The sequence below is a fragment of the Lachnoclostridium phytofermentans ISDg genome, from assembly GCF_000018685.1.
GTDB lineage: Bacteria > Bacillota > Clostridia > Lachnospirales > Lachnospiraceae > Lachnoclostridium > Lachnoclostridium phytofermentans.
Window position 1 is genome coordinate 3958607 of record NC_010001.1, and the last position, 57671, is coordinate 4016277.

47 protein-coding genes and 1 tRNA gene (1 of these 48 cut by a window edge) are annotated in these 57671 nt (G+C 35.3%); 11 read left to right on the forward strand and 37 right to left on the reverse strand.

The genetic code is table 11. The features are described from left to right. Positions 1–39 precede the first annotated feature (39 nt). The 8 genes from CPHY_RS16855 to CPHY_RS16890 form a co-directional block, all read right to left on the reverse strand. On the reverse strand, positions 40–324 hold the full coding sequence (locus tag CPHY_RS16855) for a hypothetical protein (protein WP_012201257.1): 285 nt from the start codon (positions 322–324) through the stop codon (positions 40–42). 237 nt (positions 325–561) lie between these two features. Beyond that, positions 562–813 carry a hypothetical protein gene (locus CPHY_RS16860; RefSeq protein WP_041703755.1) on the reverse strand — a complete coding sequence of 84 codons (252 nt, stop codon included), beginning with the start codon at positions 811–813 and terminating at the stop codon, positions 562–564. 76 nt (positions 814–889) lie between these two features. Further along, positions 890–961, reverse strand: a tRNA-Gly gene (locus CPHY_RS16865). 139 nt (positions 962–1100) lie between these two features. Then, the gene (locus CPHY_RS16870; RefSeq protein WP_012201259.1) at positions 1101–1880 is read right to left on the reverse strand and encodes a nitroreductase family protein; all 780 of its coding nucleotides are present in this window, start codon (positions 1878–1880) and stop codon (positions 1101–1103) included. A gap of 26 nt (positions 1881–1906) precedes the next feature. After that, positions 1907–2785 (reverse strand): AraC family transcriptional regulator, encoded by an 879-nt coding sequence (locus tag CPHY_RS16875; protein ID WP_012201260.1) that lies wholly within the window; start codon positions 2783–2785, stop codon positions 1907–1909. An 18-nt stretch (positions 2786–2803) separates the two neighbouring features. After that, entirely contained in the window at positions 2804–4426 is a 1623-nt protein-coding gene (locus CPHY_RS16880) for an AI-2E family transporter (protein WP_012201261.1), read from the reverse strand. An 11-nt stretch (positions 4427–4437) separates the two neighbouring features. Beyond that, positions 4438–6963 (reverse strand): homocysteine S-methyltransferase family protein, encoded by a 2526-nt coding sequence (locus CPHY_RS16885; RefSeq protein WP_012201262.1) that lies wholly within the window; start codon positions 6961–6963, stop codon positions 4438–4440. Between the two features lie 190 nt (positions 6964–7153). Next, positions 7154–8254, reverse strand: a complete 1101-nt coding sequence (locus CPHY_RS16890) for a metallophosphoesterase (protein ID WP_012201263.1) — start codon at positions 8252–8254, stop codon at positions 7154–7156. Between the two features lie 510 nt (positions 8255–8764). Here CPHY_RS16890 and CPHY_RS16895 point away from each other — a divergent pair. The 3 genes from CPHY_RS16895 to CPHY_RS22005 all read left to right on the forward strand — a co-directional run bounded on the left by CPHY_RS16895 (position 8765) and on the right by CPHY_RS22005 (position 11962). Continuing rightward, complete coding sequence (locus tag CPHY_RS16895; protein WP_012201264.1) at positions 8765–9457, forward strand: iron-sulfur cluster assembly scaffold protein; 693 nt, start codon at positions 8765–8767, stop codon at positions 9455–9457. A gap of 19 nt (positions 9458–9476) precedes the next feature. Beyond that, complete coding sequence (locus CPHY_RS16900) at positions 9477–10487, forward strand: GGGtGRT protein (RefSeq protein ID WP_012201265.1); 1011 nt, start codon at positions 9477–9479, stop codon at positions 10485–10487. 500 nt (positions 10488–10987) lie between these two features. After that, positions 10988–11962, forward strand: coding sequence for a hypothetical protein (locus tag CPHY_RS22005; RefSeq protein ID WP_012201266.1), 975 nt, complete (start codon positions 10988–10990; stop codon positions 11960–11962). Between the two features lie 210 nt (positions 11963–12172). On the opposite strand, the gene CPHY_RS16910 is transcribed toward CPHY_RS22005, so the two are convergent. Further along, complete coding sequence (locus CPHY_RS16910; protein ID WP_012201267.1) at positions 12173–12823, reverse strand: HAD-IA family hydrolase; 651 nt, start codon at positions 12821–12823, stop codon at positions 12173–12175. Positions 12824–12975: 152 nt separating this feature from the next. Here CPHY_RS16910 and CPHY_RS21000 point away from each other — a divergent pair, with 152 nt between their 5' ends. Both CPHY_RS21000 and CPHY_RS16920 read left to right on the forward strand, forming a co-directional pair. Then, complete coding sequence (locus CPHY_RS21000) at positions 12976–13764, forward strand: Ig-like domain-containing protein (protein ID WP_012201268.1); 789 nt, start codon at positions 12976–12978, stop codon at positions 13762–13764. Between the two features lie 69 nt (positions 13765–13833). Beyond that, positions 13834–14064, forward strand: coding sequence for a hypothetical protein (locus CPHY_RS16920; protein WP_012201269.1), 231 nt, complete (start codon positions 13834–13836; stop codon positions 14062–14064). A gap of 266 nt (positions 14065–14330) precedes the next feature. Here the strand turns inward: CPHY_RS16920 and CPHY_RS16925 are convergent, their stop codons facing one another. The 7 genes from CPHY_RS16925 to CPHY_RS16955 form a co-directional block, all read right to left on the reverse strand. Then, complete coding sequence (locus CPHY_RS16925; RefSeq protein WP_012201270.1) at positions 14331–15296, reverse strand: ABC transporter permease; 966 nt, start codon at positions 15294–15296, stop codon at positions 14331–14333. A 2-nt stretch (positions 15297–15298) separates the two neighbouring features. Next, positions 15299–16690, reverse strand: coding sequence for an ABC transporter permease (locus CPHY_RS16930; RefSeq protein WP_012201271.1), 1392 nt, complete (start codon positions 16688–16690; stop codon positions 15299–15301). After that, on the reverse strand, positions 16683–18245 hold the full coding sequence (locus tag CPHY_RS16935) for an ABC transporter ATP-binding protein (protein ID WP_012201272.1): 1563 nt from the start codon (positions 18243–18245) through the stop codon (positions 16683–16685). The genes CPHY_RS16930 and CPHY_RS16935 overlap by 8 nt, the downstream gene beginning before the upstream one ends. A 231-nt stretch (positions 18246–18476) precedes the next feature. After that, positions 18477–19646 carry a BMP family lipoprotein gene (locus CPHY_RS16940; protein WP_012201273.1) on the reverse strand — a complete coding sequence of 390 codons (1170 nt, stop codon included), beginning with the start codon at positions 19644–19646 and terminating at the stop codon, positions 18477–18479. Between the two features lie 477 nt (positions 19647–20123). After that, positions 20124–20381: a hypothetical protein gene (locus tag CPHY_RS16945; RefSeq protein WP_012201274.1), complete on the reverse strand. Its 258-nt coding sequence runs from the start codon at positions 20379–20381 to the stop codon at positions 20124–20126. A gap of 18 nt (positions 20382–20399) precedes the next feature. Continuing rightward, positions 20400–21074: an LbetaH domain-containing protein gene (locus CPHY_RS16950; RefSeq protein WP_012201275.1), complete on the reverse strand. Its 675-nt coding sequence runs from the start codon at positions 21072–21074 to the stop codon at positions 20400–20402. Positions 21075–21180: 106 nt separating this feature from the next. Then, a complete protein-coding gene (locus CPHY_RS16955; protein WP_041703756.1) occupies positions 21181–23328 on the reverse strand; it encodes a DNA topoisomerase in 2148 nt (715 codons plus the stop codon). 503 nt (positions 23329–23831) lie between these two features. Here CPHY_RS16955 and CPHY_RS16960 point away from each other — a divergent pair. Continuing rightward, positions 23832–24470, forward strand: coding sequence for a lactate utilization protein (locus CPHY_RS16960; RefSeq protein ID WP_012201277.1), 639 nt, complete (start codon positions 23832–23834; stop codon positions 24468–24470). A 170-nt stretch (positions 24471–24640) separates the two neighbouring features. On the opposite strand, the gene glyA is transcribed toward CPHY_RS16960, so the two are convergent. Together glyA and CPHY_RS16970 are read right to left on the reverse strand one after the other, a co-directional pair. Further along, positions 24641–25879, reverse strand: a complete 1239-nt coding sequence (gene glyA, locus CPHY_RS16965) for a serine hydroxymethyltransferase (protein WP_012201278.1) — start codon at positions 25877–25879, stop codon at positions 24641–24643. A 230-nt stretch (positions 25880–26109) separates the two neighbouring features. Then, positions 26110–26988 carry a DegV family protein gene (locus CPHY_RS16970; RefSeq protein ID WP_012201279.1) on the reverse strand — a complete coding sequence of 293 codons (879 nt, stop codon included), beginning with the start codon at positions 26986–26988 and terminating at the stop codon, positions 26110–26112. Positions 26989–27275: 287 nt separating this feature from the next. Between CPHY_RS16970 and CPHY_RS16975 the strand changes: the two genes are divergently transcribed. Next, positions 27276–28649 (forward strand): MATE family efflux transporter, encoded by a 1374-nt coding sequence (locus CPHY_RS16975; RefSeq protein WP_012201280.1) that lies wholly within the window; start codon positions 27276–27278, stop codon positions 28647–28649. A 259-nt stretch (positions 28650–28908) separates the two neighbouring features. On the opposite strand, the gene CPHY_RS16980 is transcribed toward CPHY_RS16975, so the two are convergent. The 6 genes from CPHY_RS16980 to CPHY_RS17005 form a co-directional block, all read right to left on the reverse strand. Beyond that, positions 28909–29841, reverse strand: coding sequence for an ABC transporter substrate-binding protein (locus CPHY_RS16980; protein WP_012201281.1), 933 nt, complete (start codon positions 29839–29841; stop codon positions 28909–28911). Between the two features lie 65 nt (positions 29842–29906). Continuing rightward, positions 29907–30911 carry an ABC transporter permease gene (locus CPHY_RS16985; protein WP_012201282.1) on the reverse strand — a complete coding sequence of 335 codons (1005 nt, stop codon included), beginning with the start codon at positions 30909–30911 and terminating at the stop codon, positions 29907–29909. A gap of 24 nt (positions 30912–30935) precedes the next feature. Further along, positions 30936–32453, reverse strand: coding sequence for a sugar ABC transporter ATP-binding protein (locus tag CPHY_RS16990; protein ID WP_012201283.1), 1518 nt, complete (start codon positions 32451–32453; stop codon positions 30936–30938). A gap of 125 nt (positions 32454–32578) precedes the next feature. Then, entirely contained in the window at positions 32579–34030 is a 1452-nt protein-coding gene (locus CPHY_RS16995) for an ATP-binding cassette domain-containing protein (protein WP_012201284.1), read from the reverse strand. A gap of 66 nt (positions 34031–34096) precedes the next feature. Further along, positions 34097–35104: a sensor histidine kinase gene (locus CPHY_RS17000; RefSeq protein ID WP_012201285.1), complete on the reverse strand. Its 1008-nt coding sequence runs from the start codon at positions 35102–35104 to the stop codon at positions 34097–34099. A gap of 19 nt (positions 35105–35123) precedes the next feature. Then, complete coding sequence (locus CPHY_RS17005; RefSeq protein WP_012201286.1) at positions 35124–36731, reverse strand: response regulator transcription factor; 1608 nt, start codon at positions 36729–36731, stop codon at positions 35124–35126. Between the two features lie 585 nt (positions 36732–37316). Here CPHY_RS17005 and fliK point away from each other — a divergent pair. Continuing rightward, positions 37317–38996 (forward strand): flagellar hook-length control protein FliK, encoded by a 1680-nt coding sequence (fliK, locus tag CPHY_RS17010; protein WP_012201287.1) that lies wholly within the window; start codon positions 37317–37319, stop codon positions 38994–38996. A 331-nt stretch (positions 38997–39327) separates the two neighbouring features. After that, on the forward strand, positions 39328–40035 hold the full coding sequence (locus CPHY_RS17015) for a TIGR01906 family membrane protein (RefSeq protein ID WP_012201288.1): 708 nt from the start codon (positions 39328–39330) through the stop codon (positions 40033–40035). Positions 40036–40146: 111 nt separating this feature from the next. Here CPHY_RS17015 and CPHY_RS17020 read toward each other — a convergent pair whose 3' ends face one another. Next, positions 40147–41835, reverse strand: coding sequence for an aryl-sulfate sulfotransferase (locus CPHY_RS17020; RefSeq protein ID WP_012201289.1), 1689 nt, complete (start codon positions 41833–41835; stop codon positions 40147–40149). A gap of 393 nt (positions 41836–42228) precedes the next feature. Continuing rightward, positions 42229–42351, reverse strand: coding sequence for a hypothetical protein (locus CPHY_RS22345; RefSeq protein ID WP_278183981.1), 123 nt, complete (start codon positions 42349–42351; stop codon positions 42229–42231). Between the two features lie 291 nt (positions 42352–42642). Here CPHY_RS22345 and CPHY_RS17025 point away from each other — a divergent pair, with 291 nt between their 5' ends. Then, positions 42643–43818 carry an ISL3 family transposase gene (locus tag CPHY_RS17025; protein WP_012198596.1) on the forward strand — a complete coding sequence of 392 codons (1176 nt, stop codon included), beginning with the start codon at positions 42643–42645 and terminating at the stop codon, positions 43816–43818. A 274-nt stretch (positions 43819–44092) separates the two neighbouring features. On the opposite strand, the gene guaB is transcribed toward CPHY_RS17025, so the two are convergent. From guaB to CPHY_RS17045, 4 genes are all read right to left on the reverse strand, one after another. After that, positions 44093–45547, reverse strand: coding sequence for an IMP dehydrogenase (guaB, locus tag CPHY_RS17030; RefSeq protein ID WP_012201290.1), 1455 nt, complete (start codon positions 45545–45547; stop codon positions 44093–44095). 530 nt (positions 45548–46077) lie between these two features. Next, positions 46078–46587: a DUF6106 family protein gene (locus CPHY_RS17035; RefSeq protein WP_012201291.1), complete on the reverse strand. Its 510-nt coding sequence runs from the start codon at positions 46585–46587 to the stop codon at positions 46078–46080. Between the two features lie 289 nt (positions 46588–46876). Further along, positions 46877–48502: a chaperonin GroEL gene (gene groL, locus CPHY_RS17040; RefSeq protein WP_012201292.1), complete on the reverse strand. Its 1626-nt coding sequence runs from the start codon at positions 48500–48502 to the stop codon at positions 46877–46879. Between the two features lie 98 nt (positions 48503–48600). Continuing rightward, entirely contained in the window at positions 48601–48888 is a 288-nt protein-coding gene (locus CPHY_RS17045; RefSeq protein ID WP_012201293.1) for a co-chaperone GroES, read from the reverse strand. 392 nt (positions 48889–49280) lie between these two features. Between CPHY_RS17045 and CPHY_RS21005 the strand changes: the two genes are divergently transcribed. After that, complete coding sequence (locus CPHY_RS21005) at positions 49281–49967, forward strand: VanZ family protein (protein WP_049762416.1); 687 nt, start codon at positions 49281–49283, stop codon at positions 49965–49967. Positions 49968–50056: 89 nt separating this feature from the next. Here the strand turns inward: CPHY_RS21005 and CPHY_RS17055 are convergent, their stop codons facing one another. The 7 genes from CPHY_RS17055 to CPHY_RS17085 form a co-directional block, all read right to left on the reverse strand. Beyond that, entirely contained in the window at positions 50057–50782 is a 726-nt protein-coding gene (locus tag CPHY_RS17055; protein WP_012201295.1) for a DUF6062 family protein, read from the reverse strand. A 136-nt stretch (positions 50783–50918) separates the two neighbouring features. Then, positions 50919–51749 (reverse strand): DUF2225 domain-containing protein, encoded by an 831-nt coding sequence (locus CPHY_RS17060; protein WP_012201296.1) that lies wholly within the window; start codon positions 51747–51749, stop codon positions 50919–50921. Between the two features lie 12 nt (positions 51750–51761). Continuing rightward, complete coding sequence (locus CPHY_RS17065; protein ID WP_012201297.1) at positions 51762–53459, reverse strand: glutamine--tRNA ligase/YqeY domain fusion protein; 1698 nt, start codon at positions 53457–53459, stop codon at positions 51762–51764. A 318-nt stretch (positions 53460–53777) separates the two neighbouring features. After that, positions 53778–54344, reverse strand: a complete 567-nt coding sequence (locus tag CPHY_RS17070) for a cell wall hydrolase (RefSeq protein WP_012201298.1) — start codon at positions 54342–54344, stop codon at positions 53778–53780. A 477-nt stretch (positions 54345–54821) separates the two neighbouring features. After that, a complete protein-coding gene (locus tag CPHY_RS17075; RefSeq protein WP_012201299.1) occupies positions 54822–55964 on the reverse strand; it encodes a DUF3810 domain-containing protein in 1143 nt (380 codons plus the stop codon). A gap of 29 nt (positions 55965–55993) precedes the next feature. Beyond that, positions 55994–57010 (reverse strand): DUF4097 family beta strand repeat-containing protein, encoded by a 1017-nt coding sequence (locus tag CPHY_RS17080; protein WP_012201300.1) that lies wholly within the window; start codon positions 57008–57010, stop codon positions 55994–55996. A 304-nt stretch (positions 57011–57314) separates the two neighbouring features. Continuing rightward, positions 57315–57671, reverse strand: partial view of a M3 family oligoendopeptidase gene (locus tag CPHY_RS17085; RefSeq protein WP_012201301.1) — the 3' end only. It continues 1392 nt past the right edge of the window; only the last 357 of its 1749 coding nucleotides appear in the window; its start codon lies off the right edge, out of view — the gene reads right to left on this strand; it ends in the stop codon at positions 57315–57317.

A 57671-nucleotide genomic window follows, 5' to 3' on the forward strand; every position in this document is an offset into this window, starting at 1 on the left:
GGATTAGCAACCATTTTTATTAAGCATGAAACGAGATTCTTATTCGATCCTTTCGCTATATACTTTTGTCACCCTATCGCAACGTAACAGACCGTTCACGCTATCACGGTCAAACGCAGCGTTTAATGCAGCGATGTGTGCATCATATCCGGGGTCATTTGGTAGTGGATTGTCGTCTAGATGTATCTTAATAATTACTTTAGTCGGTTCGTCGGTCATTTCCGCCAAAAAAACACGGCCGTACCAACCACCGCCAAGTGATGTGATCTTTTGCGGATTTGTCCTAAAATATCTGTTTACAATTGCTTCTGCTATTTGTTGCATAAATTCCTCCAGTATGTTCAAAGAAAGATATCAATCCGAATTTTGTTCAAATATTTCAATAGAAGAATTTTCGGGAATTTCCCTTGTTATAACAACTTCTTCCTTTATTATCTCACAACCCATCTCGCCATCATCAGCAAATTCAATATGTTTTACTTTAATAGCTGAATTTTCTAAATAGGCGAAAACATTATCTCCTCCTCCGGCATAATATACCTGACATCCTGTAATTGAAGCCTAATTAAAAAATTCTCTATTTTCAAAGGTTTCTAAAACAAAACCATCCCCTAAGTAACTACCAATGAGGATCTTTTCTTCTTCCTTTCCGCTTTGAATTTTAAAATTAACATCAGTATAAGGAAAATCTTCTTTTATATAAGAATTTAATTCAAAACCGATTTGAACTTCATTATCTTTTGAGGGAGTAGGATTATCGGCATTTGCAGCGGGTATGCCTTTAGCTGAAATTAACGTAAAATGACTTTGCATACATCCTGCACACATGATTTATAGACACAAAAAAACAGGAAAGCTTGATTTACTAGCTTTCCTGCCCTTTTCATTAAGCACGAGACGGGATTCGAACCCGCGACCCTCGCCTTGGCAAGGCGATACTCCACCACTGAGCCACTCGTGCATTTTATATATCTTGTCTTCACGTTTTTGTTATCTCGTGAACACAAGATATATAATAACCTATATTGTTCTTTTTGTCAACACAATTCGGAAAATTTTTATTTTATTTTTTAATCTTTTTTCAGTTATTTTGTAATCTCTTAAAATACTTTTTCCTTTAGCATAACAGTAGTAATGTATTCCGTGTTCTTTAAGTCTTTATTTGAGAAGACTTCTGATTTCGTTAGGATTGCATCCAACCATAATTCATCTGCTGCCTGAACTATATCTGATAAGACTATCCCCACATCAATTAGCTTCATATCGCTAATTACGGATTTTAAAAATCTAGCTTTTTTACAAAATACATGAATACGGTTGCGGTATACTACAAAGCGCCAAGGTTGGTTATTCATTGAGGATGGAGAAAGAATGGCAGCTTGCATAATGACCTTCATATTCTCGCTAACATCTTCCTTATATACAATTAAGCTGTCTTCCGACAGACGTTTTGCCTTCTCCGGTGCACGATAAATCGTTTTTTCGCTTCTACCAAATGCAATCGCTATAACATAATCATACTTTAGTTTAGCTTTTAGCTCTGAATTTGGCTTAATTCCTCCCTGATAACAGGTTGCAACTCCTCTTGCTGTCAGATAAAGTATCATCTGTTGCATGAGAAAACCTGCATTGGTTAGATAGTCCTGCTTTAATTCTGAGGAGATTAGCAGGTAATAAGGGGCTTTTACATGAAATAAGCCCTTAAATTTTTCCTCTTCTTTCGTATTGTCAACAATTATCATCTCATATTCAATGCTACTCTTATATGGCTTTAACTGCTCTATATAGGAAGTTATATTCTCAAGCAGTTTCTCCTCTAACGCCTCCATATCATAATTTCTCACTGATTTTCTGACAAACATTGCTTCATACAGATTCATGGTACTACCTTTGCCTTTCCGATATGCTATTGTGATTCCGTCGTTCGCTGTGCGATTAGGGACTTTCGATAATTCTGCGGTGATATACCGAAATACTTCTTAAATAACTTACTAAAATGATACACATCATCATAACCTATTTCATTTGCAATGTTTTTAATACTTCCGCCTTCGCGTTCTGATAAGATTTCTTTTGCCTTTTCCAATCTTATCTTTATTAAATAATTGATTGGTGATTCTCCAGTCTCTTCTTTAAATATCTTCGAGATATAAACAGGACTTAAGTACATGTTATGCGCAATCTGATCAAGGGATATTTTATGTTCGTAATTCTCCATCAAGTAATTAATAATTCGTTTGACAGCATAGCTTTTGCTATAAGTCTCGAAATTACATCCCTTCTGAGTAACCTTTGGCGCTTCAATCACTTCTCGCATCAGTAGCATTAACATCTGAATAAGTTGTGCTTTTAACATAAAGTACTTTCCAACCTGACCAGCTTCGTTCTCTGCCAACATATCATAACAAAGTCTAGAAGTTTCACGCTTTGCTTCTGAACTTAAATGAACAATATGACCTTGATTGCTCAATTGAATCGTATTTTCCGGCATATTCTTGAATTGAAAATCCGTAAATCCAGTACAAAACTCCACCAACGGTTCCTCGCCATCCAGTAGCATATTTTGATGAAATACACCAGGGTTGCATACAATCATGTCACCAGCTTTTACATCATAATATATGTCATCGATACGATATTTACTCGTACCGGACAAAATATATGTTAGTTCTGTAAAATCTTGATGCGCATGATATGCTGTTCGCTTGGTCACACGCATCTTGCTAGCAAAAAACACCGTTGGATTAAAATCACTGTATGTTAAATCATAATCTCCATTGCCCACATTACCACCCCTTAACGATTACTTTTCATCCTTTGAAATTCGTTCTAATTGTCCGTAATTCTTTTTCTCCATGGTGTGAGTTTCCTTTTGTCTTGGTAACTCCTTGGTAATACTGCCTACATTACTATGATTATTACTTTTCATTAAATTTTTCTTATCCGAGTTTACATCTTCTTTAACTTCAACTTTTCTTATTTCTTCTTTACTAACTTTATTATTTCTTACTTTATTATCTCTTAATTCTTTAGTTCTTACTTCATCATTTTTTGACTCATCATTTCTTGACTCATCATTTCTTGACTCATCTTTTCTTGACTCATCTTTTATAGATTTATTTAATTTTTCTTTCCCTGTTTTATTACTATTACCTTCTACTGACAGTACATCTGTTTTACTAAATCTTCTAGCTGTCCAATTCTTCTCTCCATGTTCTAATGTCTCACTTTTGGGAACCTGAGAATTATTAGGTGGATATAAATATTTCTCCTCTGGTATTTGTCGTTGGTTTAATCTTACCTTCACATTTTCACGCAACAGGGTATAGACAACTGATGTTAGTGGAATAAAGATTAACATGCCTAGAATACCCATTAGACTACCGCCAATTGTTACTGCAAACAATACCCAAATCGATGGAAGCCCAACCGACCCTCCAACGACACGAGGATAGATTAAATTCCCTTCAATCTGTTGTAATACATTAAAGATAACAATAAACCATAATGCCTGAACTGGATTAACCATAAAGATTAAAAAGGTTCCAATGATAGAACCAATTATCCCACCAACTATAGGAATCAATGCAGTAAATGAAATTAATACCCCAATCAATAAAGCATATGGAAAACGTAAAACGCTCAAAGTTATATAAAACATAGAACCTAATATCACAGCTTCAATGCACTGTCCAGATAAAAAATTCGAAAAAGTTCGATGTGCTAATTGTAATACCATGATTGTTCTATCTGCTCTTTTTAGAGAAAGAAAACTGTAGCAAAGCTTCTTTCCTTGTTCCGAAAGTTTTTCTTTATTACCCAAAATGTACACTGCAAATACAAAGCCAATAAAGAAAGTAGTTAAACCACTTATAATATTCAAAATGATACTAAAAGCAGACCCCAAAACTCCATAAACAAGACCTTTTAATATACTAACTAAACCAGCACTTAGATTAGCCCAATCTTTCGAGAATTCCTTAAAAGAGTTTCCTATTTCCGGATACTGAATTAATAAATCCGCTGATTTAATTTCCACCCATTTTTGTGCGTCCTGAACAAAAACAGTAATCGTATCAGCTAGATCACCAAAAGTGCTCCCTAACTCTGGAATGATTAGAAAAGTAACTGTGAATATAATACTAGCTACTAATATAATGCTTAGTAAAATACTTACCGGTCGTCTTATTTTATTAACAAAACGATTTTTTGTTTTTCCTTTACGAAATAATTTATCTTCAAATAAACACAAAGGTACATTTAAGATAAATGCGATACATCCACCTAAGATAAATGGTGTTAGAATACCAAGAATATACTTAAAAGTCATCAATATCACGTCAAAGTGCTGTATTCCAACATATAACAAAACGGTAAAGGTAATTATTAACATTATTTTCTTAACATTGTTATGATTTAACTCCATGTACCCTCCCGTTATATTTTTAATAATTTTTTTACTAAATTGACTGCTTCTTGTGCATCTTTGGAATAACCATCAGCGCCAATTTCATCGCAATAATCCTGAGTAATTACGGCCCCACCTATGATTACCTTTGCTCTTAGAGATGCTTCATTTCTATAATTTACAACCCTTTTCATTTCAAGCATTGTAGTAGTCATAAGCGCAGAAAGAGCTATAATATCTGCATCCAGTTCCTTCGCTGTTTCTATAATTTTTTCTGATGAAACATCCTTGCCCAAATCAATTACATTAAATCCATAATTCTTAAGCATTAATGCTACAAGATTTTTCCCAATATCATGAATGTCCCCAGCAACTGTTGCAATTATGATAGTACCTACTTTTTCTTCTTTAGAATCTTTTTTAAGCATAGGTTCTAAATAATCGATCGCAGTCTTCATGGTTTCTGCTGAAGCAATCAATTGTGGTAAATAGTACTTCCCACTGTCGAAATACTGTCCCACCTGATTTATGGCAGGAATTAGTATTGTATCAAGTATTTCGGCAGCTGAGGTTTTATTATTAACCTCCTCTATGACAAGTGCTAAAATTTTTCTTTTATTTCCTTTTATCACTGCTTCATATATTTGCGAACTCGACTTTTCAGTAGAATTATCATTCAAACTTTCATTTGCATTAACATTAGAAGCTTCTCTTACACTTTTTTTATTATCCGCTTTATCCTCGCCCCTTTCAATCACCTTTTTCGGTGTACTTTCTGCATTTATCATAGGGTGTGTTGTAACACGTTCTATATAGCGAAGATCAGCACCTTCTTTGTTTCTTAGCAAATCTGCTGCATAAGCAGTGTTCATAAGAAGGTCTTGGCTTGGATTTGCAATTGCCATTGTAAGGCCTGCCTGTATTGCAAAGGATAAAAACGTTGCATTCACAAATTGACGTTCCGGTAAACCAAACGAAATATTAGATAGTCCAACAATCGTCGCAAGAGAAAGTTCTTCCTTACAATACCTTATTGTTTCCATCGTTTGGATCGCTGCCTCTTTATTCGCGCCAACCGTATTGACTAAACCATCCACCACAATATCCTCAGCTGTTAGTCCAATTTCTTTAGCAGCAGACACGATAGTGTGAATGATCTGTTTCTTTTCCTCTAGGTCTTTCGGTAGTCCAGCATCTGATAATGGTAATAGAATAAACATAGCACCATATTTTTTTGCAACCGGAAGTAGCTTTTCAAACTTCTCTTTTTCTAAAGAGATGGAATTGATAAGAGCACGCCCTGGGTATCTTCTAAGAGCTGCCTCTATAACAGAAACATGGCTAGAATCAATACTTAGCGGTAGATTTGTTACTTGGAGTACTTCATCCATTACCTTAAGCATCATCTCTTTTTCATCAATGCCATTCATCCCCATATTAATATCTAAAATATCTGCACCAAGTTCCTCTTGCTCAATTGCCATTTCACTAACTAAGTCTAAAACTCCTTCTCGAAGTTGCGCCTGGAGCACTTTCTTTCCTGTTGGATTTATTCGTTCTCCTACAACTAAGAAACGATCCACCAAAGAAAATTCCATTGACCTTCGCTCCGTCGTTAAAACTCTAAGAGGCTTTTTATGAATCACGGGTGCTTGATAAGTCTTTGCTAATTCATTTAATAAATTAATATGCTTTGGTGTCGTACCACAACACCCTCCAAGAATAGATACACCAAGCTCTAGAAAAATCTTACAACTTGCTGCAAATTCATCGGCATCCATGGTAAATACTGTTCTATCTTCTACAAGTTTTGGAAGTCCAGCATTAGGTTTTGCTATGAGAGGAACATTGGCAACTGGAAGCATCTGTTCTATCACTTCGCTCAACTTCTTAGGTCCACTCGAACAATTAACACCGACTGCATCTGCTCCCAAGCTTTGAAGAACTATCATAGCGGTCTTTGGGTCTGTTCCATAAAGAGTACGATTATCCTCACCAAAGGTTAACGATACCATGACTGGTAACTCGCAAATTTCCTTTGCTGCAATCACAGCAGCACGACATTCTTGTAAACTTAGCATCGTCTCCACCACAAGTAAATCTACTCCCGATGAAACTAAATGCCCTATTTGCTCCTTATAAATCGTAATGAGTTCTTCAAAATCCATCTTTCCAAAAGGCAATAACTGCTCTCCAGTCATTGTTAAGTCACCTGCTATCATAATAGAGCGGGTCTCCCCTGTCTCCTCCAAGTAACGATTGATTGCCTCTTTTGATAATTCCACTAACGAATGATTGATTTCCTCTATTCTATGTTCTAAACCATATTCTGAAAGTTTGATTCGGTTACTCGTAAATGTAGGTGCATACAGAATATCCGTACCTGCATATAGATACTCTTTCTGTAAGGTTATCAAGACCTCTTTATTGTCTAAAATCCATGTTTCAGGGCATACACCGGAAGGCATACCAGCGTTTTGTAGATTACTGCCCGTTGCCCCATCAAGGATTACGATTTTCTGTTCTATCATCGCTTTAAATTCATTTTTAGTCATGTGTCTCAACCTTTCTATACACAGTGTAACCGGTTCAATTCTCTATCAGCTTTTTTACTTGTTACATCATAAAACTATTCATATCCTTGTTGTATTGGTATGTACTATTTGTCATTCTTTCCTGTAATATCAAGCTTTAGGTAGAATAATTAATTTGAAATATTCCTCGACGCGAAATACTTTTTTCTTATTAATCAATATTCTCAGGCAAAAACTCAAGCATACCATAGTACCAACCAATAATACCGTTTTTCTTAACTAGATAACCACGGCTAGTTTCCTCCGTAACAGAAATAATATCTCCATAGGTAAGAGGAATCTGATAATCCGAAATATCTTCGGTGTGCCATCCATCCCGTTCCTCACATAGATAGGAATTTGGAATCCACATTTTATTACCGGAGGATATGTGTTCACAATACGTAAAGTCCTTCTCGGTACGTAACAGTTCTACAAGGCTATCTGTCCAAGGAATACAAAAGGACTTTCCACCCGCTTCTTGTGTATTTAGTACTTTCGCTTTTCTAAGTTGATCTACATAAGCAAAATTTACTTCTTCTTGGTCTAAATCTGGTATAATCAATGCATTTAATTGTCCATCTCGCTTTAATACATTTCCACCATCGATACTAATAATCTTATTTTCTTTATCAATTTTAGGATTACATTCTGGAATCTCTTTACAATAAAGAGATGTCGGCCAATGACCAACCACATGATATTTTTCAAAATGATAGCCTTGATTCATAAAGTCGTCTGCCTTCATTGCTTGAGAAGGTTTCATCTCTTCCATACGATTCGGATAAACCGCTGCATGTGCAAATACATACTGGCCCATTTCTATTATGTGCGGTAATTCACAGATAAAGTTTATTTCTTCCTTATATAACTCTTGTAATACTTTTTTCACCTTTCCCATGTCAGTACCACGGTTTAACTCGATTTCTGCCTCTCGGCACATTTCGCCGATTAAGGTTTGCTTTCTCAATAAAATATATTTTAATAGTTCTTCATTTTTGGTATCCTTAAGCACTTCCATAGCAATTGCATCACAGTTACCGCAGACAGCAAACACGGTATGTGTTTTCTTAAGTTCCATCACATAATGAAGCAAATCTAAACTATTTTCACCTTTTTCTACCATATCACCAAGTAGAATAAGGATATCCTGTTCAGAAAAGTTTATCTTTTTTAATAATTTTAAAAAAGCCTTTAAATTCGCATGGATATCGCTGATTACAATTGCACGTTGACCCTTCTTTACATTAGGTCTCTCAACTCTTACCGCCATCTTGCAACACCTCGCTATCTGTGTGGTTTTCCTATTTTAATTTTATCCATCAAAACTTAATCTATTAACGGTAGCATTATATACTACTGAATTCTCATGTACGATGTTTCTTCCTTTATATTTTCCTTACTCTTAATCATAGCAATATTTGTGCAAAATGAAAAGAAGATTTCTATAAAACTTTAAAAACTTTTTAGAAAAAAGGTATAGACTATTTAGGCGTTTTATGAGAGAATATGGAGAAAGCAAAAACGGCCCTTGGTAGAAGGAAATATTTTGTTAAATTAATAACAGACATTACCATATTATCAATGCCACATAATAGGAACTTAATCTTATGGCTTTCCTAGAAAGACACAGTGGATTTTTGTTCTATTTTTAATTACTTTCTCTATGCCTTACTAATGGAAAGTAATATAGAATAAAAATCAGCGATATGTTGTCTACAAAAAAGTGATCCAAACACTTTTTTGTCATGAATATAATGATATGATTGAAAGGAGTCTCAACATGATTTATTCACATGAAGTAGAAAATATGTGTCCTGTAGCGCAGGGTGTTCACCATGGTGCTGCGCCAATCCCTGAAGAAGCAAAATGGGTACAGAGCAAACAAGTTAGCGATATCTCCGGATTAACACACGGTGTAGGCTGGTGTGCACCACAGCAGGGTGCTTGTAAATTAACCCTTAACGTAAAAGAAGGTATCATTCAGGAAGCATTGGTAGAGACCATTGGATGTTCCGGTATGACTCATTCCGCTGCTATGGCAACTGAGATTCTTCCAGGACTTACAGTATTAGAAGCTTTAAACACAGACTTAGTTTGTGATGCTATCAATACTGCTATGAGAGAATTATTCCTTCAGATTGCTTATGGTAGAACTCAGAGTGCTTTCTCTGAAGACGGCCTTCCAATCGGTGCTGGTCTTGAAGATTTAGGAAAAGGTTTAAGAAGCCAGGTTGGTACTATGTATGGTACTTTAAAGAAAGGTCCTCGTTACCTTGAAATGGCAGAAGGTTATGTAACTGGTATCGCTTTAGATGAAGAGAACCAGATTATTGGTTACCAGTTCGTAAGTCTTGGTAAAATGACAGACTTCATTAAAAAGGGTGATGATCCTAATACAGCATATGAAAAATCAAAAGGTCAATACGGCCGTGTTGCAGATGCAGTAAAGATTATCGACCCAAGAGAAGAATAGAAAAGGAGGATACATAGCGATGGCTTTATTTGAATCATTTGAGAGAAGAATAGATAAAATTAATGCAGTGCTTAACAGCTATGGAATTGCTTCCATTGAAGAAGCGGAAAAGATTACAAAAGATGCTGGCCTTGATGTTTACAATCAAGTAAAAGGTATCCAACCAATTTGTTTTGAAAATGCTTGCTGGGCTTACATCGTAGGTGCTGCAATTGCAATTAAGAAAGATTGTAGAAAAGCTGCTGATGCTTCAGCTGCAATCGGCGAAGGTCTTCAGGCTTTCTGTATCCCAGGTTCTGTTGCAGATCAACGTAAGGTTGGTTTCGGACATGGTAACCTTGGAAAGATGTTACTTGAAGAGTCTACAGAATGTTTCGCATTCTTAGCAGGACACGAATCTTTCGCAGCTGCGGAAGGTGCTATTGGTATTGCTATGAGCGCTAACAAAGTTCGTCAGAAACCACTTCGTGTAATCTTAAACGGTCTTGGAAAAGACGCTGCTCAGATTATTTCCCGTATCAACGGCTTTACATTCGTTGAAACTCAGATGGATTACTACACTGGAGAAGTAAAGGAATTATTCCGCAAATCCTACTCCCAGGGACCTCGTGCTTCTGTTAATTGCTACGGTGCTAATGACGTTACTGAAGGTGTTGCAATCATGCATAAAGAAGGCGTTGATGTCTCCATTACTGGTAACTCAACAAACCCTACTCGTTTCCAACATCCAGTTGCAGGTACTTACAAGAAAGAATGTCTTGAGCAAGGCAAGAATTACTTCTCTGTAGCTTCCGGTGGTGGTACTGGTAGAACACTTCACCCAGATAACATGGCTGCTGGTCCAGCTTCTTATGGTATGACAGATACTATGGGTAGAATGCATAGTGATGCACAGTTCGCTGGTTCTTCATCCGTACCTGCTCACGTAGAGATGATGGGTCTTATCGGCATGGGTAACAACCCAATGGTTGGTGCTACTGTTGCTGTTGCTGTTGCAATTCAGGAAGCTGCTGACGCTAAGAAATTCTAGGATTTGCTTGATTTTTAAGTTTTTTCATAGTCTAGATAATATATAAAAAAATATTTAATTGCCCACCGTTTATCTATTAAAACGGTGGGCAATTTTTTTGTGTTCTATGAATACTTAGTTAGACTTTCACCTTTTTTAGTTTTACCGACGCAAAATGACACGTTTATCAAACTACAGAATATAGTATATTAGCTATAGTATATGTCTATTTATCTCTAAATCTCATTGTTTTCTATATTGTAAATGAAATATCATCTCATAAAATACAAGGGTATGTACTATAGGAATTGTGAAAATAGGGGGTTTTATGCAACAAATTAATCCTTACGACTCAAGCTCGGGCGAAAACTATGAACATTCTCACTAAGATCGTATCATAGACATCATACAGAGAGGTCATGTTGCTTTAGTCGCGCTGTACACTAGTTAACTTAGAAGATTACTATGCGAGTGCTGATTTAGGAATCGCATAGTTTATAATTATTAAATGAGGGGATTTTATGCGAAATAATCATAATGAAATAAACCCGTACGAAAGTTATGATGTATCTCATGAAGGTTCGTTTTCTAGACATCATTCGGATCATTGTCACTCAGATAGATGTTGCTGCGATCCTTGCTGCTCTCCATGTTGTGTTGAACGTAGAGGACCTACTGGACCTACTGGACCTACCGGGCCTAGAGGTGCTACTGGACCTACTGGGCCTACTGGACCTACTGGGCCTAGAGGTGCTACTGGACCTACCGGACCTACCGGACCTACTGGACCTACCGGACATACCGGACCTACCGGTGCTACTGGACCTACCGGACCTACTGGCGCTACTGGTTTAACTGGTGCTACTGGGCCTACCGGACCTACTGGCGCTACTGGTTTAACTGGTGCCACTGGGCCTACCGGACCTACTGGACCTACTGGTTTAACTGGTGCTACTGGGCCTACCGGTCCTACTGGTCCTACTGGGCCTACTGGGCCTACCGGTCCTCAAGGGGAGTCTGCTTGCCCATCCCAGGGTGAAATGGTGATAAATGGCGGAATGGAATTGTTTACTGGTAACATTCCTACAGGTTGGACCACTACCACCCCACTCTTAATTTCTGAAGTAACAGCGCAAGGCAGGGTTCATTCTGGATTTGCAGCAGTTAATATTGCTAATGGTGGTAACCTATCTCAGGATATCCCAATCACCGGTGGATGCTTCTTTGATTTTTCCTTCTTTGCCCATGGTGAGGGAGCAAATGTTGCGTTGGTTGCAACCGTTACCTTTACCAATGGTTTAGGATTGAGCGTGACAGGGCTAGTTATTAATGTAATTGCCCAAGATATTCCAGACAGTAACCGTCAATTCGCTTATTACCGTGGTATCACCATTCAGGCACCAGCCGCTGCTACCAATGCTATTATCGAATTTGCCGTAACAGCCAACGGAGGACAGTCCCTTGATCTTGACGATGTATCCTTCTCCGTTGACTAATCAACGTATCAGAGTTTACCGAGGTAACTTACCAAGATAAGGAGGGTTTCCTTTTAAGAACGGCCTGACTCGACCTACGTAACCAAATAAAAAGCGTATCGCTAGATAGTCTATCTATTTAGCGATACGCTTTTCTATATCTTCCGCTATCTCATTGAAATTTATTACTTGATATTCTCTCAACCCTATATAGTTATCATATACTTCTACTTAAAGAAACTCTTCCCTATTAACTAATTCCCATACACTTGCTACAATAGCATCTGCCCCTGCTGCAATAAGCTCCTCCTGGTCACCATATCCATTTAATACACCGATGGAGTCAATTCCTACTTCTTTTGCTCCAAAAATATCATACTTACGGTCACCAATCATGACTGCTTTCGTTAAATCAGTTACCTTTCCTTCCTTTAATACATATTGTATAACCTCAGATTTTTCTGAACGATCGCCATTTAGTTCACTTCCGCCCACAAAGTCAAAGTACTCTAATAATTCAAAATGCTCTAATATCTGCTTTGCAAATACCTCTGGTTTTGAAGTTGCAAGCATTATCTTTTTATTTCTACTTCTCAGTGTAGCTAATAACTGTACAACACCTTTATAGACTTCATTCTCATAGATACCATAATCCTTAAAATACTCTCTATATTTATCTATAGCTTCTAATGCTTTCTCCTTACTAAATCCAAAATCCATAAAGCTATCCACAATAGGTGGACCGATATATTTACATAAGGAATCCAAATTTTCAATATGAATATCAAAATGCTCTAAAGCATATGCAAATGATTTCGTAATACCAAGCTTTGGATCGGTCAATGTTCCATCTAAATCAAACAATATATAATCGTAATTCATTTGTTCTTCCTACACTTTCTTGAACACTATTTTTAGGACTATTATAACAATAAGCTAATTTTTCTTCAATAGATGTCATATATTCTTAGACAAGCACATATAGATAATATAGATGGCACTTTTTCACCATTCTAGAATAAGGAGGACTTACGATGAAACATCATTTCAAATATTGCCGTGTATTCTTACTGGTTTTATTGCTTTCATTTATCATACCAACAAAATATAGTGTAGCTGCAACAAAAATATCCAATTCAATACAATATTCCAATGTAATGTTAGCATATGTAAAATTCCTTAAGGAATACAACCATCAAGTATCTTCCATGGACAATCATAGGTTACTTGATAATCATCCAATTGAACTATCTAGAGATTTATTGCCGGTATCAGAAGAAAACATCCAGAAATACTCTTCAGAAATACGGTTAAATTATACCGACTTAATTCTCCCACTAGATGGATACGATTCCTATCTCGAATATCTTCAATTATTGAGCGCTGATAGTGATAAAGTTATATGGGAAAGTAGCGATTCTTCGATAGCTACTGTAGATAAGTCGGGTTTAGTTACCGCAATGCTACCTGGCACTTGTATGATTACTGCAACCTACCAGGGTAAAACTTATTCCTGTGATTTAAAGGTTCCTTATATTCCAGATTATGAATCTTTAGCTTGTCTTCAAATTGTCGATTCCAATATAGAGTACTATGAAGCCTATCCAGATAAATTCGGGAACATAACTATGAATCATAATTTATTAAGTGGTGTTCTTTTTTCTGATACAGAAATAGAAATATTGGATTCTAGTGCGAAAGAACCCAATTACAGTAAAGGAACCTTGGATGACCTGAAACGTTTATGTAAAGAAAAAAAGTTAGTAAAAATCGTTATGAACCATGACCTAATCTTAAGCATCAGTGAGACTACTTTACCTTAAATTTTTAACCTTGGATTTAACACTTTGAATCTTTATGCTATAATAATAGGATACAAAGGAGGGATGAAAATGAGGTCAATGGAGTTTAAAATGGAACGAGAAGGCTTAGTTAAACCAGGGGATCAAGTCGAAGTATTGGAAAGCAAACTTCCGATGAGTTATTATTATACTATCATACCAGCAGTCGCCATGTCAGCAAATTACACCTTCTCAGAACGTTTAAAAAATCTAACTGGTACTGTGACAGATGTGCGTGGTAGTTCTGCGGGTTGGTATGTAACTGTAGAATTTGAAGAATAGATGATAGAGATAAATTAAGGTATCGAAATGAAAAAATAGGAGGTACACTATAAAAGACGGTACCTTCTATTTTTATATTCAAAATGTAATCTAGACTTGACTTATCTATATTAAAGGCCATGGACAGCTTTTGCGACTTCATAATGGCAAAAGCACATGCTATGGGCTATACATGCATGGCACAAGAAAAGTGCCTAAACAAAGTAAGTTGACTTTGTTTAGGCACTTTTTTTAAGTCATTGGGTATACATTTCCTAACTTATCTATTAACGTTTACCTTTATCATATGGAATACCTTCTGCCTTTGGTGCTCTTGACTTCTTAGAAGTAAATGCTAAGACAACCATCGTCGCAATATAAGGTAACATCTTATAATAGGTTTGATTAACATTTAAGCTCTTTAAGATTGGAATCAACGAAACGGAATAGGCAACTGTACGTAAGAATGCAAAGAACAATGCTGCAAAAAATATTTTCATTGGTTTCCATTGTCCAAAAATCATGACAGCAAGTGCTAAGAAACCAAAACCAGCTGCTCCAGTATGTCCATTACAATTTCCTGACATTACACCAACAGAATAGAAATAACCACCGATTCCACCAAGTAATCCTGACAATGTAACACCTGCGTATCTCATACGATATACATTAATACCTACTGAATCTGCTGCCTGTGGATGCTCACCACAAGCGCGTAAACGTAATCCAAATCTCGTCTTATAAAATATGATTGTTGCTATAATCAAGAAACCAATCCCGATGTATACCGTTAGATATGTTTTCTGGAAAAACATTTTTCCGATAATAGGGATATCCCCAAGTACAGGCACTTTTTGAATATAGTATTTTACATTGGTTGTAATACCATCACTGTTAAAGTTCATCTTAGCGAACAATAATACCATTGCTGGTACGAGCATATTAAGAGCTGTACCTGTGATGGTTTGATCTGCTTTCATACTAACAGCTGCAAAAGATAGCAATAAAGAAAAGATAATTCCTGCCAAAGCAGCTATTAGCATTGATAGTAATAAGATTACCTGTGGATTTAATCCTGTCCCTTGAACGAAATACGCAAAGAGACATCCAAAAAATGCACCAAATAACATAATACCTTCAAGTGCAATATTAATTACACCACTTCGTTCACTAAACATACCTCCGAGAGCAACCAACAAAAGAGGTATCGCAACTGGAAGTGTATTTTGAATTAAATAAAATATAACATCCATCTTTACTTATCCTCCTTTTCTGAGGTTGTATCTTCCAGATTTAGACCTTCTGATAGAACATCTTTCAAATCTGATTCCTCGGTATATTTAATGTTATCTATATTTTCTGTTTCCACTGTATCCTCTGTGTTTTCTTTACTCTTTGAATCTTCTGTACTTTCCGTACTCTCTGAATTCTCTGCGTTTTCTATATTACCTATTTCCTCTGAATCCATGAAACCTAATGTTTTTTCATCCTTATCTACTGTAGATTTTTCATCTAAAGCAACTTCTACCTTTTTAGCTTGACTAATTTCTACAGGCTTTTGATTGCTCTTCTCCTTTTTACGCTTAAAGAATGCCACTACCATATGATTCATTAACATAGCAAATGCTGAGAAGTAGATAATAACCGAAATTACAATATCAATAATCTCTGGTTTATATCCATATAGTGCAGTTAACGTACCACCACGCTGTATATGAGAGATAAAAATGGCAGAAAAAATAATACCAATAGGACTTGAATTACCAAGTAAAGCTACAGCAATACCGTTAAATCCAGTCGCTGCGATAACATTAATTGGTTCATAAGTCATACTACTTCCTGCGATAGTAGAAGGAGCCAAGATACTAAAAGCTCCACCAAGACCTGCTAGTGCACCAGCGATTACCATTGTAAGTACAATGTTTTTCTTACCATTCATTCCGGCATAATCACTTGCATACTTGTTATATCCAGTTGCTTTTAACTCATAACCAAATGTAGTTTTATTTAATACAATATACAATAGAATCGCTATCCCAATTGCCATATAGATAGACACATTAACGCTACTTCCCTTAATACCTAAGGATGGAATCTGTGCAGACGCCGGAAGATATTCTGTTCTTGCCATAGTCGAAACATACATCTTAGATTTTCCCATGATTAGCATATCAACTAAGAACATACCAATGTAGTTAAACATGATGGAAGTTATTACTTCATTTACATTTAAGAATGCCTTAAATAATCCAGGTATAACACCCCATAACATACCTCCCACCATACCTGCTAGTATACATACAAACCAGTGAATATTAGCAGGCAAGTCCCACATAAATCCAACATAGAGTGAAAAATACATTCCCATCGTAAATTGGCCAGATGCACCGATATTAAATAACCCCATCTTAAAGGCAAATCCAACCGCTAAACCAGTCATTAAGATAGGCGTTGCAAAATAAAATACATCTCCAATACGCTTTAATCCACCCGTTAATACCATATGAAAACCGTCAATTGCATTGGCTGGACTAGCAGAAAGCATAATAAAAAATCCGAATATTAAACCTAATACTATGGCAAGCAGCGCCGAAGTAAAGGCTGAAAAGCTTTTTGTTTTGGTTATATTACCTAATTTCTTATTCATTGGCGCTTGATTCCTCCTTCTTCTTTGGTGTCACATTCATACGTTTGGCACCAGACATATAAAGACCAAGTTCCTCTACTGTTGTAGTCTTAGGATTAAGCTCGCCAACAATTTCACCTTCATACATAACCAAGATACGATCACTTACATTCATTACTTCTTCAAGCTCTAAAGATACCAATAAAACCGCCTTGTTCGCATCTCTTCTTGCTACCAGTTGCTTATGTATATATTCAATCGCACCGACATCAAGTCCGCGGGTTGGCTGAACAGCAACTAGAAGTTCATGTTGTTTGTCAATCTCACGAGCGATGATCGCTTTTTGCTGATTACCGCCTGACATACTACGTGCAATTGTGATCGGTCCCTGACCACTTCTGACATCGTATTGTTTAATCAGTTTGTCTGCATATTGGCGAATTGCATGCTTCCGTATAAAACCTTTTTTCTGGAAAGCTGGTTCCCAATAACGTTGCAATACCATATTTTCTTCCAGGGTATACTCAAGAACCAACCCATGCTTGTGGCGGTCTTCTGGAATATGGCTCATTCCTGTTTTCGATCTTGTTCTAATATTCGCCTTGGTGATGTCTTTTCCGCACAATGTGACGTTACCGCCAGACATTTTATCTAATCCTGTCAATGCGGAAACAAACTCTGTCTGTCCATTACCATCAATACCAGCCAGACAAACAATTTCACCTGCACGAACATCAAAGGATACATTCTTTACTGCATTATTTTTATGAATTTTAGATGGTACTGTAACATCACGTACCGATAACACAACCTCAGCAGGTGTTGCCTCGTCTTTCTCAACTGAAAAACTGATATCTCGTCCAACCATCATCCTTGATAATTCCTCTTTGGTTGTATCCTTAATATCAACAGTTCCTATATATTTACCTTTACGCAAAACTGAGCAACGGTCAGCCACCGCCATAATCTCATTTAGCTTATGAGTGATGAATAAGATGGATTTTCCTTCTTTCGCAAAGCCTCGCATTATTTCCATAAGTTCGTCGATTTCCTGTGGGGTCAATACCGCCGTAGGCTCATCAAATATTAAAATCTCATTATCTCGGTAGAGCATCTTTAAAATCTCTACACGCTGTTGCATTCCAACTGAAATACTTTCTACTACTGCGTCTGGGTTAACTTTAAGCCCATATTGCTCACATAGGCTCAATACTTTTTTTCTTGCTTCCTTTTTCTCGAGAAAGCCCATCGTATTAGGTTCTACACCTAAGATAATATTTTCTAGAACAGTAAAAATTTCCACCAGCTTAAAGTGCTGATGAACCATACCAATACCATATGCATTGGCGTCATTTGGGTTATTAATCTTAATTAATTGGCCATTCTTTCTAATTTCGCCTTTTTCCGCCTGATATAAACCAAATAACACACTCATAAGAGTTGATTTCCCAGCACCGTTTTCTCCAAGCAGTGCATGAATCTCTCCCTTTTTTAGGCGGAGTGTGATATCATCATTTGCTATAATTCCAGGGAACTCCTTTGTGATATGGAGCATCTCAATAATATAGTCTTCCACAATAACCCTCTTTCCTATTGTTTATTGTCGGAGCAACTTAGCGCTCTATCCTTTACAATTAAAAGTACGTTTCGCGAACTTTTAATTGTCGTGAATAAGGGGGAACGGCTCTCGCCCTTCCCCCCCAATGGTTTATTTTATTCCTTGTGAGGTACATGATTTTAAGTTTTCTTCTATGTTCCTCAATATAATAATCCCTCTATATCTTATAATATAAAGTTATCATAGTTACTATCTAGTAGTTACCACAACTTTTGTAAGAGATAAACCGTCTGTAAGTTCCTTTGCAGTAGCAATACCATTTGCATCTTCTACTGTAATCTCACGGATAGGATCAACAGTTCCATCTACTAAAGTCTTAAATACTGCTTCATAATCAGCTTTTTTAAATGTGTTGAAACGGTCAAAAGCATCTGCCTTATCATCACCAATAACAGCGGTAGGAAGACCAACGCCATCATTAACAGCGTTAAAGTAAGTTGTTTTACCACCATAAGTATCCCAGCTGTTAGAGTCATAAATCGATTTAAGAACTGCAACTACAGATGCACCAAGACCTTTTGTTGCAGAAGTCATAACAGTATCACTATCATATCTTTGGTCTACGTCTACACCGATAACTTTAGTGTTTGCTTCTGTTGCAGCGGACATAACACTCTTACCTACAGAACCACCACAAGCAAAGATTACTTGAGCGCCTTCTTGATAAATAGATTTCGCCATATTTTTATTCGTATCAGTATCTAAAAAGTCACCAGTATAATGGTATGTAACAGAAACAGCACCATCTGCAAGACCTAATTCTTTTGCAGCATTTTCAGCACCCTGTAAATAACCATAACCGAAAGCACGAACCGCTGGTACTGCCATACCACCCATGAAACCAAGTTTTGTCATGCCATCTTTTACAGCAGCATAGCCTGCAAGATATCCAGACTCTTCTTCTGCATATAATACGCTGGCAACGTTTGATTTAGTTTCAAAAGTTGCATAATCTGCGGTATGAGGAGCTCCATCAAGTAAGATGAACTTAACATCTGGATACTTTGTCTGAGCTTCGAATACTGCTACTTCAAATAAGAAACCAGGTGTTACGACAACTTTAGCACCACCTGCTATAGCTAAATCAATTGCTGCTAGATAACCTGCATCAGATGCCTCTTCTGGCTTATAGTATTTGTGAGAATACTTCTTTCCTGCAAATTCCTCTACGCCTTCCCAAGAACCTTGGTTAAAGGACTTGTCATCAATGTTACCTTTGTCTGTAATCAGAGCGATTTCAAATCCATTGCTACCACCTGATCCTGTTCCAGCACCAGTCTCAGCGTCTTTCTTACCACAACCTGCTAATAAGGAACAAGTCATAACAAGTACTAAAGCTGTTGATAAAATTTTTCTCATATATGTTTCCTCCCAAATATAATTTGACGTATATCCTGTCTTCTTCATTATACATCTTTTTATATAAATTTCAACTGTTCTACCATATTTTGAAGACAAACAGTGTATAAATTATAGGGTTATAATTCCTAATTTATCTGATAATTCATTGTAAATTCACATATCTTGAATGACTTATATTGGAAAAGTACAATGTGTCTTTCTCATGTACCTTTTTTGTGCATTTCTAATAAAATATAGACACAAAAAAGCACTTCATTTATCTATTTTTTTAGACTATAAAATGGTTTAACAAAGCATTTTTTTACTAAAGTAGACTACGAAGATTGGTTATATTAATAGAAAGAGATAACTTACTACATCAACACATCTGAATGTAAGTTATCTCTTCTTGTTATATCAATTTACCAGCTTATCTATGTCCCGATAAACATATTTATAAGATTACCTAAGTTTTCTAAGTGATAGGCTATTTATCTATTCATCAAAATCTGCATGATATACCTTATCACTCACATGAATATCAATATAAGATAAGTTAAACTCTTCTTCCATTACATCTACTTTATACTCGAAAAAACAGTTCTCCGTTTTCTTTGACATAAAAATATATGTTCCTGGTTCTTTTTCTTCAATTTCATCGCATATCTCATTATATATCTCATAACCATCAATTTCGCCTGGATATCCACAAGCTTTTATCTTCTCTTCAATCATATCATAAAATTCCTGCATGATTAAAACCTCCATTTCTTACACTTCGTCCTGCTTTTTAGCAATCTCTCCAGCCTTTTTATATATACTATGTTCTGGAATATATCCTCGCACAGAGGAAAGTGGATATATATTCGTCTCTCTACCAATAACGGTACCTGGGTTTAGTACACTACCGCACCCAATCTCTACCATATCTCCTAGGATAGCACCCATCTTCTTTAAGCCAGTTGGATATTTTTCGTTTTGAAATCGTACTGTAACTAATGTCTTATCCGATTTTACATTCGAAGTAATAGCACCAGCTCCCATATGTGATTTATAACCAAGAACTGAGTCCCCAACATAGTTATAGTGTGGAACTTGAACTTTATTAAATAACACAACATTCTTAAGCTCTGTAGAATTTCCAACAACTGCACCCTCGCCAACAATAATGTTTCCACGAAGATAAGCACAGTGACGAATTTCTGCGTTCTTATCAATAATACAAGGGCCATGAATATCAGCCGAACGTGCTACTGTAGCAGACTTTGCAATCCATATATTATCCCCAATTCTATCATATTCCTGGGCTGGTAAGGTTTCTCCAAGTTTTTTAATAAAAGATCCAATATTAGGTAAAACTTCCCATGGATAAATTACACCCTGGAATAAATCCGTTGCAATTGTTTGTGTCAAATCAAATAAACTTTGTATCTCTAATTCAATCATATAACCTTGTATGATGTATTTGCACCTAAATACATCGATACGCTCCTTTCTTCTCAACTTTGTTTTAATCAATATCAGCAATGTAGACTTTTTATATAACCCACGCCTACTTTTTATAGTTTTGTGCGACTTGTTCAAAGTATGGTATTAATAGATTCGCGTTATTGACTCCCTTCACGCCTTCGGTCATACGCCCTACAAACCCCTCCAGTTTTGCAATATACTCGTCTTTCGTAATAGTTCCATCTGATACCATCGTAAGCCCCTTTTCCCAGCTTGCGGTAAGCTCCGCATTGAGTAAAGACCGAATAGAAACATTCACAACATCATAAATTAATTCACCCATTAAAGCAGGGGTCATAATCTGTGTTTTCTTGTTTAGAGAGAGGTAATTTATCTTAACAAGTTTGTTTAATATTTCAGCTCTTGTTGCACTTGTTCCAATACCGCTTCCTTTTATCTGAGCACGCAATTCTTCGTCATCAATTAACTGTCCTGCATTTTCCATCGCAAGAATTAGTGAACCAGAATTATAGCGTTTTGGAGGAGCCGTTTCTCCTTCTTTAATTGTAAAATTACGAACTGGTAGTTTCATCCCTTTTTTCAGACTCTTAATAACCTCAAAGAACGTCGCATCATAATCTTTCTCTTCCTCAGTCTCCTCATCAGAGCCTTTCTCTTTTCCGTCAGCCTCTGTCTTAGTGGATGTTTTTGCAGATCCATCCGTATCTTGCATTGCGGTATTCGTATTTCCTTGATAGCCTGCAACCTTTAAATATCCTTCTTCAATTAAAACACGGAAACTTGAAAAAAAGCTTTCCGTATCAATCTTCGTTGTTATTGCTATCTTTTGATAAACTGCTGGTGGATAAAAGATACTTAAGAATCGTTTCACAATTGACACATATACTCTCTTTGCAGTCGGAGATAGGGAAGACAATGCTCCAAACCCTTGACCGGTTGGTATAATTGCATAGTGATCGGTGATCTGTTTGTCATTCACATAACGAGTCTTTGCTATGTTTTTATACGAACCAAGAGCTAAGACTTCTTCCGCAAATGGTTGAAATTGTGAAAGAGCAGTTAATCCCTTGATATTTTTATAGATTTCTTTTGAGACTGCGGTGGATAAAACCCTGGCATCCGTTCTTGGGTATGTTACAAGCTTCTTTTCATATAGCTCCTGAGTATATTTTAATGTTTCATCCGGACTAATCTTAAAAAGCTTAGAACATTCATTCTGAAGTTCTGCAAGGTTAAAAAGAAGAGGTGGATTCTTATTTTCCTTCTTTTTCTCCATGCTTACGATTTCAGCCACCAATTGCTTAGACTCTTCATCCTGCTTTAATTTTGCAAGGTAACTGTTTTTATTATTATTCTCAATTCTTGTTTCATATTCCGATTCATAGCCAGTAAGCATCGTAATTAATTTCTCTGCTTCTTGTTTCTCACGAAATCCGTTCTCTTTATATAGTAATGGAGATAGATAATACTTTGACCCTTCTACCGCTTTAAATTCTCCGTCAAAGGTTCTATCCGAAGTTTCTAATGTCAGCATGACACGGTAAAATGGAGTTTTCACAAATTCACGTATTTCACGCTCTCTTCTAACTACCATTCCAAGAACGCAAGTCATAACACGTCCTACTGCTATCGCAGAATGTTTTTCGTTTTTGAGAAAATTATTTACGGTATAACCATATTTTAGTGATAGCACACGAGAAAAATTGATTCCCATTAAGTAATCTTCTTGTGCCCTTAGATAAGCTGATGATGAAAGGTTATCGTAATCAGATAGAGGCTTTGCTTCACGAATACCTCTTAAGATTTCTTCCTCTGTTTGAGAGTCTATCCATACTCTTCGTTTTTCTTTATTCTTTGGTACCTTTGCCATCTGGTCTACCAAACGATAAATGTACTCTCCTTCTCGTCCAGAGTCAGTACAGACATATATTTTATCAACATCAGAACGATTTAACAGCCCCTTTACCACCTGAAACTGTTTACTAACCGATGGAATAACCTCATATTTAAACTCCTTTGGTAAAAACGGAATCGTTTGCAGTGACCATTTTTTTAAAGCAGGATCATAGCTTTCTGGATAGCTCATTGTTACAAGATGCCCAACACACCAAGTTACTATACTATCTTCAGATTCCATATACCCATCAGACTTTCTAAAATTTGATTTTAGTGCTTTTGCAAATTCCTGAGCCACACTTGGTTTCTCAGAGATATATAAGCTTTTACCCATGAATTTTCCAACTTTCATTGTTTACTGGCACAAATGTTTTCTTTGTGTTTCACAAATGTTTTCCTTGTCTCACAAATGCTTTCCTTCACAAATGCTTTCCTTGTCTCACAAATGCTTTCCTTGTCTCACAAATGCTTTCCTTGTGATTCACAAGTACTTCTTACTCTTGTGCTCTTCCAAATGTCCTGTATTTCATTGTAGCATAATCCGAAACGTTTGTGAAGTTGAAAGACAAGTGCCATTTTTGTGCATTTTTTCCTATCCTGCGCCGCTTATTTGCATAAAGTGTAAGATAAATCTTTCACTCTTGAAAACATGCCTGCTCATTAGGCTGTGTCAAACTAGTATGAAGTTTTAGAATTACTTAGGCGGCGTCTTTTGGCACCTTAGAAATTCTCTTCATACTTCCTTTATTTTCGTTGCAACTTACAGGAAAGTTATGTAGAATAAGAAACAAGAAAATATCATGTACTTGAGTTTAAGTAAGGAAAGGATGGTTCTCTATGTCTTCACCGAAAAAGCAATACTATGAAAATCTTGCAGATAGTTTGATTGAGAAATTTAATCAACGTGGAATTGAAGGATATTACTGTGATAACAAAGAAGAAGCCTTGACAGTAGCCAAGCGTTTTTTAACTCCTGGCTGTTCTGTTAGCTGGGGTGGTTCCATGACCCTAGATGAAATCGGATTACTCGATGAATTTCATAACTCTGACTACATAATCTATGATCGTAATAAGGCTAAAACTCCAGAAGAACGCTCTGAACTTTATGGTAAGATCGTAACAGCAGACTACTACTTTATGAGCTCCAACGCCATTACACTGGATGGAAAACTTGTTAATATTGATGGTAGTGGTAACCGCGTAGCATGCTTAATTACCGGACCTAAAAATGTCATTGTGATTGCAGGAATGAACAAAATTGTTACTGACGAAGCTACTGCAATGGAACGTGTTAGAAATATGGCCGCTCCACCAAATGCTATAAGATTAAATAAGAAAACCCCATGTGCAGAACTCGGACGATGCGCTAACTGTCTCGTTCCGGATTGTATATGCAGTAGTATTGTTATTACAAGACGTTCCCATATCCCATACCGTCTCAAAGTTATACTAATAGGTGAAGAGTTAGGATATTAATAATTGTGATTGATGAATTAGATTTTAAATAGTAAATGTAGAATTAGATTTTAAATAGTGATTGCAGAATTAATATATAAAAAACGTAAGCTCTATCGTGAAGAACTAAACTTCAAGTTGGAGCTTACGTTTTTTCTATGAGAAGTTTTTGTTATAGAATTTCTTTTATTTTAATATAGCGGATACGCATCCGTTAACATCTTAACCAAAGCTTTTGCCTGTTCCTTGTTTTTATCTACATCTTTAACTACAAGTGAAATTGCTTCTGCAACAACAGCCATATCTTTTTCATTAAAGCCTCTTGTAGTAATAGCAGGTGTACCAAGACGGATTCCGCTTGTTACAAATGGAGAAGCTGGATCATTTGGAACAGTATTCTTATTACAAGTAATGTTAGCTTCATCTAAAATATGTTCTGCCTCTTTTCCTGTAATGTTCATATTCTGTAAGTCAATTAACATTAAGTGGTTGTCGGTACCTCCAGATACCAAGTTAAATCCACGTGCTGTTAACTCATTTGCTAATGCCCCCGCATTGGAGATGATTTTCCCAGCATAATCTTTGAAGCTATCATCTAGTGCTTCTTTAAAACAGATAGCTTTTGCAGCAATTACATGCATTAACGGTCCCCCTTGAGTTCCTGGGAATATGGACTTATTAAGCTTATGCTCTTCGGCAAACTCTTCACTAGATAAAATCATACCGCCTCTAGGACCACGTAATGTCTTATGAGTCGTTGTAGTTGTAACGTGCGCATATGGTATTGGTGATTGATGATAACCAGCAGCTACTAATCCAGCAATATGTGCCATATCAACCATCAAGTATGCACCTACTAAGTCAGCAATTTCACGGAAACGTTTAAAGTCAATCTTTCTAGCATAAGCAGAAGCTCCAGCTACGATTAATTTTGGCTTACATTCCTTTGCTATTTTCTCTACCTCTTCATAGTCGATAAAACCATTGTCATCCACACCATATGGTACAATATTAAAGTAAGAACCGGAGAAGTTTACTGGGCTACCGTGAGTTAAGTGCCCACCATGTGCAAGATTCATACCCATAACTGTATCTCCTGGCTGTAATAAAGCGAAGAATACTGCCATATTCGCCTGTGCACCAGAGTGAGGCTGAACATTGGCGTAAGTACAACCAAATAACTTCTTTGCTCTCTCGATCGCTAAATTCTCAGCTATATCAACAAATTCGCATCCGCCATAATATCTTTTTCCTGGATATCCTTCTGCGTATTTATTTGTTAGTGGGCTACCCATTGCAGCCATAACTGCCTTACTAACAAAATTCTCTGATGCTATCAATTCAATATGATCGTTCTGTCTTGCGATTTCCATTGTGATACTATCCGCTAATTCTGGATCAAATACTTTTATATCTTCAAATGAATACATATCTCCTTATCCTTTCCGATGTTTTTATTACTTGCCATTATAGCATAACCAATTTGTAATGAAAAGAAATTCAAAAAAGTCTTTTATTATTTTATCTTATAAGATTAATTAAAAAGTGTAGATAATAGGAATCTTTACCGAAGTAACTGCCTCAATTCCCCTTATCTACACTTATTATGAACTATACAGATGTGTGATTCTACTTTTCTCCATCCGAACTTGTCCCTATATTAAAATTTATAATTTTCACCAACAAATGTCATCGCGCACATTCCTGCACCTGTGTGCGTCCCAATGACAGGGCCTATATTGGTAATTAAGTAATCTTTCACTAATCCTCGCTCTGTTAGGATATCAGCTAAAGCCTTTGCATAATCTGGGCAAGCTGCATGACCGATAATCACTGTTTGATTTTTCGTATCGATACCATCCTCTTCAAGGCGATTTACTAAGTATTCTAATGCCTTTTTGTTACCTCTTACCTTTGAAACAACCAATAATTTTCCTTCTTTATCCATACTTAATACTGGACAAATGCGAAGTGCTGTTCCTACCATAGCTTCTAAAGAATTTAGACGACCACCTCTTTTTAAATGGTGTAAGTCTTCTACCATGAACCAATGGCAACACTTTCTCTTGATATCTTCCACAAAGTTAGCTACTTCTTCTAACGATTTACCTTTTTGTCTTTCTTTTGCTGCTAGATAAACAAGCAATCCCTCTCCAATGGAGGCACATAAGGAATCAATACAGATTATTTTCCTGTCAGGATATTTTTCTTTTAACCCTTCTGACATCAACCTGCCTGTGTTATAAGTACCACTTAATCCTGAGGAAAATGCAATATATAAAACATCTTTTCCACTTTCTAAGAATGGAGTTAAATAATTTTCAAACACTACAGGATTAATCTGGCTAGTTACCGAATCTTCACCTGCTTTTAATCGTTTATAAAAATCTTCACAACTTAATTCTCTTTCATCTGGAAAGTGTGTATACGGTGTATCACCTAGGTGGAAATCCATAGGGATAATGTGTACATCCAACTCATTTACGATGTCCTGTACTAAATCCAACGTTACATCACTCACTATACAATAATCTGCCATAAACTTCTCCTTAACTCTTGTCCTTAGCTCTAAATGAAAGTATATCATATTCCATAAAAGAAATAAACTGAAAGATATATAAACTTCCTTGAATGTATATTAATTTCCAATCAGAAATTTACTCATTGTATTCTACTATTTGCGGTGCTATAATACCTCTGTTTCTTAAAATATACATATTAGAAGTTTGCTTTATAAACTTCTAATAACAGGTGCGGTTTTCGCACCGTCATTCTGATTATTGAAACATGATTTTTGTTTCTATAAAATAACTTATCGGAGTAAATATGCAAAAGTCAAAATCTAAAATATACCAAAATGCTATTACGGAAGGTCCAATCCTTACCCGACTATTAATATTTTTCTTTCCAATTTTGTTAGGCACCTTCTTTCAACAACTGTATAACACTTCAGATGCTATTATCGTAGGTAACTTCGTTGGAAAACGTGCACTTGGAGCAGTAGGTGGTACCACTGGAACCATAATAAATCTCTTGGTTGGCTTTTTTGTTGGTCTTTCCTCTGGTGCTACTGTAATAATCTCGCAATACTATGGTGCCAAGGCGGAAGAAGATGTAAAAAGTTCAGTTCATACTTCATTTGCACTTGCAATTTGTGGTGGAGTCGTTTTAATGATACTTGGACTATATTTATCTCCAATAATGCTAACCTCAATGAATACCCCTGATGATATTTATCCACTATCCCTACAATATATAAGGATTTTCTTCCTTGGTATTGTACCAAATTTAGTTTATAATATTGCCTCTGGAATTCTTAGAGCGGTCGGTGATACCAAGCGACCTTTGTATTATTTAATCATCAGTTGTTTTGTAAATATTGTATTAGACCTACTTTTTGTTGGAGTTTTCCACATGGGTGTAGCCGGTGCTGCTATTGCAACTATAATCTCTCAATTCGTTAGTGCAGTTTTAGTGGTCATGACTTTATTGCGTACAAATGAATCCTATCGTTTAGTTCCTAGGAATATTCACTTTGAGGTACCAATCTTAAAACGTATTGTAAAGATAGGGCTTCCCGCTGGATTGCAGTCTGTAATGTATTCTGTGTCGAATGTAATTATTCAAAGCCACATCAATTCGCTCGGAACTGACACTGTTGCCGCTTGGACTGCCTATGGTAAAATTGATGGTCTATTTTGGATGATCATTGGTGCTCTTGGTCTCTCTGTAACTACGTTTATCGGACAAAATTATGGGGCAAAAAAAGCTTCTCGAGTTCATAAATGCGTAAAAGTAGGACTTATTTTGGCTTTTGGAATTTCTATTTTACTTAGCATTGTTTTATATTTCCTTGGTCATTATGTTTTCCGACTATTTACGGATGATCAAATAGTACTACAATTAGGTATGAAGATTCTCCATTTCCTTGCACCGACCTTCTTTACTTATGTATGCATCGAAATTTTAGCTGCTGCACTACGTGGAATTGGCGATGCGTTAGTCCCTATGATTATAACCTGTCTTGGCGTATGTGTTTTAAGAATTGTTTGGCTATATACCGCAGTACCATTGTCACCTAATATCATTACTGTTATCTTTAGTTATCCACTTACTTGGGTAATAACGTCATTACTGTTTATATTATATTATAGTTTCTTTAGCCATCTTGGTTTCCGTAAGAGAGCACTGTATGAATAATGATTAAGCCAAGGAAATATTTTTTTCAACTTAATTACATCGTTTATAACATCAGTTCGTGAGCTAAAGTAATATATGTTTTACCCTTCCAGCACGCAGAATAGGCTAGCACAATTGCTAGCCTATTTTTATTACCTATTTATAATTCCGGATGTTTCTTCTATCTTCCGTCTCATTTATTTCCGTCTCATTTATTTCCGTTTCTTTTGTATACCGTTTCTTCTAACTTCCGTTTCTTCTATCTTCCACTTATTTAAAATCAATCCTTTGTAATAACGGATACTCCTGTATCAATATTAGTTTCTCCTATTTTTTCACCAGCCAATGCTTTTGCTGCTGTTTTCATACCCTCATAGCCCATTACATCAGGGTTTTGAGCCATAGTACAAAGGAGATGTCCGCCTTTAATTAATTCAAGGATTGTATCTGATTTATCAAATCCCACACCAATAATCTTTTCTCCTGCTTCCTCAATTGCAATACCAATACCTACGGTAGAACCTTCATTTGCACCAAATAAGCCAACACAACTTGAAGTTATATAGTTCGCTGCTATATCCTTAGATTTAGCTGCATCGCCTTCACCATATTGTGTCCCAAGTAATTCAAAGGAGGTTCCTTCAAATGCAGAACGGAAACCTTTTTCACGGGCTACACATGATGCTGTAGCTGCATTAACATTAACAATACCAATTTTCCCTTCTTTTATTCCTGCTGCTGTTAGGCCTTTCATCATCTCTTCCCCGGCAGTTTTACCTGCTGCTTCATTATCAGTTGCCAATGTCTGAATAGCTGGATAATCAGCTGCTGAGTCAACATAGATGATTTTTACGCCTGCTGATTGTGCTTCTTTTAATGCAGAGGTAACTGCATCAGGACCATTTGCTGCAAGAAGGATAGCGTTAGCTCCGCCTGCTACAGCATTATTGATACACTCAATCTGCTTTGCATCGTCTTTCACGTCAGGAGCTAACCATTCATAATCAATATTGCCAAGCTCTTTCACTGCTTTTTTACATCCTGCATCTACATTAACCCAATGTTGATCCATCTGATCCATCGTTATTAAATATACCTTGTATTTATTATCTTTGCCTTTCGTGCTAGATCCACCTGTAGCCGTATCTTTAGAACATGCTGCCACAAAAAACATACATAAGCAAATAATAATTGATAATACCCTTTTCTTCATAGTATAAATCCTCCCTTTTTTGGTTTTATTATTAAAGCGTGCGCCTTAATTTTGATAATATGTAACTAACTTGTTTTCTTTTTTCTATGCTTTCCGGTACGTACCACAACGTCTAAAAGCACGGATACCACTACTATGATTCCTATGGTAATATTTCTGATTGCAACAGGTGCACCTGCAAATTGTAAACCATTTTGTAGCACTCCCCATATGGAGGCACCTACTACTGTTCCCAAAAGAAGTCCCTGTCCTCCAAGTGTACTAACTCCACCGATTACAGAAGCTGCTACTGCATACATCTCATAACTGTTGCCGGCATCCATAGTTCCCATTCCCGTCGTTGCGCAAGTCATAAGCCCCACCGTACATGCGCAAACAGCACTAACCAAATAGGCTTTTATTGTTGTGGAATGAACATTGACACCGGAAAGTCTAGCAGCATCAACATTACTTCCGATTGCATAAATATGACGGCCTGTTCTTGTCTTACTTAATAAAAAGTTAAATACAACCCACATCACAATGGTTATCCATATTGCATTGTATAGGCCTACTGTCTTACCGTAATAAAAGAAATTACGAAATCCTTGTGCTGATTCTCCAATAGATCCTGTATTGTAATTATTATTAACAATTTGGGCAACACCCCTTGCAATCGTCATGGTACCAAGAGTTGCAATGAATGGTGGCAATTTACACTTAGAAACCAATTCCCCATTTAATATACCTACTGCCAAGCAGCAGATAAAAGTAATCAATACCGCAGCCCAGGGATTAACTCCTTTTGTCATCATGGTTGCCGATATCATACAACTCATACCCACTACTGAGCCTATGGAAAGATCAATATTACCTGTTATTAAAACATAAGACTGTCCAATACCGATAATCAATATAGGCGCGATCTGACGAAGCAGATTGGCTATATTCTTTCCCGAGTAAAAGATTGGATTCACGATGCTAAAAACAATGCACAGAATTATGAGACCAATCGTAACCGTAATTACCTGCCCCATACCCCTTACTGCAAATATTTTTTTTATCTTATTTGGCTTACCCACTTTAACCATTATAAATTCTCCTTTTATTTCTATTTATGCTAAAAACTCATTGTCAATTTTTTTATCAAAGCTGGTTGCATATTGTAGAATTATATCCTGCGTGGCTTCTTCGGTCATTAATTCCCCGGTAATCTTACCATCACACATAACAATAATCCGATCGCTTATTCCAATGACCTCAGGTAATTCAGAAGAAACAAATAACACTCCGATTCCCTGTTCTTTCAGCTCATTCATCAGGTTATATATCTCAACTTTCGCAGCCACATCAATACCGCGGGTAGGTTCATCAAATATTACTACTCTGGATTTTCTTCTAAGCCATTTTCCAACAACTACTTTCTGCTGATTTCCTCCAGACAGACTGCCTGCATTTACTTCAATACTCGGAAGTTTTATCTTTAAATCAGATACTGCTTTACCAGACATCTCTCTTTCAATCTTATTATTTATAATTCCTGCCTTTTTACAAATAATATCAAGATTGGGAAGTGCTATATTATCCCGAATACTAAGCTTTGTACATAATCCGTCCTTCTTTCTGTCCTCCGGGACTAATACAATTCCTTGATTGATAGCATCCATTGGCTTTTCTATTTTTATGGTTTTTCCATCCAGGATTATCTCTCCGCTTTCCTTTGCATCTATCCCGAAGATAGCTCTTGTAGTCTCCGTTCTTCCTGCTCCCATTAGACCTGCTATCCCAACAATCTCTCCTTCATATAATTCCAGATCAATATCTCTGACCATTGGTCCGGCATTCAATTTTCTGACTTCAAGAATTTTCTTGCCTCTTTTGCATGTGACTCTTGGGAATTTCTCTTTAATATCACGTCCTACCATGTAAGATATAATTTCAGGCATAGAAGTCTCTTTGAAGTTCATGCTTTTGATATACTGACCATCCCGCAATATTGTTACCCGATCTACAATATGTTCTAATTCTTCCAAACGGTGTGATATGTACACAATACCACAGCCTTCACTCTTTAATTTCTTTATAATCAGAAACAAGTCTTCAATTTCTTTGGCGGTTAAGGCTGAAGTTGGTTCATCCATGATTAAAATCTTTGCATTCGTAGATAATGCTTTAGCTATCTCCACCATTTGCCGTTTGGATACGGACAAGTCTCCCACAACCATGTCAGGATCAATGTCAATGTTTAAATTGTCCAATATCTTTTTTGCCTCACTATTCATCTTACCTACAGACAACACTCCATATCCGGTAATCTCCCGTCCCAGAAAAATATTCTGCGCCACCGTTAAATGAGCACATAAATTCAGTTCTTGATGAATAATTGCTATACCCAGTTCTCCAGCCTTTTTGGCATTCATATTATCTACAATCTCACCAAAGATCTTTATGTTACCGCTATCCTTGGTGTAAACACCGCTTAATATTTTCATTAATGTTGATTTACCGGCTCCATTCTCACCTAATAATGCCAATACTTCGCCTGACTTCAGTTGAAAATCTACATCATTCAATGCTATTACGCCCGGGAAGCTTTTTGATACATGTTCCAGTTCAACAATATATTCATGCATACACATTACCCGATCTTTCTTAAGTTTTGTTTTAGCTGATAATAAAAGTATATCACCCCTGTTAATCAATAACAGGGGTGATTCTTTGGATTTTGGGGTGTATTCTTTTGATAAAAATAAGATCTTTAAGCTATGACATGAATGGAGTCAAACTCATCCTTTGAATATTCTTTTAACACGGATCCTTTCTCGATTATCATAAGACGATCTGCCACCGATAGAGTATCCGAAATATTGACTGCTATAATAATGATTGTAATGCCTTTTCTCTTAAGTTCTCGAATCAAGTCTGCAATATGTTTCCTAAGATACATGTCAGCGCCCGAAAATGGCTGTATACAGAAAACAATATTAGGATTGTATAAATGTAGGCGGTAATAAACCAGGTTATATAAAGAAGCCGGTTCAAGATTTAAAAGGTCATTCTCATGAATTTCCTCACCTAGAATACTTTCATATTCTTTTATAATACTTTTCTTAATATTTCGGCTCATAATTTTTTTATCTATTTTCTTATCGATTAAAAAGCAAAGATTATCTACATAACTTAAATTATAAAAAATCATTTTTTGAATAGAACCTTCCGAAATTACTGCGATTCCATTTTCTAATGCTTTCCTAGCTACACTTTCAGAATAAACCTGATTATTATATAATATCCGTCCACATGTTGGAATTAGATCTCCATTTATCAGATCAAGCAAATCTGAATAAATCGTATTATTGGTATCAAATAGTACAACACATTCCCCCTTTTTAATGGAGAAGGACATTTTATTCAGGTTATCGGTACATATATTCTCGAATTCCAGAATTCCCTGTCCATTGTACCTGTCTATTTTCTGCTTATTATCCGCAAAGGAAATTGTAAATAAATTAATTAGATCATTTCTCATATCCTGTTTATCGAGTACCTTTATTACCCCGCCATCCTTCATTAACGAAACTCTGTTACAGATTGTAAACATTTCTTCATGATGACTGCCAATAAATAAAAACGTATATCCTTTATCGGAATAGAAATTCACTAATTGATACAATTTTGATATATCTACTACACTTAAGATATCCGTAATATCACTAATAATGATCAGGTTGGCACCGGTAATAATAGCCTTAACTAGTTCAACAACGCACTGTTCAAAGGGATTAAGATTAGTGATTAGTTCATCCGGGTTAATATAAACACCAATTTCTTTTAAGTACTTATTAACCTGCACCCTTAACACCTTATTATTAATCATATATTTTTTAAAGCCTCTTCGAAGGACAAAAATGTTATCCGATACGGTTAAATCCTGTATCAGCTTACTTTTCTGATCAATAACATACACACGGTTTACACTATTGCTACTGTGCTCATAATAGTTAACCAATTCATTATTAAGGTATATTCGTCCGTAGTCAATGGGACTATTCTGACAAAGCAATTCTATCAGTTCTGATTTTCCCTGTCGATTGATAGGAATAAGCCCCATAATTTCACCTTTGTATATTTGCATATTAAAGTTATCCAGATAAATAACCCCCGCATAAGACTTTGTCACATTTTCCATTCGAAGTATTTCTTTTCTCATAAGAACTCCCCATCTGTATCATAAAAATCAGGATGTTAAAAGTGTATTTCTTTCAATCTACCAAGATTACTCTTTCACTTTTGGTAACGTAATAGTGACATCTGTACCGACATGAATGGTACTTGTTATATAAATTCCATATTCATCACCAAATAATAATTTAATACGGTTGTTCACATTTACTATGGCTATACCACCCTGTTTTCCTTTTAGCTGGGTGACATCATCCAGATACGTTGACCGAAGTTTTTTATTCAGTGGATCAAGCTGCTCCTTTTCAATTCCAAGTCCATCGTCTGATATTACAATAATCAGGCGGTCAGTGGTTGTCTGTATCTTTATTCTTAGATTACCTTTTCCTATCTTGCGCTCGATTCCATGGTAAATAGAATTCTCTACAATTGGCTGAAGGGTCAGCTTAGGTAATAAGAGCATTAATGCATCCTTTTCCTCCTCCTCATACTCTACCCTAACATTTAGCCTGTCCCCAAAGCGGTATTGTTGAATCATATAATAATTCTGTATATTGGAAAGTTCATCTTCCAGTGAAACTAAATGATCAACATTAGATATGGTATATCTAAAAAATGTTCCAAGGGCCTCTGTCATATTGGCCACTCCATCCATTCCTGAACATAAAGCTTCACTTCGGATACCTTCCAGAGTATTATATAAAAAGTGTGGATTTATTTGATTTTGCAATGCCAAATACTCTGCTTGTTTCTTAGAAAGCTTAAATAGTTCCTTCGTATCAAGCATCACTTTAAACCGCTTTGTCGCATCATCCATCTGCTCACTTAAGGGGCATCTAAGCTCAAAGATACCCTGTAAAATAGAACCCTCTGAAAACAGACTAAGTGTTTTATTTGTCTCTTTATAAGGCTTATATACCCACCTAAAGCCCATGTAAAGAAGCACAATAAAAGCAGTATATCCAGCCGTTACGAATAGGATATACTTATTGTCTTTTATTGCAATAATGGTTAAAAAAAACATCATAATAAATGCAAGTAATGTCATTGAACAAAATAATATAAAAACCCTAAAAGAAAGATACCTACTCTTATGTTTCATTGTACTTTCGATCCCTTCATCATGAATATAACTTTCGATACTCATTTGGTTTCAAATTCGTGTGTTTTACAAACGTTTTCGTAAAATGTTTAATATCACTGTACCCCACATGCTCACAGATTGCCATAACACTATAATTGGTATCCTTTAAAAGTTCCTTTGCCTTATTTATACGCACTTCAGAAAGATATTCCAAAAATGTGTAACCAGTCTCTTTCTTAAATAAGGAACTAAAATATGTAGCATTAAAACCAACCTTTCCGCTAACTTCGTCAAGTGTTATCTGTCTCGTATAGTTCGTTTGAATAAATTGCTTTGCATCCCTGATGGGTCTTGTATCACTCTGTCTCTTATCTTCTATTATCTTATCCATGCTATTAACAATAACGTCTGTAAGATATTGATATAATTTATAAGCAGAACCAATGTCATTAGCATTCATGCTAAAATTCTCAAGGAAATTATCTCCCCCATCTACGGGAAATTTATTGTAACGCATGGTAAATAAAAATAGATTGCAAATCTCTTTGGTCATTTGAAGAAGTTCATGTCCACTGGTTTCCGGTCGATTCCTTAAACCTTCTCTTATGTAATGGATTGCCGAGGTAACTGATTCTTTATCCAGCCTTTCTAGAGCTGCTTTCATATCTTTGTTAAAATCATGAAACAGATCGCTGTCAACAAAGTTATTTGAGGTGATTATTTTACCCTCTATTATCTTATTGGTACCAAGTACTAATCTTTGCTGATATGCCCAGACTGCTGCCTTGTATGAATTACCAATCATAGGAATCTCAGTTTCCACTGTGCCAAGTCCAATTGTTACCTCTAAATTTTCAAATATTTCTCTTTGTAAAAGTAATTCATCCATTAATCTCTTACATTGGTGCCGGATATTCTTCTTGTTATCAAAATTGTAGTTCATGAAACAATAGATTATATTATTTTCAAAATAATTCTCCATATCATAACAATATTCCTTTAGATTGTTATGAATAATTTTTAGTAGCTTCTCTTCAAGAAAGGTAATTGTAGTGGAATAAGACCGTCCCACGCCATCTAATTTTACAATTATGATTTGGAATAAACCTTCCTTAAATCTGTATCCATAATTACTATTTATAAAATCAATGGTTATGTTTTTTGTCCTATTATTAAATAGCACCGAGTTAAACAGCCCGGTTCTCAATTTATAAATATTATTTCTTATACTTAACTCTGACTGTTCTTCTTTCGTCAACAGATCTACCCGTTCCAGATATTGATTCTTTATCTTGGTTAAAGTAGCTAAAAGTTCATTTTTTTTAATTGGCTTAAGTAGATAGTCGATCACTCCATACTTAATTGCTTTGTGGGCATATTCAAATTGTTGATAGCCGCTGATGATAACAAATTGGATGTCCGGATTTATCTCCCTGGTTCTTGATATGAAATCCAAACCGTCATAACCGGGCATCCTGATATCTGTAATTATTATATCCGGATTATTTAACTTTGCTAACTCCAAAGCATCAATACCGTTATGTGCAATAGCCTCAACCTTCATATCAAGGGAATCCCAATCAATCAATTTGAATATTAGTTGGCATATTTTATCTTCATCATCTGCTATGATTACTTTTAGCATCCTTAGCTCCTTTCAACAGTTCTTACGGCTAATAGCAAACCTTAAGCATCATCTTAATTCTATTTTCTATTACTTTTTTATTTTCTTTAATCCACTTCTAAATTTTAACACTTTTAACAAGTTTATTATATATATGTAATATTTTTATGTCAAGTTTATATCAACTCTAGCAATTATACAAAACATTTTTAGTAATTATGCATAATTATCCCCTTACTTATTTGCGGTATTTATCATTAGTTAGATTCGGCACACGCATTACCAACGGCAAGAATCTGCAATAGCTTCCAGTTCTAGGAAAGAGGTAATCTGAACATAACGTATCTGCTAATTGTGCATATCTCCTGGTACTTTTTACACCGACTCATCAGTCTTATGTATTTTTTCCTTTTATCCGATATAACAGGTACAAGAGGTATCAGGATGACTTAGCTTAATAAAGGGCATCATGTTAACTGAGCTTAATAAAGTGGTATCAGGCTAACTAAGCTTAATAAAGTGGTATCTTGCTAACTGAGCTTAATAGAGTGGTACGCTCTTAACCTACTAAATATTTAAAATAATAATTTGCAAAGGAGTAGACTAATGGAATATCAAACAATTACATCATCAAGTTTTAGCGGAGTAAGCCAATCTACTACTCTAACTGCTACCAAAACACCTATAGAAGAAACAGATGGTAAAGTCGCATCATCGACTACCATGGATAATCTAAATTCAACACCCCCAGCCCAAACGATCTCTTACGATTCTAATTATATGATAGAGAAAGCCCTTACGGAAGCAGCACTACCGAAAACAGAGCGCAATCTGAATATTGTACGTGAATTACTACAACAAGAACTCTCGATTAATAAAAATAGTATTTTAGACATATTAAAATTATCTGCGACCTATCGAAGTGCTTCGATTGAAACCTTAGTTCTTATGAAAAAATTAGAGCTTCCAATCACACAGCAGACAATTAATCAGATGCAGGCTTTTCAAAATAACAACCATTCTATTCTTACGAAGTCACAGAATATGATTGATTCCTTTCTTACGCTATTGTCAGAAGAATCCGTTGTCTCGGAAGGATTTCACCATGAGTTATTATCTCTTTTTATAGATGATACGGTAGAGTCTTCTATTCCTGATAATTCTCTTTTATCCACTCATTTTTCAAAAGAAGATATGCAGCATTTAACTAACACGTTAACTGCAATGGATATTCCAGAACATGTTGTAAACCACCTAACGGATCCTACTACTACGATTCCCGAATTTCGTGACCTATTGAATCAAATCGCTAAGGATAGCAACCTAAACTTTATTGATGCACCAGAATTACGGCAATTTTTAACGGAAACAACAGAATCAGCCTCCAATTTAACTTTGCTATCTGATGTCTTATCCAAAAGTGAACAAGAAAACCTTTCTCAGTTACTATCTTCTGTTTTACCAAAAGATGCTCTAGCTTCTTTTCAAGAAAGTAATGGTTCAACCACAACCTTAGATAGTTCTATTACAAATTTATTTCAAAAGGTTATTGATGCAGGTACTACAACCCCCTCACAAAGCGAAGAGTCACAAATAACTTCAATGTTACCCCCAAGTGATATGCCATCTGCTTTAAACGTGCTTATAAAATCACCAACATATCAAAAGTTAATAAAATCGGAATTGCTCTCAAAGCTTACTATCGCTATGAATGACTTTACAAAGGAAGATGGAATTCCTCAATTTTACCGTAAGTTAACTCGTGATTTAGAAAGTATGTTAACTTTTTTTGAGAAAAATGACGGTAATACAAACTCTGATACATTTCATCAGGCGAAAGAGTTGGTACAAAATCTAAGGGATCAGGTCGACTTTATGAAGTCAGTAAATCAATTTCTTGGATATATCCAATTACCGGTTAAGCATACGAAAAATCTCTCCAATAGTGAACTTTTCTTTTATACAAAAAGAAAGCAAAAAAGAGAAAACCAAGAAAACTTTCATATTTTATTACATCTCACCATGACTCATTTAGGAGAAATGGACATACATCTACGACTTAAAAATAAAAATGTACACGCTACTTTAAGTATGGAACAGGAAGAGTCCCTATCATTAATTAATTCACATATCAATCAGTTAACAGATGCTTTGTTAGAAATGGGATATGATCTTTCTTATGATTTTGAGAAAATGAAAAAGAAACAATTGCCGATAGATCGACTGCTATTAAAAGAAGAGGAAGATACTTTATACCGCTGTTATACCTTTGATACGAAAGCTTAATGTTCCTTTGATATGAAAAGCTTAAGTTCCTCTGTTATGAAAAGCTTAAGTTCCTCTGTTATGAAAAGCTTAAGTTCCTCTGTTATGAAAAGCTTAAGTTCCTCTGTTATGAAAAGCTTAAGTTCCTCTGTTATGAAAAGCTTAAGTTCCTCTGTTATGAAAAGCTTAAGTTCCTCTGGTTGAATTTATTAAGATTTTATAATATAATAGCTCTATCTAATTAAACAAGTTAATTAGATAGAGCTTCCTAAATTCAACATAATTAATTCAACAAATGTACTTTATGAATATTGTTTTTGTGTAATTTTAGTATACAGGAATAGAGGTTAATATGAAAAAGTATTCAAGAAGAAATCAAAAAGAGAAAGTCAACTTAAGTTTAGATATCGGAATCGGTGTTGTATGGACCTTGTTTTTTATTTCTTTGGGTCTCATTTTGGCAATTAATTTAAGGCCTCTTTATTATGCAAACATTCGCTGGTTTGAGTTAGATAAGTACTCTGGTCTTTCTATCAATGAGATAAAGTCGAATTACAATGCCTTAATTGATTATTGTTCACCTTTTTATTATGGTGCTTTAAAATTCCCAACCTTAAGGTCATCCGTTTCCGGCATATCTCACTTTGAAGAAGTGAAAGTTTTATTTCAGTTTTTTTACATTACGTTCCTAATAAGTTCAATCCTTTTACTTGGCGTTATTTCATGGAAGAAAAAACAAAATAATTACCGATATTTAAAGGTATCTTCTATCACAGCTATCATACTACCAATTATTACATTAATCGGTTGTTCCATAGATTTTGATACTTCATTTGTTATCTTTCATAAAATATTCTTTCGAAATGATGACTGGATGTTTGACCCATATACCGATCCAATCATTGAGCTGTTGCCTGAAGTATATTTCTTACAATGTGCTTTAATTATTGTATTCGTTGTATTAGTTGGTAGTTTAATTCTGTATCTGTGCTATCGTCATCAAAAAAAGAAAAATCAAGTTACACCTCTTATTAAGCCTAAGATGAACTACTATTATTAAGTTGATGTTTAAGATTATAGAAAGTCTATACATATAAAAATATAGGCATCTAATATAATAATTACTGGATTGTTTATCCTGATAATTATTTTGTTAGATGCCTATGTTTTTTTAAAACCAATATCGATCCATAGTATATTTATAAACCTTATAAAAGGCTTTTTTATTACCTGTTTGATAGGTTGCTATAGCATTTCCTTTTTCATCATATTCGATAAACTGTTTTTCTGCATCAAAGGATAAAATAATATGATTACCATAAAGTATGGAGCTACAATGACCACTATGATATGGAAAATCTATCTTCTGTATTAGTCGATATCGATTCTGACTATCTTCAATCAAATATTTATAAAAAACAGAATACTTCGTATCATTTGCAACATCTGTTGTATCGTAATTGATACAAGAAAGATAAAACTGACCTTCACTTAATCTTCGGTTAGTTTCATAGTCCATGCTATCAATTGAAGTTTTCGTAGTTGTCTCACCCAATTCTGTTAATAACATGGATTGATATTCTTTATTATTCCAATTTTTATCTCCGCTCATAAGCCAGCGAATGACTGGTCCGGTATATAAATTATTGATACGAAATACTGTAGATAATTCTTTAGAACATACTAATATATCTTTACCATTTATTAATTGAATGCTGGATAAATCTAACCAATCCTTCTCTATTCCTTCTTCTTTATTTGTTTCTGATTTCCTATGCGGCAGAAGGTATGCAAAATTAATAATTTCTTTCCATCCACCTTTTGCAATATTTAGCTCAACACCCCTATTTATCATAGAATCATTTTCGGTATTTGCTAGAAATATTACTTTATTATTTTTATCATCATAGTCACAATCAAAAAGTTTACCATGGCCTTCCCAGGTATAACGCTTAATTACATTTCCAAGGTTATCTAATAAGATATATTCATTTTCTTTGATAGCATAAAATATCTCATTTTTTATCTGAAGAACTTTTGCATCCTCACTTTGATACTTGGTAGGGATATTAGCCCTTAAGACACCATGATTATCATAAAATAAAAAACTAGAATTTACTCCATCCTTATGAAAAAAAGAAAATAAACCTCTAGTAAATGTTGGTTGTTCCCCATACTGTGTATTTAATTTAGTCTCCATTTCATGAGTTGAAGCGATATCAAAAAAATATGCCATTTGGCTTATCAATTTACCATTTAAGTCTGTAGCGATTAATATTACTTTATTTCTTTGCCCTTCAATAAGCCCAATGATTTGGCCTTCTACTTCTGTTCCCTCTGTACGGTTAAAATAAAGACTATCTCCAAAGTCTGGTATAGACTCGGTTGAAACAGATATTTTGTAACTTATCCTAACCTTTTGTGACGGTGTACCTACATAAACATACAATCCATTCGAGTTGGTACCAAATGGATTCTGTATAAACAAAGGATTTTCAATAGTAAAAGCTTTGCTTTTTTTTATCGTCAATAATTGATTTAATGCTCCCTCTTGGTAAGCTAAAGAGTAGATATCATCGCCCCTTACGTTTGATGAATCAAAAATCAATGTTTCAAAATCTTTCGCAGAATAAAACGTATAGGAATTTTCGGCTGCATTTGTTACTTTATTTTCCTTATATGTGTTTTCATATGGTGAATTTTCATTATTTCCAAAACCCCAAATATTTTTACCCGAATCAGATCCTTCTGCATAACGTCTATTACAGCCAAAGGAGAGCAATGCAAAGGTAGCTACGAGTAAAACTAACATACAACGGTTATAATAATTTAATCTTATAGCACCGCGAAAATGAAACATATAGTTTGCCTCCTGTTCAGCTAATTTTCGATAATACTCGATTATTGAAACATGCTTTTTGTTTCAATAGTACTTGATTATTGAAACATGTTTTGTTTCAATAGTACTTGATTATTGAAACATGTTTTGTTTCAATAGTACTTGATTATTGAAACATGTTTTGTTTCAATAATATACTTCATCATTCATTATCTCCCAATTATACTTAAACTTACGAGGTATTGTATGCCAAGTTAACCAGTTTACACTCAAAATCTTGCAAATATCTTACAACTAAACATAGATAATTAACTTAAATCACTAACACCGAAGATTTTCAAAATAAATAGTGTAAAATTTGCTTTTAATATATCTTAGCGTTTGTAATTCTTAAGCTACTGGTACATTTTTTATTTATGTAAAAATGATCAACAATAACATAATAAAAATTGCGACTGCAAGTCCAATTGCGGTATATTGTTTTATTTTTAGTATTTTCTTTTTTCTTAATCTCCATTCTTTTTCTGTTAATACCATAAATATCCTCCTCTCTAAAACTTTAATTTATTTTTTCATAATTCTATTTTAAATCATTTTCATTCAAAATTTAAGATGAATTTTCTTCTATTATTTCATACATGTACATTGATTACAATATCAAAAAACTTAATAATAGGAACTTTACAATAACAAATCCTTATAATTAAAGGCTCTATAATAAATGTTGGGGTATGTGAAATTAATTCGCTACTCCAACGTTTTTTATTTTATAATAATAAAAAACCTCCCAGTGCCAGTCTCGAAACAAATCACCAGGAGGTTGCATAAATGCATAATTATTGTATCAATAAACTACTAAATTTAAAAGAGGTAAAAGTAAAAAATATAATTCATGGGGATTCCTATGTAAAAATCTTTATTGAAACAAAGGCTAGCGTACAAACTTGTCCTTGCTGTGGTCGCCATACCAAGCAAATTCATGATTACCGTTGGCAATCCATCAAGGACTTGCCCTTTCAACTAAAGCATTGTTACCTAGTTTTAAAAAAGCGACGTTATCGATGTTCTTGTGGAAAAAGATTTAGTGAAAAGTATTCTTTCCTTGCTCGTTATCAGCAAAGATCTACTCGCTTAACTCAATACATAGTAAATGAATTAAGAGATACTACTTCACTAAAATCTGTTGCTAATAAAGCCAATGTTTCATCCGCTACTATTGTAAGGATTCTAGACACAATCCATTATACTTGCCCTTCTTTAAAAGACGCGATATCCATTGATGAATATAAAGGCAATGCTGAGACTGGAAAGTATCAATGTATCATCGTTAATCCAAAGCAGCGCTCCATTATGGATATCCTTCCTGACCGCACACAACCTCACTTATCTGCCTATTTTCGGAATATAAACCGTAGCGAGCGATATCGTGTAAAATATTTTGTGTGTGATATGTGGCAGCCATATGTGGATTTAGCCCATAGCTATTTCCCCAATGCACAAGTAATTATTGATAAATATCATTTTATTCGTCAAGTCACCTGGGCAATTGAAAATGTAAGAAAGCGACTTCAAAAAACAATGCCTACTTCTTTAAGAAAATACTATAAACGAAGCCATAAACTGATTTTAACACGCTATCATAAACTAGAAGACGAATACAAAAAAGCATGTGACTTGATGCTTTATTACAATGATGACTTACGAAAAGCGCATATGTTGAAAGAATGGTTTTATGATATTTGTCAAAGTACTAAGTACTCCTTTCAGAGAACACAGTTTTACGAATGGATTCGCAATGCAGAAAGTTCTGGTATAGCAGAGTTTGAAAAATGTGCTGCCACATACCGTCACTGGGGAAAAGAAATATTAAATTCTTTTAAATATGGAATTACAAACGGACCAACAGAAGGTTTTAATAATAAGATAAAAGTTCTTAAACGTATTTCCTATGGTATTCGAAACTTTGAACGTTTCCGTACTCGTATTTTACACTCTTGTAACTAAATAACAATAGACTGGCACGAGGTTTATTTCGTATGCCCAAAAATATATGTTATAGGCCCCAAATATAAAAATAGCTCTACATCCAGTAATGGAGCATGATTGATAACAATTATACCCCAAGACTTGACATAGAGCCTAATTAAAAATGCACCTCAATTATTAGGTTTCGACTAATAATTAAGATGCAATTCAGTTTTTTAGAGTTTTTATTCTTTAAGGCATATCAAATCCACCATTATTACAATTAATAAAATTCGCTGTGGAAATCCCTCTACTATTCGTCAACACTATAGTTTGGAGCTTCTTTTGTAATATGGATGTCATGTGGATGACTCTCCTTTAAAGAAGCTGCAGAAATCTTAACAAAGCGTCCAGTCTCTTTTAATGTTTCAATATCTTTCGCTCCACAATAACCCATACCAGAACGAAGACCACCCATTAACTGAAATACAGTATCTTCTACAGTACCTTTGTATGCAACACGACCTTCTACACCTTCTGGAACTAACTTCTTAGCATCTGCTTGGAAATAACGATCCTTACTTCCATTTTCCATAGCTGCAATGGATCCCATGCCACGATATACTTTGTATTTTCTACCTTGGAATAATTCAAATGTTCCTGGGCTCTCATCACAACCTGCGAAGATACTACCCATCATACATAAATTAGCTCCTGCTGCAATTGCTTTAGTGATATCACCAGAATACTTAATACCACCGTCTGCGATAATTGGAACACCATATTCCTTCGCTACACTGTAAGCATCCATAATTGCAGTAATCTGTGGAACACCGATACCTGCAACAACACGTGTCGTACAGATAGATCCTGGGCCGATGCCAACCTTAACACAATCAACTCCTGCTTCAATTAAATCTCTAGTTGCTTCACCAGTTGCAACATTACCAGCGATAATCTGAAGTTCTGGATAAGCTTCACGAACCATCTTTACTACCTTAAGTACGTTGGCAGAATGTCCATGAGCGGTATCAATAACAATAGCATCTACTTTTGCCTTCACTAAAGCATCGACACGGTCAAGGATGTTTGCTGTTACACCAACACCTGCTGCACAAAGAAGTCTACCCATAGAGTCCTTTGCTGCTAGAGGGTATTTGATTGTTTTTTCTATATCCTTGATTGTAATAAGACCTTTTAAGTTACCGTTTTTATCAACGATTGGAAGCTTCTCTTTTCTTGCTTGTCCAAGAATTTTCTTAGCTTCTTCTAAGGTAACTCCTTCTTTTGCAGTAATAAGGCCTTCACTTGTCATGGATTCTTTAATTTTTTTGCTAAAGTCAGTCTCAAATTTTAAGTCACGGTTTGTAATAATACCAACTAATTTCTTACCCTCAGTAATTGGTACACCGGAGATGCGATATTTTGCCATTAACTCATCTGCATCTTGTAATGTATGTTCAGGAGATAATGAAAATGGGTCAGTTATAACTCCGTTCTCTGAACGTTTTACCTTATCTACTTCCTCTGCTTGACTTTCGATTGACATATTCTTATGAATAACACCAATTCCACCCTGTCTTGCCATAGCGATAGCCATGCGATGTTCCGTAACCGTATCCATTCCTGCACTCATCATAGGAATATTTAACTTAATATTTTTCGTTAAATGTGTGGAAAGATCGACCTGATTAGGTATTACTTCCGAATACGCTGGAACAAGCAGTACATCATCAAAGGTAATGCCTTCACCGATAATTGCTCCCATTTAAATATCCTCACTTTCTTTATTGTAAATTAATAGATTAAGTATCAAACGTACGTAAGTATTGTATCCATTTCAATTCTTCCTTACTCCGTTTGTAAGAGTAAACCAGCCCGCAGGTTATAAAAAATCAGCCAAAAGATTCCAGATTACCCTGAGTCTTTTGCCTGCGGACAGTAATAATTTTCACAAGTATACTCATTTTTATGGTCATTGTCAATACCTTTGAGAAAACTTGATATTTTTAGTAATACATTACTGTTGTAATGTATAAAAGTGTCCGCAGTTCATATACAAAATTAAAAACATAATATAAACTTTAACAACAATCTAAAAAAGTACACTTTGCAAACTTTTCCTTGTCATGATTAAATCTTATGTTTATTGTCATGATTAGATTAAACTTATGTTCATAATTATAACACAATTTCCTATCGATAGCGCCCATACTGGGCACAGGAAAAGAGATGACTAACAACAAAGTGTTAACCATCTCTTTTCTATTTCATTATAAACTAATCCTATTTTAAAAATTATACCTCAACAACTTTACGTGGAGATTTTTGCTTAATAGACGTAATCATCTTCTCATTTGGCTCAAAAAGAATTTTGGTCACTGCGCCATCTTGGCGAACAATAATCGCAAATACTCTAGCTTCTGGATTTTGAGAAGTGAAATCTTTAACCTTTAATTGTTGTATATGGTTAAAACTATCTAAGGAGTGAGATTTTGCAGGTGCCATGATCTCAACCTTTTCAAAGTCAATACGAAGTGCTGTCTTTCTCTTTGCATTTCCCATAATCTTATCGAAATCTAACTGACCATCACAAAATACATACTCATATTCAATGGAGTTCATTCTAGGGAAAAAGAAAATACAAAGTACCACTAATACTGACGCTATAAAAGTAGCGATGCTACCTAAAATAGCTCCTCCCACAAAGAATACCACTAAAATCCCAAATACTGCAGCAATTTGAATCATAAGCGTTGTTGCTGATTTTTTTCTTTTCACGCCAGCTTCTGCGTAAGATTCATTCATATTACTTCATCCTCCTATGTCATTTTTCCGTATGAGTTCCCCTAAAGCTACTTACGGATAGGAGAATCACGATTCCTTGCTACCTTTATTATACTAAATTATTTATAAAAGTAAAAGGACTTTATTATCTTTTAAGGAATAATGCGAATATACTTCATATCGAAAACGTACTTTTTCTTGTTTATAGGTAATTACAACAATATTTCCTATACGCTGAAAGAATCCATGTATACTCATACTTATACATGGATTCTAAAGTCTTAAGATATATTAATTTTATATCAGTAAATTACATCATACCCATTCCGCCAGGGCCGCCTGCTGGCATAGCTGGAGCTGGTTCTTTAATGGATGCAACTGCAGCTTCTGTTGTTAAGAATGTAGAAGCAACACTGGTTGCATTCTGAAGAGCACTTCTTGTAACCTTAGAAGGATCAAGAATTCCGTCTTCTACCATATCTACATACTTCTCAGTTAGGGCATTGAAACCAACACCTGTTTTCTTTTCTCTAACCTTGTTAACAATAACAGCGCCTTCTAAACCAGCGTTTTGAGCGATGCATGATAATGGAGCTTCTAATGCTTTTAATATAATCTGTGCACCAGTTCTCTCATCACCTTCTAATTTAGCAGCAAGTTTAGCAACTTCCTTAGATGCATGGATGTAAGCAGAACCGCCACCTGCGATAATACCTTCTTCCACAGCTGCTCTTGTAGCTGCTAAAGCATCTTCCATACGAAGCTTCTTCTCTTTCATCTCAGTCTCTGTTGCAGCACCAACACGAATTACAGCTACACCACCTGCAAGTTTAGCAAGTCTCTCCTGTAATTTTTCTTTATCAAATTCTGATGTTGTTTCAGCAATCTGAGCCTTAATCTGAGAAATTCTAGCTTCGATTTCTGCTTTATTTCCTTCACCATCAACAATGATAGTGTTTTCTTTCTGAATTTTAACGGATTTTGCACGACCAAGCTGATCTAATGTAGCTTCTTTTAAGTCAAGGCCAAGTTCATCAGAGATAACAGTACCACCAGTTAAAATAGCGATATCTTGTAACATAGCCTTTCTTCTATCACCATAACCTGGCGCCTTAACACCAACAACAGTGAATGTCCCTCTTAACTTATTGATTACTAATGTTGTTAAAGCTTCGCCTTCGATATCTTCAGCGATGATTAATAATCTGGATCCACTTTGAACAATCTGCTCAAGAACAGGAAGGATCTCCTGAATGTTGCTGATCTTCTTATCTGTGATTAAAATATATGGATTATCTAGATTTGCTTCCATCTTATCCATATCAGTCGCCATATATGCGGAAACATATCCACGGTCAAATTGCATACCTTCTACTAAGTCAAGCTCAGTCTGCATAGTCTTAGACTCTTCAATGGTGATAACACCATCTTTGCTAACTTTATCCATAGCATCCGCAACCATCTCACCTACGGAATCATCGCCAGCAGAGATTGCAGCAACCTTAGCAATCTGATCTTTACCATTAATTGCTGAGCTCATACTGCTAATTGCTTCAACAGCGCAATCAGTAGCTTTCTTCATACCTCTTCTTAAGATGATCGGATTAGCACCTGCTGCAAGATTTTTCATACCTTCGTTAATCATAGCTTGAGCAAGAACAGTAGCTGTTGTTGTACCATCACCTGCTACATCATTTGTCTTTGTAGCAACTTCTTTTACAAGCTGAGCGCCCATATTCTCAAAGGAATCTTCTAACTCAATTTCTTTTGCAATAGTAACACCATCATTTGTAATTAATGGTGCACCGAAGGACTTATCAAGAACTACATTTCTTCCCTTTGGTCCTAGAGTTACTCTTACTGTATTTGCTAACTTGTTTACACCAGCTTCCATCGCTACTCTGGCATCTGCACTATATTTAATATCCTTAGCCATAATTGTATTCCTCCAAGTTTTAATTTATAATAATTCTGATTATATTTTCACGTTTTATTTATATGAATCATAAAAATATGATTCACACTTTATTATTATTAATCTGCTACAATTGCTACGATATCGTTTTGTTTTACAACGATAAATTCTTCTTCATCTAATTTTACTTCAGTTCCAGCATATTTGGAATAAATAACTTTGTCGCCAACTTTAACCTGCATGGTTACTTCTTTTCCATCCACCATTCCACCAGGGCCAACTGCAACAACCTCTGCTTGTTGTGGTTTTTCTTTTGCCTGACCAGGTAATACAATACCCGACTTTGTAGTCTCTTCTGCTACGAGTTGCTTTAATACAACTTTGTCTCCTAATGGCACTAATTTCATATTTATTTCCTCCTTTAATACTGTATCATATCAGTTATTAGCACTCACTCTATTCGAGTGCTAATCGTTGAGTATATATTAGTAAATTTTACTTCAATGTGCAACTTCTTTTTTTAATCAAAACGTTTCAAAAACCTTACTTATCTATTATATACTCTCGTATACTCTTGTATTCTCACTTTTTTATACTTTTTCATCTGTTTTACTAGATTCTTCTATAAAAATTGCAGCTTTTCCTTTCTTCATCTAGCAACTCAATTACTAATAATTTACATCTCTTTGCAACCATGTTATAATTGTTAACGTAGAAAATACTTTACATACCTACTATAAACTAAACTCTTGGTTTTTTCACTAAGAATAACACCTACATAGGATTGAGAGGAAATTGCATGGTTATAAAAATATTAAAACGCGGTATTTCCGCTATCTTGGGATTACTTTGTATTGGACTTATTCTTGTTACAGCAGTGGAAGTACTAAGCTTTCACGTTGGATATGATACGGGTGGCGTCTTTTTAGGGCTCTTTAGCATCACCCTGCTCTCATTGATTGCATCCTCACTTCTCTCTAGTTCCTTTCAAGAAATAAAGTGGAAACAGTATTCCATGAGAGCTGGTCTATTACTAATTTTTGTGTTTTATTGCCTCATACTTCTTAACTTACTTTTTACAAGTAGACATTTCTTTTTTGAAAATGCTTTTTCAAGTAATATCAAAAGGAGATTTATGACGGGTACAAACTTTATCCCATTTCATACTATGATGAGTTATTTAAAAAATTCCGATAACTTAAATTCATCCATTATATACACTAATATTTTTGGTAATCTGGCCGCGTTTGCACCAATGGGTTTTTTTTTACCACTGTTGTTTCAAAAGCTTAGAAAATTTCTCCCATTTGCTTGTGTAATGTTTCTTACTATTGCTGTTATTGAGTTAGCCCAATTTATAACAAACCTTGGTGTTATGGATATTGATGACTTAATTTTAAACCTAAGCGGTGCATCAATTGCTTTTTTCCTATGTAAATTACCATTCCTTATGAAGATATTTCAGAGATTTCATTGGATTTCATAGAATGAAGCGAGGACAAACGAAAATATTCCAGAGTGAAACTTAATTCTTTCCACTTGGAATTTTTCGTTTGTCCTCGCTTTTTGATAACTTTATTTATCTTCTACAGGAACACTATTGGTCTTTCGGATTGTTCTTGGAAGAGCATCTTTTGAGTTCTTCCATGGTTCATTGACATAGCGATAATCAAATTTATCCGTAAACCATTCTAAGTCATCTCTGACTCTTTTCATATTATCTACATAAAGTGTTCCGATTTCGGAACGAAACTCTTCTAACATTGCACCATTTAGATGCCTCTCTGCTAAATCATACAACATTCCAAAATGCTTAGTACAGAATCCTTTCGATGCACGAAACTTCTTTCTAAATTCATCTTCTTTACGATAGAGATAGAAAAAAGAAGTAAGATAAAGTTCGAACATCCCTTTTATTTTATCGCAGACAAAACAAGTATGCTCTAAACTTCTAGTATAATCTACAACAGGATGAACTCCTTCTTTTTTCTTAAAGAATCCGCCACCCATAGCCTGCTTTTGCTGTAATAGTTTCTCAGTCTCTTTAATAGAACGATCCATATGTGTCTTTAACATTAATGCTAAACCAAGACGGTTCTGATTTTCATACAGTAACTTGATATGATTGGAGCAAAAACCAGCCTGATCCGTTACCATACGCACATCCTCCTCCATGTAGCTTGGCCCCATGGTAAAGTCAATTGCATTTTTTTGTAGAGTTTCATACATCTCGCAAACAGGGCATTCACACTCTTTATTGAACGCATCATTTACTGGTATAGTATATAATTGCTCTTTCATATTAATAATTAAGCCTTTCCATAGCCTGCAGGTTTTGAGCTGCAGGCTCTAATTTACGTGTGAAAATTTTTATTATCTCACATTTCTGGCTATATTGCCTTTTTTATATCGATAGCTACTTTTTGCACCAGATTTCTTAATTATTCATCAGATCTTTTAACTGCCTTGCCTTATCTTTGATACGTTCATTGGCATCTCTAGCTACAATTACCTTAGAAATATAACGAAGTGCATCCTCTGTCTTTCCGGTTCTTCTTGCTAAATCAGCTAAAAGGTATGTAATGGTAGCCTCATCCATTCCACACATTGGGAAGTTTTCTTTCGAATAAGCTTCTACAAATCCCTCATAAGCTTTTGTTAAAAAGTCAACTTCTTCGGCCTCTAACTGTGCAACTACTTTATCGTAGTTTGGTGTAGTCGTAGGAAGAGATTCTTTCTTCCCACGCACTAACCAACCTGTTTTTAGACAGGTATATGCTTTTTCACTTAGTTTACCTTTCTTTACAATGGTATTAACCAAAGCAAGCTTATGCTTTGTGATAGCCTCATCGTATGATACGATATCACCACTTGGCGCAGCACCTTTGTAAACGGAAGAAATGCTAGCCTTAATTAATTTTGCCTGTGGCGAAGTCATAAAATTAAAGAAACGATTAAGCGCTGCATAACCGCATACCGGACAATCCACTACATCGTATTTTAAAGAATCGACTAACTGGTATTTTGGACGTAAATCTGTATCCGCGGATATTAATTTTACTTTTCCCGTTTTCACAGTCTTAGACTTAAACTCAATATCACACACCGGACAAGTATAGGATTTTTCAAAGATAAAATCCGCCTCAGTTATCTGAGGCTTATCTTCCTTATCTGATTTCCCCTGTTGCCCTTCATTCGCTTCATACACATCCATATTGGTAAGCTTTCCTAACCCCATTGATTCTAACCCAGAAAATAAATTGGCCATCTCATTCCCTCCTTATGCAGGCTTATAACCGCTCTTTAGTGATGCAATTCTATTAAATACTAGTTTTTCGTCTGTGGAATCTTTGCAATCCACACAAAAGAATCCATTTCTTAAGAACTGGAATCTATCAAATGCTTTTGCACCCTGTAAGCTTGGTTCTACGTAGCACTCTCTAACAACAATAGAATTTGGATTAAGATTTACGGAACCATCTTCGCTATAAACGCCTTTTTCCTCATCTACTAGATTCTCATATAATCTGGCTTCTGCCTTGATTGCATGCGGTGCAGATACCCAATGAATCGTACCTTTCACCTTTCTTGCATTAAAACCAGAGCCACTCTTTGTTTCCGGATCGTACGTACAATAAACTTCTGTAACATTACCAGCATCATCTGTTTTATAATCAGTGCAGGTTACAAAATAAGCATTCATTAATCGAACTTCATTACCTGGGAAGAGACGGAAATATTTCTTAGGTGGCTCGATCATGAAATCTTCTCTTTCGATATAAAGCTCTCTACTAAATGGTACTTCTCTTGTCCCCATTTCTTCATTTTCCTGATTATTCATTGCTTCTAAATACTCAACTTGTCCTTCCGGATAATTCGTAATAATTAGCTTTATTGGATCTATGATTGCCATAACACGGTTTGCTTTTAACTTTAAATCCTCACGAATACAATACTCAAGCATGGTATAATCTACCGAGCTATTGCTCTTTGAAACACCACAGAGCTCCATAAACAAACGAATCGATTCTGGTGTAAATCCTCTTCTTCTTAACGCACTGATACTTACTAATCTTGGATCATCCCAACCATCTACAACACCATCTTCCACTAATTTCTTGATATAGCGCTTTCCAGTAATTACATTGGTTAAGTACATCTTTGCAAACTCAATCTGCTTTGGTGGATTCTCGTATTCGAGTTCACGTACTACCCAGTCATAAAGTGGTCTATGGTCTTCAAACTCTAGCGTACAGATGGAGTGTGTAATTCCTTCGATCGCATCCTCAATTGGATGGGCAAAGTCATACATCGGATAAATGCACCATGTATCTCCAGTGTTGTGGTGAGTCATTCTCGCTACACGATAAATTACTGGATCACGCATATTGATATTAGGTGATGACATATCAATCTTAGCTCGAAGTACCTTCGAACCATCTGGGAACTCACCATTCTTCATTTTTTCAAATAAATCAAGGTTTTCTTCCATGCTACGATCACGGTAAGGACTATTCTTTCCTGGCTCTGTTAAAGTTCCACGATACTCTCTCATCTCTTCCGCAGATAAATCGCAAACAAAAGCTTTTCCTTTTTTAATTAACTTTACTGCACCTTCATACATATGCTCAAAATAATCAGAAGCAAAGAAAAGTCGATCCTCAAAATCTCCACCAATCCACTTTACATCTTCAATAATAGATTCGACAAATTCTGTTTTTTCCTTAGTAGGATTTGTATCGTCAAAACGTAAATTGAATGTACCACCATATTTTTTCGCTAATCCACTATTTAAAATAATGGACTTTGCATGTCCAATATGAAGATATCCGTTTGGTTCTGGCGGGAATCTTGTTACTACCTTTTTACAATGTCCCTCAGCTATATCTTTATCAATGATCTGTTCAATAAAGTTTTTTGAGACAACCTCTTTCTCTACTGCCTCATTTACCTCTAGTTTGTTAACATCGCTGTCCATGATGTTCCTCCTAAAATGATATCTCAATAATTCTGCCTTTATGGCATTTACTTATAATTTTACAATCTACTACTTATCATATCACACATTTTTCAAATAGAAAAGATAGAATCTTGTGTAGTGGTAATAATTGAGACTTAAGTCACAAACAAGGAAAAGCATGCTTCGTGTACATTTCCTTGCCATAAACAAAACCTCTTCCTGGCATATTACTATCGTGCCAGGAAGAGGTTTCTTTACTAACTATTATTCCATTTTCATAAGTTTTATATTAGTACTTCTAGTAGTTTAGTGAATCTTTAGCTATTACAAGAATTTCTAATAGAATTTCTCAAAAAAGATATGTTTCCCAATAATTTTATATGGTATCTTTGCCTTCACACACTTTGCTTTGGTTTCCGTTACATAACTATTAAAGTATAGATAATCACCTATTATATTCGTACCATTCATTGCGGCTTTTGCAGCTTCTTTACATTCTGCCATTACATTTTTTTGTTCCTCACTTTTATAGTTTCCGTATACATAAAGCTTTAGTGCTGCTTCTAATGGTGCACCCTTTGTAGTGTATTTACCACTTTTAGTTAAATTATAAGCAGGTTCAAACTGACGTCCCCAGCGTTTTAAATCATAAACTGCTTCTCTTATCGTTGTTACATGATCAAATAAATTACTATCTATACGATTTAGAATAACATTACCAACCGCAACTTTTCCTTTATAACTTTCCCAACCTGCCTCGCAATAGATGATAGCAGTTAATAATCTTAGTTCTGAGCTAGTGTAGGACTTTGCAGTGCTGGCTTCTGTTTTTATTGGTGTACTTGCTACACCAGACAATATGCAGACGATCAATAGTAGGGTAATAAGTTTTTTTAATTTCATATCAATTCTCCTTACTTGAAAACGGCAAGAGTCATCGTTCTTACCTTGGGAATGTATGTATCTTTCCATATAATTTATCTTTTCTTTGGAAAGATATCTTACATAGTGCTTCATATGTTTGTAACATTTATGTAACAATCTTAACATTCTTGTAGAATAATGTCAAATCCTTTAACTGCCATTTCTCAGATAACATTTCTCAGTTCCCATAGCTAATACCAATCAGCTGTATTGTCGTGCCCCCCTAAGTTAAGAGCACATCCCATGGAGAGTTTTTAATTGTTTCAATAAAAAAGAAGACCAATGGTGTGTTCCCTTAGAAGCTTTCACTCCTACCGACACTCCACTTGTCTTCTTGATTAATAAGGTTCCTACCTAATAGATAATCGTTGCATACTTGTAGATAATTGCATACTGGTATTAATCGCAAATCCTACTTTTATACAGTCTACTTCTTGTAATTCATTTATTCCTACATTATTTCATATTCTCACGGTACTCAGCTAGCAAAAGATCAACCATCCTTCCATAGCTTTGCACTCCATCTTCCTGATTGTTCGCCTTTAAATAGGTATCATTCATCATCGTAGCAGCATTGCTAACTGCAGTATTCTCAAATTCACTCCAATAAACTGAATTATCTACTAAATCAGCATGCACTCCTTCATTATAAAGCATCCTAACCTCACGATAACGCTCTTTATTCTGATCATATAGAGCATTTCCAGCAATGATTAAAGCCTGCATTACACCGCTATATTTCAGTTCAACATTGTCTGAGGCGGTACAAACCAAATAAGCAATATAATTTGCTTCATCTTCCCTCATAAAACCACGTAAATGAGCCATTTCATGACATGCGGTTGATGCTATAGAGTAATCTGGAATATCCACATTTACATTTGCCTCCATTGTAAACGGAATGAATATTCCGGTTAATTCCATCTGCGACATTACTCGTGAAAATGTAATCGGTTTTGCAGCTGGATATCTACCTGATAATATAGAATAATCTTTTGAAATTTTTTGATATGCTCGTTTCGTTTCCAGCATTAATTCTTTTTTGGACATTGTGGAATCATAGACTCCACTTTCATCCACCGAAGGAATCGTATCTCTCAAATCATTTGCACGTAATGCTAATGATACACATAATTCATACAATTCATCTTCTGAAGATTCTAATATCGTTAAACCACTGTAATAGCTAAAAGGATAACGATTATAATTAATTCCACACCCTATAATATATAGAGCCAAAACAATACTAATACCGCATAAAATATTTACAATCCCTTTACCGACCACTATGTAACGATCTTCTTTTGTTTTGATACTATGCATAAGGAATCGTATCAAAAGAATCGTTAATAGTATAGGTCCAAGAATAACGATAAGCTCTGCTAACGAAAAAGGAAAGATACCTGTAAGCGTTGATAAAAATAGTGACCATGGGCGATAGAAAAATCTTACTAATACTTTTTCTGTAAAATAACTGCTCCTCTTAGCAACCTGAAGCAACAAAAGAGAAATGGGTAATAGCAATAGAATGAAATTACGTTTCAAACGTAACAATTGTCGAAGTTTGGGCAACTGTTGAATCAGTCTCTTTTCTTTCATCGTATTACCTCATTTCTTTTACTTACAGTCTATTGAAAAGTAACTTTTGCACTACCACTTGATAAATACAATGTAATACGCTTCGTTCCACCTTTGTCTACGAGAACCGAACCGTCATATTTTTTCTTTCCAACCCAGACATCACCATACTTTGAAGTAATATCAAGGCAATAATCTTCTTGTTTCCCTATTAAGTGTAAATTTACCTTACCGTAAGAATTATTGATATCTATCTTATCAACAGAACTATCCTCAACGGTGGCATCTCCACTGCTTAATTTTCCTTTTAGGGAAGTAATTGTAGATTCGTCTATCTTAACATCTCCATAAGAATTATTAAATTGTAATTCCTTTGTTTTTAGCTTATCTATCTTCAAACTACCGCTACTAAGTTCCACAGTTATGCTAGCATCTGGATATTCTTTTGTAAAAAAATCTTCTTCATTTATATTTTTTATCACTATATCTCCATAGCTATTCTTGATATTTGCTTCTCCGATTGCACTCCTATCAATAGTAAGATCACCAGAAGAAGCCACAGTGGTAAGCTTATCAATTGCTGTTGATGTTATTATGGTATCTCCATACGAATTTTCTACCTTTACATCCTTAGCAGAAAAGCTTCCCATTGAAACATTACCGCTTGATACTGTAATATTAACTTTATTAAAGTCTGCGGATGCAGGAATATATAGTTTAAAATAATTCGACTTTTTTAGGCTAATGGAATAACCACCTTGATTCATATTACTATCATTAAAAGTTAATATACCATCTATTATTGAAATAACTGGTTCTTCATTGACATAATAATAAGAATATTCCACGTAATATCCATCCGATGCTATTATATCAAAGTCTGCATACTGTGTGTTTACATTAATTGTAGAAATCTCCTCGATTGGTTCCTTAACAGTTCCAAAATACTTCATATTATCTTCAGTATAACGTTCACTGTCAGTCGTAAAATAAAACTTTCCCTGGCATCCGCTTAACATCAATATTAGAAATAAGCTAACTAGGAGCCATATTTTTTTTTGCTTCATCTCCACTTCCCCTAACTTCCAGTTATTCATCTCATTATACCATACTCACAAGCTCAGATGGTATGTAGCACTTTGTACCGTTTATGTGCACTCACAACGCTTGCCACTGGTTATCAGCAACCCATCAGCATATGGTAATAACTTTCAATTGCACTTTATCCACTCCGTGATTTGATACAAATATTTATGGTATAATGTTTGTAAACATTATACCATAGAATTTGTAAGAAAAAATTAAGAAAGTATTATATTTCGACAAAATTTCTTAAATTAATAAACTTGATTATTTTTTTAAATTTATAAACTAGACTAATTTCTTAAATTCATCGATTTGATCTGAAAATGTTTGTAATGCCTTACGGAAGAAATCTGGATCTGTCAAATCAATTCCAGCAATTTTGGCAGCATCCTCTACATCACTTACTGTTGTTGCATGTAAAAGTGCACGATATTTTGGTAAAAATGCTTCTCCTTCTTCCATATACTTCGCATATAACCCTCTTGCAAATAGACCACCAAATGCATATGGGAAGTTATAAAAACTATTACTACCAGAATAGTAATGCCCCTTACATACCCACATATAAGGATGTAAAGACTCAGAGTCAAGACCATCGCCATAAGCTTCTTTTTGTGCTGCAAGCATCATTTCACATAACTC

Bases quoted from the DNA above. Each gene is read 5' to 3' on its own strand.
- CPHY_RS16855 (WP_012201257.1), bottom strand. From the start codon at position 324: ATGCAACAAATAGCAGAAGCAATTGTAAACAGATATTTTAGGACAAAT.
- CPHY_RS16860 (WP_041703755.1), bottom strand. From the start codon at position 813: ATGCAAAGTCATTTTACGTTAATTTCAGCTAAAGGCATACCCGCTGCA.
- CPHY_RS16870 (WP_012201259.1), bottom strand. From the start codon at position 1,880: ATGAATCTGTATGAAGCAATGTTTGTCAGAAAATCAGTGAGAAATTAT.
- CPHY_RS16880 (WP_012201261.1), bottom strand. From the start codon at position 4,426: ATGGAGTTAAATCATAACAATGTTAAGAAAATAATGTTAATAATTACC.
- CPHY_RS16885 (WP_012201262.1), bottom strand. From the start codon at position 6,963: ATGACTAAAAATGAATTTAAAGCGATGATAGAACAGAAAATCGTAATC.
- CPHY_RS16890 (WP_012201263.1), bottom strand. From the start codon at position 8,254: ATGGCGGTAAGAGTTGAGAGACCTAATGTAAAGAAGGGTCAACGTGCA.
- CPHY_RS16895 (WP_012201264.1), top strand. From the start codon at position 8,765: ATGATTTATTCACATGAAGTAGAAAATATGTGTCCTGTAGCGCAGGGT.
- CPHY_RS16900 (WP_012201265.1), top strand. From the start codon at position 9,477: ATGGCTTTATTTGAATCATTTGAGAGAAGAATAGATAAAATTAATGCA.
- CPHY_RS22005 (WP_012201266.1), top strand. From the start codon at position 10,988: ATGCGAAATAATCATAATGAAATAAACCCGTACGAAAGTTATGATGTA.
- CPHY_RS16910 (WP_012201267.1), bottom strand. From the start codon at position 12,823: ATGAATTACGATTATATATTGTTTGATTTAGATGGAACATTGACCGAT.
- CPHY_RS21000 (WP_012201268.1), top strand. From the start codon at position 12,976: ATGAAACATCATTTCAAATATTGCCGTGTATTCTTACTGGTTTTATTG.
- CPHY_RS16920 (WP_012201269.1), top strand. From the start codon at position 13,834: ATGAGGTCAATGGAGTTTAAAATGGAACGAGAAGGCTTAGTTAAACCA.
- CPHY_RS16925 (WP_012201270.1), bottom strand. From the start codon at position 15,296: ATGGATGTTATATTTTATTTAATTCAAAATACACTTCCAGTTGCGATA.
- CPHY_RS16930 (WP_012201271.1), bottom strand. From the start codon at position 16,690: ATGAATAAGAAATTAGGTAATATAACCAAAACAAAAAGCTTTTCAGCC.
- CPHY_RS16940 (WP_012201273.1), bottom strand. From the start codon at position 19,646: ATGAGAAAAATTTTATCAACAGCTTTAGTACTTGTTATGACTTGTTCC.
- CPHY_RS16945 (WP_012201274.1), bottom strand. From the start codon at position 20,381: ATGCAGGAATTTTATGATATGATTGAAGAGAAGATAAAAGCTTGTGGA.
- CPHY_RS16950 (WP_012201275.1), bottom strand. From the start codon at position 21,074: ATGATTGAATTAGAGATACAAAGTTTATTTGATTTGACACAAACAATT.
- CPHY_RS16955 (WP_041703756.1), bottom strand. From the start codon at position 23,328: ATGGGTAAAAGCTTATATATCTCTGAGAAACCAAGTGTGGCTCAGGAA.
- CPHY_RS16960 (WP_012201277.1), top strand. From the start codon at position 23,832: ATGTCTTCACCGAAAAAGCAATACTATGAAAATCTTGCAGATAGTTTG.
- glyA (WP_012201278.1), bottom strand. From the start codon at position 25,879: ATGTATTCATTTGAAGATATAAAAGTATTTGATCCAGAATTAGCGGAT.
- CPHY_RS16970 (WP_012201279.1), bottom strand. From the start codon at position 26,988: ATGGCAGATTATTGTATAGTGAGTGATGTAACGTTGGATTTAGTACAG.
- CPHY_RS16975 (WP_012201280.1), top strand. From the start codon at position 27,276: ATGCAAAAGTCAAAATCTAAAATATACCAAAATGCTATTACGGAAGGT.
- CPHY_RS16980 (WP_012201281.1), bottom strand. From the start codon at position 29,841: ATGAAGAAAAGGGTATTATCAATTATTATTTGCTTATGTATGTTTTTT.
- CPHY_RS16985 (WP_012201282.1), bottom strand. From the start codon at position 30,911: ATGGTTAAAGTGGGTAAGCCAAATAAGATAAAAAAAATATTTGCAGTA.
- CPHY_RS16990 (WP_012201283.1), bottom strand. From the start codon at position 32,453: ATGCATGAATATATTGTTGAACTGGAACATGTATCAAAAAGCTTCCCG.
- CPHY_RS16995 (WP_012201284.1), bottom strand. From the start codon at position 34,030: ATGAGAAAAGAAATACTTCGAATGGAAAATGTGACAAAGTCTTATGCG.
- CPHY_RS17000 (WP_012201285.1), bottom strand. From the start codon at position 35,104: ATGAAACATAAGAGTAGGTATCTTTCTTTTAGGGTTTTTATATTATTT.
- CPHY_RS17005 (WP_012201286.1), bottom strand. From the start codon at position 36,731: ATGCTAAAAGTAATCATAGCAGATGATGAAGATAAAATATGCCAACTA.
- fliK (WP_012201287.1), top strand. From the start codon at position 37,317: ATGGAATATCAAACAATTACATCATCAAGTTTTAGCGGAGTAAGCCAA.
- CPHY_RS17015 (WP_012201288.1), top strand. From the start codon at position 39,328: ATGAAAAAGTATTCAAGAAGAAATCAAAAAGAGAAAGTCAACTTAAGT.
- CPHY_RS17020 (WP_012201289.1), bottom strand. From the start codon at position 41,835: ATGTTTCATTTTCGCGGTGCTATAAGATTAAATTATTATAACCGTTGT.
- CPHY_RS22345 (WP_278183981.1), bottom strand. From the start codon at position 42,351: ATGGTATTAACAGAAAAAGAATGGAGATTAAGAAAAAAGAAAATACTA.
- CPHY_RS17025 (WP_012198596.1), top strand. From the start codon at position 42,643: ATGCATAATTATTGTATCAATAAACTACTAAATTTAAAAGAGGTAAAA.
- guaB (WP_012201290.1), bottom strand. From the start codon at position 45,547: ATGGGAGCAATTATCGGTGAAGGCATTACCTTTGATGATGTACTGCTT.
- CPHY_RS17035 (WP_012201291.1), bottom strand. From the start codon at position 46,587: ATGAATGAATCTTACGCAGAAGCTGGCGTGAAAAGAAAAAAATCAGCA.
- groL (WP_012201292.1), bottom strand. From the start codon at position 48,502: ATGGCTAAGGATATTAAATATAGTGCAGATGCCAGAGTAGCGATGGAA.
- CPHY_RS17045 (WP_012201293.1), bottom strand. From the start codon at position 48,888: ATGAAATTAGTGCCATTAGGAGACAAAGTTGTATTAAAGCAACTCGTA.
- CPHY_RS21005 (WP_049762416.1), top strand. From the start codon at position 49,281: ATGGTTATAAAAATATTAAAACGCGGTATTTCCGCTATCTTGGGATTA.
- CPHY_RS17055 (WP_012201295.1), bottom strand. From the start codon at position 50,782: ATGAAAGAGCAATTATATACTATACCAGTAAATGATGCGTTCAATAAA.
- CPHY_RS17060 (WP_012201296.1), bottom strand. From the start codon at position 51,749: ATGGCCAATTTATTTTCTGGGTTAGAATCAATGGGGTTAGGAAAGCTT.
- CPHY_RS17065 (WP_012201297.1), bottom strand. From the start codon at position 53,459: ATGGACAGCGATGTTAACAAACTAGAGGTAAATGAGGCAGTAGAGAAA.
- CPHY_RS17070 (WP_012201298.1), bottom strand. From the start codon at position 54,344: ATGAAATTAAAAAAACTTATTACCCTACTATTGATCGTCTGCATATTG.
- CPHY_RS17075 (WP_012201299.1), bottom strand. From the start codon at position 55,964: ATGAAAGAAAAGAGACTGATTCAACAGTTGCCCAAACTTCGACAATTG.
- CPHY_RS17080 (WP_012201300.1), bottom strand. From the start codon at position 57,010: ATGAAGCAAAAAAAAATATGGCTCCTAGTTAGCTTATTTCTAATATTG.